Annotated in this window: 46 protein-coding genes, 3 tRNA genes and 1 pseudogene (1 of these 50 running past the window's edge); 44 read left to right on the top strand and 6 right to left on the bottom strand. The window is 69.2% G+C overall.

From position 1 onward, the window contains the following. The 3 genes in view from CEK68_RS13470 to CEK68_RS13460 are tightly spaced (at most 42 nt apart) and all read left to right on the top strand, a layout consistent with a single transcriptional unit that may run on beyond the window. Window positions 1-2,898, top strand: partial view of a DNA repair ATPase gene (locus tag CEK68_RS13470; protein ID WP_152239675.1) — the 3' portion only. It extends 2,451 nt beyond the left edge of the window; only the last 2,898 of its 5,349 coding nucleotides appear in the window; its start codon lies off the left edge, out of view; it ends in the stop codon at window positions 2,896-2,898. Further along, window positions 2,895-3,608 (top strand): hypothetical protein, encoded by a 714-nt coding sequence (locus CEK68_RS13465; RefSeq protein ID WP_226977876.1) that lies wholly within the window; start codon window positions 2,895-2,897, stop codon window positions 3,606-3,608. The genes CEK68_RS13470 and CEK68_RS13465 overlap by 4 nt, the downstream gene beginning before the upstream one ends. A 42-nt stretch (window positions 3,609-3,650) precedes the next feature. Then, on the top strand, window positions 3,651-4,748 hold the full coding sequence (locus tag CEK68_RS13460) for a toxic anion resistance protein (protein ID WP_225851726.1): 1,098 nt from the start codon (window positions 3,651-3,653) through the stop codon (window positions 4,746-4,748). Window positions 4,749-4,911: 163 nt separating this feature from the next. On the opposite strand, the gene CEK68_RS13455 is transcribed toward CEK68_RS13460, so the two are convergent. Then, window positions 4,912-5,814 (bottom strand): LysR family transcriptional regulator, encoded by a 903-nt coding sequence (locus CEK68_RS13455; protein WP_152239674.1) that lies wholly within the window; start codon window positions 5,812-5,814, stop codon window positions 4,912-4,914. Window positions 5,815-5,911: 97 nt separating this feature from the next. Here CEK68_RS13455 and trpB point away from each other — a divergent pair, with 97 nt between their 5' ends. From trpB to CEK68_RS13410, 9 genes are all read left to right on the top strand, one after another. Then, a complete protein-coding gene (trpB, locus tag CEK68_RS13450; protein ID WP_150409858.1) occupies window positions 5,912-7,129 on the top strand; it encodes a tryptophan synthase subunit beta in 1,218 nt (405 codons plus the stop codon). Window positions 7,130-7,275: 146 nt separating this feature from the next. Beyond that, complete coding sequence (gene trpA, locus CEK68_RS13445) at window positions 7,276-8,079, top strand: tryptophan synthase subunit alpha (RefSeq protein WP_152239673.1); 804 nt, start codon at window positions 7,276-7,278, stop codon at window positions 8,077-8,079. A gap of 339 nt (window positions 8,080-8,418) precedes the next feature. Continuing rightward, window positions 8,419-9,306 carry an acetyl-CoA carboxylase, carboxyltransferase subunit beta gene (gene accD / locus CEK68_RS13440; RefSeq protein WP_017909810.1) on the top strand — a complete coding sequence of 296 codons (888 nt, stop codon included), beginning with the start codon at window positions 8,419-8,421 and terminating at the stop codon, window positions 9,304-9,306. Between the two features lie 142 nt (window positions 9,307-9,448). Continuing rightward, window positions 9,449-10,792: a phosphoglucosamine mutase gene (glmM, locus tag CEK68_RS13435; RefSeq protein WP_152239672.1), complete on the top strand. Its 1,344-nt coding sequence runs from the start codon at window positions 9,449-9,451 to the stop codon at window positions 10,790-10,792. A 117-nt stretch (window positions 10,793-10,909) separates the two neighbouring features. Beyond that, window positions 10,910-11,848, top strand: a complete 939-nt coding sequence (locus tag CEK68_RS13430) for a 2-oxoglutarate and iron-dependent oxygenase domain-containing protein (protein ID WP_152239671.1) — start codon at window positions 10,910-10,912, stop codon at window positions 11,846-11,848. 223 nt (window positions 11,849-12,071) lie between these two features. After that, the gene (locus CEK68_RS13425; protein WP_152239670.1) at window positions 12,072-12,707 is read left to right on the top strand and encodes a methylamine utilization protein; all 636 of its coding nucleotides are present in this window, start codon (window positions 12,072-12,074) and stop codon (window positions 12,705-12,707) included. Further along, window positions 12,704-15,076 carry an EAL domain-containing protein gene (locus CEK68_RS13420; RefSeq protein WP_152239669.1) on the top strand — a complete coding sequence of 791 codons (2,373 nt, stop codon included), beginning with the start codon at window positions 12,704-12,706 and terminating at the stop codon, window positions 15,074-15,076. The genes CEK68_RS13425 and CEK68_RS13420 overlap by 4 nt, the downstream gene beginning before the upstream one ends. Then, window positions 15,073-15,942 carry a DUF3034 family protein gene (locus CEK68_RS13415; protein ID WP_152239668.1) on the top strand — a complete coding sequence of 290 codons (870 nt, stop codon included), beginning with the start codon at window positions 15,073-15,075 and terminating at the stop codon, window positions 15,940-15,942. Before CEK68_RS13420 ends, CEK68_RS13415 begins: the two co-directional genes overlap by 4 nt. Window position 15,943: 1 nt before the next feature. Then, a complete protein-coding gene (locus tag CEK68_RS13410) occupies window positions 15,944-16,387 on the top strand; it encodes a group 1 truncated hemoglobin (RefSeq protein ID WP_043092572.1) in 444 nt (147 codons plus the stop codon). 57 nt (window positions 16,388-16,444) lie between these two features. Here the strand turns inward: CEK68_RS13410 and CEK68_RS13405 are convergent, their stop codons facing one another. Next, window positions 16,445-17,245, bottom strand: coding sequence for an SDR family NAD(P)-dependent oxidoreductase (locus CEK68_RS13405; RefSeq protein ID WP_152239667.1), 801 nt, complete (start codon window positions 17,243-17,245; stop codon window positions 16,445-16,447). Window positions 17,246-17,358: 113 nt separating this feature from the next. Between CEK68_RS13405 and tpiA the strand changes: the two genes are divergently transcribed. The 25 genes from tpiA (at window position 17,359) to pnp (ending at window position 43,505) form a co-directional block, all read left to right on the top strand. Next, a complete protein-coding gene (gene tpiA / locus CEK68_RS13400) occupies window positions 17,359-18,120 on the top strand; it encodes a triose-phosphate isomerase (protein ID WP_152239666.1) in 762 nt (253 codons plus the stop codon). Between the two features lie 62 nt (window positions 18,121-18,182). Next, on the top strand, window positions 18,183-18,617 hold the full coding sequence (gene secG / locus CEK68_RS13395; RefSeq protein ID WP_152239665.1) for a preprotein translocase subunit SecG: 435 nt from the start codon (window positions 18,183-18,185) through the stop codon (window positions 18,615-18,617). Between the two features lie 51 nt (window positions 18,618-18,668). Then, window positions 18,669-18,753: transfer RNA gene (locus CEK68_RS13390), tRNA-Leu, on the top strand. A gap of 107 nt (window positions 18,754-18,860) precedes the next feature. Further along, the gene (locus CEK68_RS13385) at window positions 18,861-19,217 is read left to right on the top strand and encodes an NADH-quinone oxidoreductase subunit A (RefSeq protein WP_152239697.1); all 357 of its coding nucleotides are present in this window, start codon (window positions 18,861-18,863) and stop codon (window positions 19,215-19,217) included. Next, window positions 19,208-19,762: an NADH-quinone oxidoreductase subunit B gene (locus CEK68_RS13380; protein WP_010343006.1), complete on the top strand. Its 555-nt coding sequence runs from the start codon at window positions 19,208-19,210 to the stop codon at window positions 19,760-19,762. Before CEK68_RS13385 ends, CEK68_RS13380 begins: the two co-directional genes overlap by 10 nt. A 33-nt stretch (window positions 19,763-19,795) precedes the next feature. After that, a complete protein-coding gene (locus tag CEK68_RS13375) occupies window positions 19,796-20,545 on the top strand; it encodes an NADH-quinone oxidoreductase subunit C (protein ID WP_152239664.1) in 750 nt (249 codons plus the stop codon). Beyond that, complete coding sequence (locus CEK68_RS13370; protein WP_017912135.1) at window positions 20,542-21,849, top strand: NADH-quinone oxidoreductase subunit D; 1,308 nt, start codon at window positions 20,542-20,544, stop codon at window positions 21,847-21,849. Before CEK68_RS13375 ends, CEK68_RS13370 begins: the two co-directional genes overlap by 4 nt. Beyond that, window positions 21,846-22,373, top strand: a complete 528-nt coding sequence (gene nuoE, locus CEK68_RS13365) for an NADH-quinone oxidoreductase subunit NuoE (RefSeq protein ID WP_010343009.1) — start codon at window positions 21,846-21,848, stop codon at window positions 22,371-22,373. The genes CEK68_RS13370 and nuoE overlap by 4 nt, the downstream gene beginning before the upstream one ends. Window positions 22,374-22,378: 5 nt before the next feature. Further along, complete coding sequence (gene nuoF / locus CEK68_RS13360; protein ID WP_043092569.1) at window positions 22,379-23,722, top strand: NADH-quinone oxidoreductase subunit NuoF; 1,344 nt, start codon at window positions 22,379-22,381, stop codon at window positions 23,720-23,722. Further along, a complete protein-coding gene (gene nuoG / locus CEK68_RS13355; protein WP_152239663.1) occupies window positions 23,719-25,968 on the top strand; it encodes an NADH-quinone oxidoreductase subunit NuoG in 2,250 nt (749 codons plus the stop codon). The genes nuoF and nuoG overlap by 4 nt, the downstream gene beginning before the upstream one ends. Beyond that, window positions 25,965-27,056: an NADH-quinone oxidoreductase subunit NuoH gene (gene nuoH, locus CEK68_RS13350; RefSeq protein WP_017908129.1), complete on the top strand. Its 1,092-nt coding sequence runs from the start codon at window positions 25,965-25,967 to the stop codon at window positions 27,054-27,056. Before nuoG ends, nuoH begins: the two co-directional genes overlap by 4 nt. A gap of 3 nt (window positions 27,057-27,059) precedes the next feature. Further along, the gene (gene nuoI / locus CEK68_RS13345) at window positions 27,060-27,548 is read left to right on the top strand and encodes an NADH-quinone oxidoreductase subunit NuoI (protein ID WP_012915532.1); all 489 of its coding nucleotides are present in this window, start codon (window positions 27,060-27,062) and stop codon (window positions 27,546-27,548) included. A gap of 9 nt (window positions 27,549-27,557) precedes the next feature. Continuing rightward, a complete protein-coding gene (locus CEK68_RS13340; protein ID WP_017908130.1) occupies window positions 27,558-28,205 on the top strand; it encodes an NADH-quinone oxidoreductase subunit J in 648 nt (215 codons plus the stop codon). Continuing rightward, window positions 28,202-28,507 carry an NADH-quinone oxidoreductase subunit NuoK gene (gene nuoK / locus CEK68_RS13335; RefSeq protein ID WP_017908131.1) on the top strand — a complete coding sequence of 102 codons (306 nt, stop codon included), beginning with the start codon at window positions 28,202-28,204 and terminating at the stop codon, window positions 28,505-28,507. Before CEK68_RS13340 ends, nuoK begins: the two co-directional genes overlap by 4 nt. A 7-nt stretch (window positions 28,508-28,514) precedes the next feature. Continuing rightward, complete coding sequence (gene nuoL, locus CEK68_RS13330) at window positions 28,515-30,662, top strand: NADH-quinone oxidoreductase subunit L (protein ID WP_152239662.1); 2,148 nt, start codon at window positions 28,515-28,517, stop codon at window positions 30,660-30,662. 20 nt (window positions 30,663-30,682) lie between these two features. After that, the gene (locus CEK68_RS13325; RefSeq protein ID WP_017908133.1) at window positions 30,683-32,185 is read left to right on the top strand and encodes an NADH-quinone oxidoreductase subunit M; all 1,503 of its coding nucleotides are present in this window, start codon (window positions 30,683-30,685) and stop codon (window positions 32,183-32,185) included. Between the two features lie 36 nt (window positions 32,186-32,221). After that, the gene (nuoN, locus tag CEK68_RS13320; RefSeq protein WP_026143462.1) at window positions 32,222-33,697 is read left to right on the top strand and encodes an NADH-quinone oxidoreductase subunit NuoN; all 1,476 of its coding nucleotides are present in this window, start codon (window positions 32,222-32,224) and stop codon (window positions 33,695-33,697) included. Between the two features lie 207 nt (window positions 33,698-33,904). Further along, window positions 33,905-33,981, top strand: a tRNA-Met gene (locus CEK68_RS13315). A gap of 207 nt (window positions 33,982-34,188) precedes the next feature. Beyond that, the gene (rimP, locus tag CEK68_RS13310) at window positions 34,189-34,794 is read left to right on the top strand and encodes a ribosome maturation factor RimP (RefSeq protein ID WP_152239661.1); all 606 of its coding nucleotides are present in this window, start codon (window positions 34,189-34,191) and stop codon (window positions 34,792-34,794) included. Next, window positions 34,791-36,302, top strand: coding sequence for a transcription termination factor NusA (nusA, locus tag CEK68_RS13305; protein WP_017908136.1), 1,512 nt, complete (start codon window positions 34,791-34,793; stop codon window positions 36,300-36,302). The genes rimP and nusA overlap by 4 nt, the downstream gene beginning before the upstream one ends. 95 nt (window positions 36,303-36,397) lie before the next feature. Further along, on the top strand, window positions 36,398-39,109 hold the full coding sequence (gene infB / locus CEK68_RS13300) for a translation initiation factor IF-2 (RefSeq protein WP_152239660.1): 2,712 nt from the start codon (window positions 36,398-36,400) through the stop codon (window positions 39,107-39,109). A gap of 113 nt (window positions 39,110-39,222) precedes the next feature. After that, window positions 39,223-39,636, top strand: a complete 414-nt coding sequence (gene rbfA / locus CEK68_RS13295) for a 30S ribosome-binding factor RbfA (protein ID WP_152239659.1) — start codon at window positions 39,223-39,225, stop codon at window positions 39,634-39,636. Window positions 39,637-39,837: 201 nt separating this feature from the next. Then, window positions 39,838-40,764, top strand: a complete 927-nt coding sequence (truB, locus tag CEK68_RS13290; RefSeq protein WP_043092563.1) for a tRNA pseudouridine(55) synthase TruB — start codon at window positions 39,838-39,840, stop codon at window positions 40,762-40,764. A 207-nt stretch (window positions 40,765-40,971) separates the two neighbouring features. After that, the gene (gene rpsO / locus CEK68_RS13285) at window positions 40,972-41,232 is read left to right on the top strand and encodes a 30S ribosomal protein S15 (protein WP_003467392.1); all 261 of its coding nucleotides are present in this window, start codon (window positions 40,972-40,974) and stop codon (window positions 41,230-41,232) included. A gap of 164 nt (window positions 41,233-41,396) precedes the next feature. Further along, on the top strand, window positions 41,397-43,505 hold the full coding sequence (gene pnp / locus CEK68_RS13280) for a polyribonucleotide nucleotidyltransferase (RefSeq protein WP_043092562.1): 2,109 nt from the start codon (window positions 41,397-41,399) through the stop codon (window positions 43,503-43,505). Window positions 43,506-43,865: 360 nt separating this feature from the next. Here the strand turns inward: pnp and CEK68_RS13275 are convergent, their stop codons facing one another. Next, complete coding sequence (locus CEK68_RS13275) at window positions 43,866-45,209, bottom strand: EAL domain-containing protein (protein WP_152239658.1); 1,344 nt, start codon at window positions 45,207-45,209, stop codon at window positions 43,866-43,868. 108 nt (window positions 45,210-45,317) lie between these two features. After that, window positions 45,318-45,638, bottom strand: a complete 321-nt coding sequence (locus tag CEK68_RS13270; RefSeq protein WP_152239657.1) for a DUF3175 domain-containing protein — start codon at window positions 45,636-45,638, stop codon at window positions 45,318-45,320. 544 nt (window positions 45,639-46,182) lie between these two features. Here CEK68_RS13270 and CEK68_RS13265 point away from each other — a divergent pair. From CEK68_RS13265 to CEK68_RS13245, 5 genes are all read left to right on the top strand, one after another. Beyond that, on the top strand, window positions 46,183-50,526 hold the full coding sequence (locus CEK68_RS13265; RefSeq protein ID WP_152239656.1) for a DEAD/DEAH box helicase: 4,344 nt from the start codon (window positions 46,183-46,185) through the stop codon (window positions 50,524-50,526). A 441-nt stretch (window positions 50,527-50,967) separates the two neighbouring features. Next, complete coding sequence (locus CEK68_RS13260; protein ID WP_150411363.1) at window positions 50,968-52,635, top strand: methyl-accepting chemotaxis protein; 1,668 nt, start codon at window positions 50,968-50,970, stop codon at window positions 52,633-52,635. Window positions 52,636-52,716: 81 nt separating this feature from the next. After that, window positions 52,717-54,399, top strand: coding sequence for a CHASE3 domain-containing protein (locus CEK68_RS13255; RefSeq protein ID WP_148828933.1), 1,683 nt, complete (start codon window positions 52,717-52,719; stop codon window positions 54,397-54,399). An 11-nt stretch (window positions 54,400-54,410) separates the two neighbouring features. Next, the gene (locus CEK68_RS13250; protein ID WP_152239655.1) at window positions 54,411-54,932 is read left to right on the top strand and encodes a chemotaxis protein CheW; all 522 of its coding nucleotides are present in this window, start codon (window positions 54,411-54,413) and stop codon (window positions 54,930-54,932) included. An 84-nt stretch (window positions 54,933-55,016) separates the two neighbouring features. After that, window positions 55,017-55,199: a hypothetical protein gene (locus tag CEK68_RS13245; RefSeq protein ID WP_043092554.1), complete on the top strand. Its 183-nt coding sequence runs from the start codon at window positions 55,017-55,019 to the stop codon at window positions 55,197-55,199. A 193-nt stretch (window positions 55,200-55,392) separates the two neighbouring features. Here CEK68_RS13245 and CEK68_RS13240 read toward each other — a convergent pair. Continuing rightward, window positions 55,393-55,468 (bottom strand) — tRNA-Ala (locus CEK68_RS13240). 230 nt (window positions 55,469-55,698) lie between these two features. On the opposite strand from CEK68_RS13240, the gene CEK68_RS13235 reads away from it, so the two are divergent. Then, window positions 55,699-56,103: an H-NS family nucleoid-associated regulatory protein gene (locus CEK68_RS13235; RefSeq protein WP_017917624.1), complete on the top strand. Its 405-nt coding sequence runs from the start codon at window positions 55,699-55,701 to the stop codon at window positions 56,101-56,103. A 104-nt stretch (window positions 56,104-56,207) separates the two neighbouring features. Here CEK68_RS13235 and rnd read toward each other — a convergent pair whose 3' ends face one another. Then, window positions 56,208-57,293 (bottom strand): ribonuclease D, encoded by a 1,086-nt coding sequence (rnd, locus tag CEK68_RS13230; RefSeq protein WP_017913345.1) that lies wholly within the window; start codon window positions 57,291-57,293, stop codon window positions 56,208-56,210. Window positions 57,294-57,444: 151 nt separating this feature from the next. Between rnd and CEK68_RS13225 the strand changes: the two are divergent. Further along, a pseudogene (locus CEK68_RS13225) lies at window positions 57,445-57,671 on the top strand (formylglycine-generating enzyme family protein); the annotation flags it as partial.

Genomic DNA, 57,671 nt, shown 5'->3' with positions numbered 1-57,671 from the left:
GGCGACCCGCTGATTCTCAAGCTGCGCGAGCTGGCCGAGCGGCTGCGCGGCTACCGCGACAACGTCAAGGCCGACGACGTCGAGGCGCGGCTGAAGGGCGTGCGCGACCAGGCGGTGCGCGCGCTGCGCGACCGCAGCGAGCTGTTCGAGGCCGGCGGCAACGTGGTGCGGCTGGGTCCGCGGCACCGCTTCAGCGTCAACACGCAAGCATTGGACCTGACCCTGCTGCCGCGCGAGGACGGACTGGCGCTGCATCTGACCGGCACCGACTACCTGGAGCCGCTGCAGGACGCCGCGCTGGACGCCACCCGCGCCTACTGGCAGGTGGCGCTGGATTCGGAATCGCCCACGCTGTACCGCGGCGAATACCTGGCCGGGCGCATGCTGGAAGCGGCGCTGGCGGGCGAGGAGGGGCTGAGCCTGGATGCGCTGGCGCAACTGGCGGCCACGCCCGACGCGCTGGCGCGCAGCGTGCGCGACTTCGCCGCGCCGCGCTACCGCGAGGGCTACGAGCGCGGCATCCACGACCACGACGCCACGCGCATCCTGCAGGCGCTGCTGCCCTTGCAGCAGGCCGCGGGCACGCTGATGCACGCCCCGGCCGCGCGCGCGCTGGCGCTGGCGTTCTGGGCCGAACGCCAGCGCGAGGAGGAGGTGGCCGCGTGGGTCGCGCGCCAGGCCGGCGTCGATGCGATCGCGCGCCTGTTCGGCGCGCGCGACGGCCGCGACGCGCTGCAGGCCGAGATGGCGCAGGCCATGCAGCGCTTCGCCGAGGACGCAGGGCTTGCGTTCGATGCCGCCCAGGCGCGGGCGGCCGCCGCCTACCTGGCGGCCGAACTGGCGCAGGGCGAACCGACTTTTCCGTTCAGCCGGCATGCGCGGGAACTGCTCGATGCGCTGCATGCGCGGCTGGCCGAGGCCGGGCTGCGCGAGCAGTTCGAGCAAGGCCTGGAACGCGTGCGCGGCAAGCTCGGCGCTGCCTGGACGCAGGCCAGCCAGTGGGTGCAGGGCCTGTGCCACGATCCGCGCTTCGCGGTCCACGCCGGCTACGCGCCCGAGGCGGTGGCGATCGCGCTGCTGGCGCCGCGGCTGCGCAGCCGCGCCAGCGAGGTGGCGTTGATGGCCACGGTGGAGGGCCTGCTCGGCGAACATCCGCGTATCGAAGGCGGGCGCCTGCGCCTGGCCATCGACGATTTCCTGGCGCGCCTGCGCCACCACGAGCAGGTGTTCGTGCCCGGCTTCCGCCAGTACCAGGCACTGCGCCAGCAGGTCATCGCCCGCGAGCGCGAGCAGTTGCGCCTGTCCGAGTTCAAGCCGCGGCCGCTGTCCTCGTTCGTGCGCAACAAGCTGATCAATGAGGTCTACCTGGGCGTGATCGGCGACAACCTGGCCAAGCAGATGGGCACGGTCGGCGAGAACAAGCGCAGCGACCTGATGGGCATGCTGATGCTGATCTCGCCGCCCGGCTACGGCAAGACCACGCTGATGGAGTACGTCGCCAGCCGGCTCGGCCTGGTCTTCATGAAGATCAATGGTCCCGCGCTGGGCCACGCGGTGCGCTCGCTGGATCCGGCGCAGGCGCCGGACGCCACCGCGCGACAGGAATTGCTCAAGCTCAATCTCGCGCTGGAGATGGGCAACAACACCATGCTGTACGTCGACGACATCCAGCACACGCACCCGGAATTCCTGCAGAAGTTCATCTCGCTGTGCGACGGCACGCGCCGCATCGAGGGCGTGTGGAAGGGGCGCACGCGCACCTACGACATGCGCGGCAAGAAGTTCTGCGTGGTGATGGCCGGCAATCCGTACACCGAGTCGGGCGAGGTGTTCAAGATTCCGGACATGCTCGCCAACCGCGCCGACATCTACAACCTGGGCGACGTGCTCGGCGGCATGGAGGAGGCGTTCCTGCTCAGCTACATCGAGAACGCGCTCACCTCCAATCCGGTGCTCGCGCCGCTGGCCACGCGCGAGCTGGCGGACCTGTACCTGCTGGTGGATCGCGCGCGCGGCAAGGAGATCTCCAGCAACGCGCTCAGCCATGCCTACAGCGGCGCGGAGATCAACGAGATCGTGGCCACGCTGCAGCGCCTGCTGCGCGTGCGCGAGGTGGTGTACAAGGTCAACCAGCAGTACATCGCCAGCGCCGCGCAGGACGATCGCTACCGCACCGAGCCGCCGTTCCGGCTGCAGGGCAGCTACCGCAACATGAACAAGCTGGCGGAGAAGGTCTCGCCGGTGATGAACGAGGCCGAGTTGCAGCAGCTGATCTCCGACCACTACCTGGGCGAGGCGCAACTGCTGACCAGCGGCGCCGAGGAGAACCTGCTCAAGCTGGCCGAGTTGCGCGGCGCGATGGGCGCCGAGGAACAGGCGCGCTGGGACCAGATCAAGCGCGACTTCCTGCGCAACAAGGCGATGGGCGCCGACGAGGCCGATGTCGGCGGGCGCATGGTGGCGCAGTTGGCGGACATCGCAGGCGGCCTGCAGGGGCTGCGTGCCGAGCCGAGTCCGGAACCGGCACGCTGGGAGCAACTTCTTGCGCTGCTGCGGCAGGTGCTGGCCGAACGCGAGCGCGAAGCGCCGCCCGCCACGCCCGTGGCCACGCCGGCCGCGCCTGCGCAGACGGAAGCATCGGTCACGCCCGCGCTGCAGCCCTTGCTGGACGCACTCGCGCGCTCGCACGAGGGCCAGGCGCAGGCCGGGCAGGCGCTGACCGCGCTGGCAGAGGCGCTGCGCGCGTCGTTGCGCGAGCCGTCCGCGCCGGAAGCGGAGCCGCGCGTGCGGCGGCCGCGCACGCTGGCCGAACGCCAGCTCGACGAAGCGCTGGCGCGGCATTTCTATGGCGACGCGGGCGCCGCGCGCAGCGACGATCCCGAACCCGGCCCGGTGTGAGCGCGCGCGCCGCTCCTGCGCTGCCCGAGCCGCCGGTGTCGCCGCCCGCGGCGAACGACGCGCAGGCCGCGTCCGGCTACGCGGCGCCGCTGCTGGAGGCGGTCGCACAGGCGCTGGCCGCGCGCGCCGCCGCGCCGGACGCCGGCGCGGCACTGGTGCAGGAGCTGGAGCGCATCCAGCACGCACTGCAGGCGCGCGATCCGCGGCGGATCCGCCGCGACAGCAGCCTGCTCGGCCGTCTGCTCGGCCGCGACCTGGAGCGCCAGGCCGAGGCCGAGACCCTGCAGGCGCAACTGGGCGTGGTCCTGCTGCGCGCCGATGCGCATGCCCAGGCGCTGCGGCACGCGGGCCAGGCCTATGCCGAAAGCGCCGGCGTCGCCGAGGCCGGCATGGCCGCGCTCGAGCGCTGGATCGCCGCGGCGCCGACGCCCGACCCGGCGTTGGCGCAGGCCTGGAACCAGCGACTCGACCACTTGCGCCGCCTCGCCGCCGCCTGGCGCCTGGAAGCGGCGCAATGGCGGTTGCTGCAACAGCAGGGCGAGGACCTGCTGCAACGCTACAGGAACATCCGCGACGTGCTGCTGCCGGCCTGGCGCCAAGCCGCCGTCACGCCGCAGGCAGCGCAGGGCAGGGACCACGTGGCCCGCGCCGCACAGGCGCAGCAACACATCCTGGCCGAACTGCAGGCCATGCGGGCTAGACTGCGCTGAGCCTGCGCCGCCGCCGCGAATCGCTATCGAAGGAGAACCATGATGACCCAGGAACACCCGCTGACGCCGCAGAGCCTGCCGCTGCAACCAGACGAAGCCGAGCTCAAGGCGCTCGGCCTGGTGCCGGACGATCGTGCGCAGATCGCGGCGCTGGCGCAGGGCCTGCGCGAACTCACGCCCGGCAGCCTGCACCTGTTCGGCACCGAGGTCGCCGCGCAGACCGCCGCGTTCTCCAGCCAGTTGCTGGATCAGGTCCGCAACCGCGACCTGGAGGCCAGCGGCGACAAGCTCGGCGAAGTGGTGCGGATCGCGCGCGCGCTCAAGCTCGACCAGCTCGGCGAGCGCTCGCGGGTGCCGCTGATCGGCGGCCTGATCGATCGCCTGCGCGCGTCCAAGGACGAACTGGTGCAGAAGTTCAGCGACACCAACCGGCAGATCGAACAACTGCTGCGCGACGTCGGCACGCAGCAGGCCAACCTCGGCCAGCGCGTGGGCGAATTCGACCGCATGCACCAGATGGTGCAGGCCGAGCGCCGCGAACTGGGCCTGCACGTCGCTGCCGGCAAGCTGCGCCTGGCCGAACTGCAGCAACAGCACCTGGCGCTGGCGGGCCAGGACGATCCGCAGGCGCGCGGCCAGCGCGCCGAGATCGACACCGCCCTGCGCCTGCTCGACAAGCGCGTCGGCGACCTGCAGGTGATGCAGCACGCGGCCGAGCAGGCGCTGCCGATGATCCGGCTGATCCAGGCCAACGCGCTGCAACTGATCGAGAAGTTCAACACCGTCCGCGACATCACCATCCCGTCGTGGAAGCGCCAGTTCGCGATCCAGCTGTCGCTGCACGAGCAGCAGAACGCGGCGGCGCTGTCCAACGCCATCGACGATGCCACCAACGACATCATGCGCCGCAACGCCGACCTGCTGCGGCAGGCCTCGGTGGACACGGCGCGCGCCAACCAACGCGCGGTGATCGACATGGACACGCTGCGCCACGTGCACGAGCAACTGATCGCCACGGTGGAGGAGGTGCGCGAGATCCACCGCGACGGCATGCAGCAGCGGCGCGCCGCCGAGGTCGAGCTGAGCCGGCTGCGCGACGACCTGCAGCGGCGCCTGGCCGCGCCGGCGCAGCCGGGCTGACGCGCGCGCCCGCCGATGGGCGCTCGACGCCCCACCCACCCATGTAGAGCGGCTTCAGCCGCGACAGACACCTCCACTCCCGCGCACGCCAGGCGTCGCGGCCAAGCGTCCTGTACAGCGCGGTTGCGCCGCGAATTGCCAGCGAACAGGCCAGGCAATACGCCTAGCCGCGATCCTCCCGCAACTCGCCGGCCAACCACCCGGCCAACGCCTCCACCCGTGGATCCTGCTGCTCCCGCCGCGCGCACAGCGCCCACTGCCCGCCGGTGTCGACGAAGCCCCACGGCGCCAGCAGGCGGCCATTGGCCAGGTCGTCGGCGACCAGCGGCTGCGGCGCGATCGCCACGCCGATTCCGGCCAGCGCCGCCTCCAGCAGGTAGTACAGGTGCTCGAAGCCGGTGCCGTAGCGCAACTGTGCCGGCGCCAGGCCTTGCGCCTCGGCCCAGGCCGGCCAGGCCTGCGGGCGCGACACCGTATGCAGCAGTGGCAGTCCCTGCAGTGCCGCCGGCGCGGCCGCGGTCAGGGCCGGTGCCTGCGGCAGGGCCGGGCTGAGTACCGGGCCGATCCGCTCCGGCGCCAGCACGCGCACCTGCCAGTCCGCCGGCCATGGCGCCTGGCCCAGCAGCAGCGCCGCATCCAGGCCGTCCAGGTCGGCGGCGAAGTCGCCCTCGTGCGCGGACAGGTGCAGGGTCAGCGCCGGCAGGTCGCGCTGCAGCGCCTGCAGCCGCGGAATCATCCAGCGGGCGAGGATGCTGCCGGGGCAGCCCAGCACCAGCGCGGCCGGGCGCGATGGGCGGCGCAACTCCGCCACCGCGTCCTGCAACTGCGCGAAGGCGCTGCCGGCGGCCTCGCACAGGTGCGTGCCGGCGGCGGTCGGGCGGATGCCGCGGCCGTCGCGCTGCAGCAGCGGCAGCCCCAGTTCCTGCTCCAGCAGCCGCACCTGACGGCTCACCGCGCCATGGGTGACATGCAGTTCCGCCGCCGCGGCGCCGACGCTGCGCAGCCGCGCGGCGGCCTCGAACGCACGCAGGGCGTTGAGCGAGGGCAGGCGGCGCAGGCTGGTCATGTGAGTTTTCCTGACAGGTCGTGTCAGACTTTATCGGTTTTTGTGCGTCGACGTGTGCTCTAAAGTGCAGGCCTGTCCTGTTGCCCCCGGTTGCGCCATGTCCTCTGTTCCCGTCAGCGACTTCCACGCCTATCCCGACGCCGCCGGCCATTTCGGCCGCTACGGCGGCCGTTTCGTCGCCGAGACCCTGATCGGCCCGCTGCAGGAACTGGCCGCCGCCTACGATGCCGCGCGCCAGGATCCGGCCTTCATCGCCGCCTACGACAAGGACCTGACCCATTACGTCGGCCGGCCCAGCCCGATCTACCACGCCGAGCGGCTCAGCCGCGAAGTGGGCGGCGCGCAGATCCTGCTCAAGCGCGAGGACCTGAACCACACTGGCGCGCACAAGATCAACAACACCATCGGCCAGGCGCTGCTGGCCAGCCGCATGGGCAAGACCCGCATCATCGCCGAGACCGGCGCCGGCCAGCACGGCGTGGCCAGCGCCACGGTGGCCGCGCGGCTGGGCCTGGAGTGCGTGGTGTACATGGGCGCCACCGACATCGAGCGGCAGAAGATCAACGTCTACCGGATGAAGCTGCTCGGCGCCACGGTGGTGCCGGTGCATTCCGGCTCGGCCACGCTCAAGGACGCGCTCAACGAGGCGATGCGCGATTGGGTGACCAACGTGCAGGACACCTTCTACATCATCGGCACCGTCGCCGGTCCCGATCCTTACCCGCGCATGGTGCGCGACTTCAACGCCATCGTCGGCCGCGAGGCGCGTGAGCAGATGCTGCGCGACTACGGCCGCCTGCCGGATGCGATCAGCGCCTGCGTCGGCGGCGGCAGCAACGCCATCGGCCTGTTCCATGCCTTCCTCAACGACGCTTCGGTGAAGATCTACGGCGCCGAGGCCGCCGGCGATGGCATCGGCAGCGGCCGCCACGCCGCCTCGATCGCCGCCGGCCGTCCCGGCGTGCTGCACGGCAACCGCACCTACGTGATCTGCGACGACGACGGGCAGATCGTCGAGACCCACTCCGTGTCCGCCGGCCTGGACTACCCGGGCGTGGGCCCGGAGCACGCGTTCCTGGCCGACAGCGGCCGCGCCATCTACCAGGGCATCACCGACGACGAAGCGCTGGCCGCGTTCCACCTGCTGGCGCATACCGAAGGCATCCTCGCCGCGCTGGAGTCCAGCCACGCCGTGGCGCAATCGATCAAGCTGGCGCGCGAATTGCCCAAGGACGCGCTGGTGCTGTGCAACCTGTCCGGCCGCGGCGACAAGGATGTGCACACCATCGCCGCGCGCGAGGGGCTGACGCTGTAACGCTTTACCCTTCTCCTTCGGGAGAAGATGGCGCGGAGCGCCGGATGCGGGTGCGGGCGCAGCCCCGGACTCACATTCCGCACCGCTTCGCCTCTTCCCCTCACCCCAATCCCTCTCCCGGTGGGAGAGGGGCGCATAGGTCCCCCATGAACCGCCTCGCCGATACCTTCGCCCGACTCGATACCCACGGCCGCAAGGCCCTGATTCCCTTCCTCACCGCCGGCGATCCGTCGCTGGAGGCGACCGTGCCGGCGATGCATGCGCTGGTCGAGGCCGGTGCCGACGTGATCGAGCTGGGCGTGCCGTTCTCCGACCCCATGGCCGATGGCCCGACTATCCAGCGCAGTTCCGAGCGCGCGCTGGCGCGCGGCGCAGGCCTGCGCTACGTGCTGGAGACGGTCAGCGCGTTCCGCCGCGACGACGCCACCACGCCGGTGGTGCTGATGGGCTACCTCAACCCGGTGGAGATCCACGGCACCGCGCGCTTCGCCGAGGAAGCGGTGGCGGCCGGCGTGGACGGCGTCCTGCTGGTCGACCTGCCGCCGGAGGAGTCGGCCGAGACCCTGACGGTCTTCGCCGACGCCGGCCTGGACCTGATCGTGCTGGCCTCGCCGACCACCAGCGACGCGCGCATCGACCTGTTGTGCGAGGCGGCGCGCGGCTACCTGTACTACGTCAGCTTCGCCGGCGTCACCGGCGCCGACCGGCTGGATACCCGTGCCGCCGGCGATCGCCTGCGCCAGTTGCGCGCGCGCTGCCCTGTGCCGGTGGTGGCCGGCTTCGGCATCAAGGACGCCGCCAGCGCCAAGGCCATGGCGGTCGATGCCGACGGCGTGGTGGTGGGCAGCGCGCTGGTCGCGGCGCTGGCCGAGGCCGGCAGCCCGCAGGCCGCGCGCGAGGCGGCCCTGGCGTTCCTGGTGCCGCTGCGGCAGGCGCTGGACGCGGGCTGAGCCACGCCCGGTGTGTGTGCGAACGCCCGCCTTGCGCGGGCGTTCGCGTTTTGCCGCAATGCCGCAAATGTGGTGCGTGCGGATCATACGGTACATGCATCGTTGGTCGGACGGCACGCGCCGTCGCTGGCCCCCGCTTGCGTGTCGACGGTGCGGGATGGCGGCGGCGATGCCGCACGTCCCGCGTTGCGCGGCCGCAGCAGGCGTCCTGGCGGCAGCCGCGCCGGTACCGGCCGGCCTGGCCGCTCCATGCGCCACCGTCTGCAGGCCACCGGGGGACCGAGTTAGACTGTCGCCCCTCTGCGGCTCTCGCGGCCGCCCAATGGATCGTCACATCGCATGAGTTGGCTCAGCAAATTGATGCCTTCGGGCATCCGCACCGACAGCACGCCCAGCAAGAAGCGCAGCGTTCCCGAAGGCTTGTGGGAGAAATGTCCCAACTGCAGCGCCGTGCTGTACCGGCCGGAGCTGGAGGAGAACCTGGAGGTGTGCCCGAAGTGCGGCCACCACATGGCGATCCGCGCGCGCGCGCGCCTGGCCGCGCTGTTCGACGCCGACACCGCGCCGACCGAGATCGGTGCGCGCCTGGGTCCGACCGACGCGCTCAAGTTCAAGGACCAGAAGAAGTACGGCGAGCGCATCAAGGCCTCACAGAAGAGCACCGGCGAATACGACGCGCTGGTGGCGATGCAGGGCCTGCTCAAGGGCCAGCCGCTGGTCGCGGCCTCGTTCGATTTCGCCTTCATGGGCGGCTCGATGGGCTCGGTGGTCGGCGAGCGCTTCGCCCTGGCCGCGGAGACCGCGCTGAAGATCGGCGCGCCGTTCGTGTGCTTCTCCGCCAGCGGCGGCGCACGCATGCAGGAAGGTCTGTTTTCGCTGATGCAGATGGCCAAGACCTCGGCCGCGCTCGGCCGCCTGCGGGAGGCCGGCCTGCCGTACGTGTCGGTGCTGACCCATCCCACCACCGGCGGCGTCTCGGCCAGCTTCGCCATGCTCGGCGACATCAACATCGCCGAGCCGTACGCACTGATCGGCTTCGCCGGCCCGCGCGTGATCGAGCAGACCGTGCGCGAGACCCTGCCGGAAGGCTTCCAGCGTTCGGAGTTCCTGCTCGAGCACGGCGCCATCGACCAGATCTGCGACCGCCGCGAACTGCGCGACCGCCTGTCCGAGCTGCTGGCGCTGATGATGCGGCAGCCGGCCCCGGCGAAAAGCGAGGCGGCATGACGGCCGGGAATCGGGAGTCGGGAATGGGGAATCGTGGTGTCGCGCGTGCGTCGCATCGCGCGGCAAGCCCATGCTTGTCGCGATCCCTGGACGTCTCCGGCTGTTCCCGATTCCCGATTCTCCATTCCCGATTCCCCAGCGCATGAGCCAACGCAAATACTTCGGCACCGACGGCATCCGCGGCCGGGTCGGGCAGGGGGCGATTTCCGCCGATTTCGTGATGCGCCTGGGCAATGCGCTGGGCCGCGTGCTGGTCGCCGGCGGCACCGCACGGCCGACCGTGGTGATCGGCAAGGACACGCGCATCTCCGGCTACATGTTCGAGTCGGCGCTGGAGGCCGGGCTGGTCGCGGCAGGCGCCAACGTGCAGTTGCTCGGGCCGATGCCGACTCCGGCGGTGGCGTTCCTCACGCGCACCCTCGGCGCCGATGCCGGCATCGTGATCAGCGCTTCGCACAATCCGCACTACGACAACGGCATCAAGTTCTTCTCCGCACACGGCGAGAAGCTCGACGACGCCACCGAGCAGGCGATCGAGGCCGCGCTGGACGCACCGTTCGCCACGGTCGAGTCCGAGCGGCTGGGCAAGGCGATGCGCGCGCGCGAGGCGATCGGCCGCTACATCGAGTTCTGCAAGGCCAGCGTGCCGCGCGGCTTCGACCTGCGCGGGCTGAAGCTGGTGCTGGACTGCGCGCACGGCGCGACCTACCACATCGCGCCGCTGCTGTTCCGCGAGCTGGGCGCGGAGGTGATCGCGATCGGCGCCGCGCCGGACGGGCTCAACATCAACGCCGGCGTCGGCTCGATGCACATCGACAACCTCGCCGCCAACGTGCGCGAGCATGGCGCGCACCTGGGCATCGCCTTCGACGGCGACGGCGACCGCGTGCTGATGGCCGACGACCAGGGCAACCCGGTCGACGGCGACGGTCTGCTGTACGTGCTGGCCTGCGGCTGGCAGGCCAGCGGCCGCCTGCACGGCCCGGTGGTCGGCACGTTGATGACCAACTATGGCCTGGAACGGGCGCTGGCCGCGTTGCAGGTGCCGTTCCTGCGCGCCAAGGTCGGCGACCGCTACGTGCACCAGGCACTGGTGGAACAGGGCGGGGTGCTCGGCGGCGAGGCCTCCGGGCACATGCTGTGCCTGGACCGCGCCACCACCGGCGACGCCATCGTCAGCGCGCTGCAGGTGCTGGAAGTGCTCAAGCGCTCGCGGCAGACCCTGCGCCAGGCGCTGGCCGGGCTGCAGAAGGTGCCGCAGCAGACGGTCAACGTGCGCCTGCAGCCGGGCGTGCGCCCGCTCGAGGCCGATTCCGTGAAGGCCGCGCTGGCCGCGGCGCAGGCGGCGGTGCAGGGGCGCGGGCGCGCCTTCCTGCGCGCCTCCGGCACCGAACCGGTGGTGCGGGTCACGGTCGAGGCCGACGATGCCGCGTTGATGCGGCAGACCCTCGACGCCCTGGCCGAGGCGGTCCGTGACGCGGCGTGAGTCGATCGCCATTGCCATCTTCGTGATCGTCGCCAAGGCGGTCACGTTCTACCTGCTGTATCGCCTGCTGCGCTGAGCGCGGCGTTTGCTTCCTCTCACGAGATGACGGTTCCTGCCATGACTGCGCGCATTCCCACCCTCGACATCACCCGTTTCGACACCGACCGCGAGGCCTTCGTCGCCGAGCTGGGCGCGGCCTACCGCGAGTGGGGCTTCGCCGGCATCCGCAACCACGGCATCGCCCAGGCGCAGATCGACGCGGCCTACGACGTGTTCAAGGCGTTCTTCGCCCTGCCCGAGGAGACCAAGCGCAAGTACCACCTGCCCGGCAGCGGCGGCGCGCGCGGCTATACCGCCTTCGGCGTGGAGACCGCCAAGGACTCCAAGCATTTCGACCTGAAGGAGTTCTGGCACATCGGCCGCGAGATTTCCGACGACTCCCCGTACCGCGCGGTGATGCCGCCGAACCTGTGGCCGAGCGAAGTGCCCGGCTTCCGCGCCCACGGCTACGGCCTGTACCAGGCGCTGGACCAGCTCGGCGCGCGCGTGCTGTCGGCACTGGCCCTGCATATCGGCCTGCCCGAGCATTACTTCGTCGACAAGACCGATTCGGGCAATTCGATCCTGCGCCCGATCCACTACCCGCCGATCACCGCCGACGACATCCCCAACGTGCGCGCCGGCGCCCACGAGGACATCAACCTGATCACCCTGCTGGTCGGCGCCAGCGCCGCCGGCCTGGAAGTGAAGTCCAAGCAGGGCGAGTGGGTGCCGTTCACCTCCGACGCCGACACCATCGTGGTCAACATCGGCGACATGCTGCAGCGCCTCACCAACCACGTGTACCCCTCGACCACCCACCGCGTGGTCAATCCCCCGGGCGAGCAGGCACGCCAGCCGCGCTACTCGGTGCCGTTCTTCCTGCACCCGAACCCGGACTTCGTGATCGACGTGCTGCCGTCGTGCGTGAGCGCCGACAACCCCAGCCGCTATCCCGAGCCGATCACCGCGCAGGGGTATCTGGAAGAGCGGTTGCGCGAGATCAAGCTGAAGTAAGTCGCGCCCGCAACGCTGCGTGCCGCCGCCGGGACGCCCGGCGGCCGGGACCGGCCTCAAGCCGGGTCCATTCACGGCCGATATCGCTTGCAGGTCGCCCTCGACGCGCCGTCCGGGAGGTCCGGGCGCTGCCAGCCGGGCCCGTAGCGAGGGTGCGATGACAAGGCGAACAGGATCGTTCTGGCGGCAGGGCCGCTGCCGTTGGCTTGCCGTGGTGCTCGCGATGGCGGCACTGCCTGCCGCGGCCACGCCGGTTACGGTGCTTGTGGCCGACGCCGCTGGTCCGCTGGCCGATGCCGTGGTCAGCCTGCAACCGGCCGCGCCGGCGCGCCCGGCCGCGCCGGCCTCGGCGACGGCGACGATGGATCAGGTCAACTCGCAGTTCGTGCCCGCAGTGCTGGCGGTGCAGGCCGGCAGTTGGGTGCGCTTTCCCAACAGCGACCAGATCCGCCACCAGGTCTATTCCTTCTCGCCCGCCAAGCGCTTCGAACTGCCGCTGTACCAAGGCAGCACCGCCAAGCCGGTGCGCTTCGAGCAGGCGGGTCTGGTCACGGTGGGCTGCAACATCCACGACTGGATGGTCGGCTACGTGGTGGTGCTGGACACCCCGTACTTCGCGGTGACCGGCGCCGACGCGCAGGTGCGGCTGGAAGTGCCGCCCGGCGCCTACGAACTGCGGGTGTGGCATCCGCGCCTGAGCGGCGCCGGCTACGCGCAACCGCTGCAGGTAGCGCGCGCGCCGCTGCGCCAGGCGGTGCAGTTGGCCACGCGCGGACCGGCGCCGGTCGTCCCGGAAGATCCGCGCATCCGCGCGCTGCAGGACAAGTTCCGCCGCAGCCAGACGGCGCCGACGCGATGAAGCCGTGGCGGTTGCACACCCGCATCGCCGCGCTGCTGGTGCTGGTGGTGCTGGCGGCCCAGGCGCTGACGTTCCTGGCCGTGCAGGTGGCGACCCGGCGCAGCGTCGCCGCGCAACTGGACGACGAACTGCGCACGGGCGAGCGCGTGTGGCAGCGCATCGATCAGCGCCGCGACGAGCAACTGCTGCAGGCCGCCTCGGTGCTGGCCGACGATTTCGGCTTCCGCGCCGCGGTGACCAGCGGCGACGTGCCGACCATGCAGTCGGCACTGCGCAACCACGCCGCGCGGGTGCGCGCGCCCAGCGCGCTGCTGCTGTCGGCCGACGGCCAATTCCTGGCCGGGCTGTCGGCGCTGCCGCAGGCGCAGCAACTGCGTGCGGTGCAGCCGCTGCTGCGGCAGGCGCAGCGCAACGGCAGTGCGGTCGGCATCGTGCTGCTGGACCGGCGCCTCATGCGTCTGGCGCTGGTGCAGGTGCTGGCGCCGCAACGGGTCGGCTGGGTCGCGATCGGCGGCGAATCCGGCGACGAGCTCGGCCAGGATTTCGTCGGCACCACCGGGCTGGACGCGACCTTCTTCACCACCCAGGGCGCACCGCAGGTGCTGGCCTCGACCCTGGATCCGCTGCGTGCCGCGCAGTTCCAGCAGCAACTGCGGCGCACGCCGCTGGCGCCGGCGGCCGCGCAGCCGCTGCAGTTGGGGCAGGCGCGCTACCTGCTGCGGGTGCGGCCGGCGTCCGATGACGGCCGGGTCATGGTCGCGCTGCAGGCCTCGCTGGACCGCGCCGACGCGCCGTACCGTCTGCTGAAGCTGCGCATCCTGATCCTGGCCGGCGTGGCCACGCTGGCCGCGCTGGTGGCGGCGATCTTCCTGGCGCGCGGGGTCAGCCGTCCGGTCGCGCAACTGGTCGCGGCGACGCGGCGTATCCAGCACGGCGACTACCAGGCGCTGCTGCCGTTGCACGCCGGTGCCGAACTGGCCGAACTGGCCAGCAGCTTCGGCGCCATGCAGCGCCGCATCGCCAGTCGCGAGCAGGACATCCTGCACCAGGCGCGGCACGATGCGCTGACCGGGATGCCCAACCGCACGGCGCTGCTGCAGCACCTGCAGTCCGTGGTCGAGGCCTGCCAGGCCGATGCCAGTTCCGCCGCGGTGCTGGTGCTGGACCTGGAGCGCTTCAAGGAACTCAACGACAGCTTCGGCCACGATTTCGCCGACCAGGTGCTGGTCCATACCGGGCGCCGGCTGGAGCAGGCGGTGCGCGCGCCGGACCGGGTCGGCCGGCTCGGCAGCGACGAATTCATGGTGGTGCTGGCGCACGCCGATGCCGCCGCGGTGGAGGCCTATGCCGACGAGCTGCTGGCGCAACTGCGGCACCCGCTGAGCCTGCCGCAGGCGCGGATCCTGGCCGACGCCAGCATCGGCATCGCGCTGATTCCCGCGCATGGCGCCGATGCCGATACCCTGTTGCGCCGCGCCGACATCGCCCGCCAGCAGGCGCGGCAACACGGCGGCGGCGCATCCGTGTACCGCGACGGGCAGGACGAGCAGCATCTGCGCCGCCTGCGCCTGACCGGCGACCTGCGCCAGGCGATCGCGCGCGGCGAGATGTCGCTGCGCTTCCAGCCGAAGATCTGCCTGGCGCGCGGCGCGGTCGAACAAGTGGAGGTGCTGCTGCGTTGGCGGCATCCGCTGCTCGGCCCGATCGGGCCGGACGAGTTCATTGCGTTGGCCGAGCACTCCGGCGCGATCCAGCAACTCACCCAGTTCGTGCTCGACGAGGCGATGCGCCTGCAGGCGCAGTGGCGCGGCCAGGGCCTGGATCTGGGCCTGGCGGTGAACCTGTCGGCGCTGGATCTCAACGATCCGGGGCTGCCGGCGTTCGTCAGCGGCTGCCTGGCGCGGCACGGCCTGGCCGCGCCGCGGCTGACTTTGGAACTGACCGAAAGCGCGCTGATGCGCGACGTCGAGCACGCCCTGCACATGCTGCAGCAGCTGCGCCGCTGCGGCGTACGCCTGTCCATCGACGACTTCGGCACCGGCTATTCGTCGCTGGCGCAGCTCAAGCGCATGCCGGTGCACGAACTGAAGATCGACAAGAGCTTCGTGTTGCAATTGGCCGCGGGCAGCGACGACGCGGTGATCGTGCGCAGTACCATCGACCTGGGCCACCACATGGGCTTGCAGGTGGTCGCCGAGGGCGTCGAGCACGCCGCCGCGGAGGCCTTGCTGCGCAGCTACGGCTGCGACGTGGCGCAGGGCTATCTGTACGCGCCGCCGCTGGATGCGCCGGCGCTGCTGGCCTGGTGCGCGCGCCGCGCGGCGGCCGGCGCGGCCACGCCGGCCCTGACCGAGGAGGCGCCCCGATGACCCGACCCCGCTCTCCACGACGCGCGCTGCTGGCGGCCGCGGCCTTGCTGCCGGGGCTGGCATGCGCCGGGCAGGGGCGGCTGTTGGCCACCGGCGGCGCCTCCAGCGTGGAAGGCAGCGGCGGTGGCGGCATCGTGCCGTGGGCGGCCCTGTCCGGCTACGGCACGCGCGATCAGGACGGCGCGGTGCTGTTCGCCACGCACGTGGACAGCGGCGATTACCGGCTGGACGTGCAGGGGGCGGCGCTGACCCTGGGCAACCGCCTGGAGCTGTCGCTGGCGCGGCAGCGCCTGGACCTGGGCACGTTGCAGCGGCGGCTGGCGCTGCCGTGGCATGCGCTCGGTCAGGACGTGGTCGGCGCCAAGCTGCGGCTGGGCGGCGACCTGATCTACGGCGCCGCGCCGCAGGTGGCGCTGGGGGTGCAATACAAGCGGCTGCGCGACGTCGCCTTGCCGTTGGCGATCGGCGCGCGCGCCGACCATGGCACCGACATCTATCTCAGCGCCGCCAAGCTGTGGCTGGACGCGGCCGGTGGCTACCAGTTGCTGGTCAACGGCACCCTGCGCGCCACCCGCGCCAACCAGACCGGGCTGCTCGGGTTCGGCGGCGATCGCGGCAATACCTACCGGCTGGTGGCCGAGGCCAGCGTCGCGGTGGTGCTCGACCCGTCCTGGGTGCTGGGCCTGGAATACCGGCAGAAACCGGACAACCTCGGATTCGCCCGCGAGGACGCCTGGGCGGATGCGTTCGTGGCATGGTTCCCGAACAAGCGCGTGTCCGTGGTCGGCGCCTGGGCCGACCTCGGGGACGTCGCCACCCTGCGCGACCAGCGCGGGCCCTATCTCTCCCTGCAGGTGGCGTTCTGACATGGCCAGGCCGATGCGCGTCCTGATCCCGATTCTGCTGGCGACGGCCGCGCTGCTGGCCGGCTGCGCCAGCGCCCCGCGGCCGCCGCGCACGCTGTACGCCGACCTGGGCGGCCAGCCCGGCATCGAGGCGCTGGTGGAGACGCTGCTGTCGCGCATCGCCGACGACCCGCGCATCGTCCAGCACTTCGCCCGGGTCAACATCGTGATGCTGGACCAGCGCCTGGTGCAGAAGTTCTGCCACCTCAGCGACGGGCCATGCGCCGACACCGCCAAGCCGATGAAGCAGGCGCACCAGCATCTGCCGATCCACGAGGCGGACTTCAACGCGTTGGTCGAGGACCTAGTGTGGGCAATGGACCAGCGCGGCATCCAGCGCCGCGTGCAGAACCGGTTGCTGGCCAGGCTGGCGCCGCTACACGGCGATATCGTCAACCAGCCCTAGCGGCCTGCCGCGCGGCGCGATACCCGGACCCCGCTCGCAGGACCGGCAGGTCGCGGGCTATTCCACCGACCTGATCCGATGCGAGCCGCGCCCCATCATCCGCAGCAGCAGGGCATTGGGCAGTAGTGCCGTCAGGCCGAGCAGGGCGCGGTAGACCGCGCCGGGGACCACCCGGACCTTGCCGCGTTCGGCGCCGTCGATGCCGGCGCGGGCCACCGCGGCGGTCTGCAGCCAGAGCCAGCGCGGCAGGGCGTTCATCTGTTCGCGGGTGCCGGTGACGTCGTGGAACTCGGACCAGGTGAAGCCGGGGCATAGCGCGCAGACGCCGACGCCGCGGTCGGCGTTCTCCAGCGCCAGCGATTCGCTGAAGCGCAGCATGAAGCTCTTCGCCGCCGCGTACAGGGTATGGCCGTCCGCGCCGGGCACCAGGGCGGCGAACGAGGCGACGTTGAGGATGCGGCCGTGGCCGCTGGCGCGCAGCGCCGGCAGCAGCCGCCAGGTCAGTTCGCACACGGCGCCGACCATCACCTGCAGGAACGCCGCGTGCACCGCCCAGTCCTGGGCGATGTAGCGGCCGGGCACGCCGTAACCGGCGTTGTTGACCAGGATCCGCACCGCCAGACCGCGCCGTTCGATCTCGGCCACCAGCGCGGCTGGTGCGGCCGGATCGGCCAGGTCGGCGACCAGCACCTCCACCGGCACCCGCGGCCGCAGTTCGGCGGCCAGCGCCTGCAACTGCGTCTCGCGGCGCGCGGTCAGGATCAGCGGCACGCCGCGGCGGGCGTATTCGCGGGCGATCTCGCGGCCGATGCCGCTGGAGGCGCCGGTGATCAGGGCGTAGCCGGGAAGCTGGGTCATGACGGTCTCTGGGCGTGGAGCGGGCGGCGTGGCGCAGGGCGGGGCAGGGGCGATGCCTGCCCTTGGCGGCGCATCGGCTATCCTCTCGGCACTTTTTCGCCGGAGATGCGCCGATGCGACGCAAGATCGTAGCCGGAAACTGGAAATTGCATGGCACCCGCCACTTCGCCGCCGACCTGGTACGGGAGATCGTCGCCGGGCTGCACGAGGCCGAGCACGACGTGGAGGTGGTGATCCTGCCGCCGCTGCCGTACCTGGGCGACCTGATCGAGCATTTCGAGGACCGGCTGCTGCGCTTCGGCGCGCAGGACGTCAGCAGCAACGAGAAGGGCGCCTACACCGGCGAGGTGTCGGCGGCGATGCTGGTGGACGTGGGCGCCGACTATGGCCTGGTCGGGCATTCGGAGCGGCGCCAGTACCATCAGGAGAGCAGCGAGCTGGTCGCGCGCAAGTTCGCCGCCGCCCTGCACGCCGGGCTGGTCCCGATCCTGTGCGTGGGCGAGACCCTGGAGCAGCGCGAGGCCGGGCGCACCGAGGCGGTCATCGCCGCGCAGCTGGCGCCGGTGCTGGACCTGGTCGGCGCCGAGGGCTTCGCCCGCGCGGTGGTGGCCTACGAGCCGGTCTGGGCGATCGGTACCGGCCGCACCGCCAGCCCGGCGCAGGCGCAGGCGGTGCACGCGTTCATCCGTGGCGAAGTGGCGGCGCGCGATGCTAGAATCGCGGATTCGTTGCCGATCCTGTATGGCGGCAGCGTCAAGCCCGACAACGCCGCCGAGCTGTTCGCGCAGCCGGATGTCGATGGCGGGCTGGTGGGCGGCGCCTCGCTGGTCGCCGCGGAATTCCTGGCCATCGTGCGAGCGGCGGCCACCTGTTGAGCGAACGGCCGCCGCTGGCGGCCGTTCGTCCCCCAAGTCGTACTGTCCGGACGGATTTCGAAATGCTGATGGTCATCCTCAATGTGGTCTACGTGCTGGTGGCGATCGCGATGATCGCGCTGATCCTGATGCAACGCGGCGCCGGTGCGGCGGCGGGTTCCGGGTTCGGCGCCGGCGCGTCCGGCACCGTGTTCGGATCGCGCGGCGCGTCCAACTTCCTGTCCAAGTCGACCAAGTGGCTGGCAGTGGTGTTCTTCGCCATCAGCCTGTTCATGGCCTGGTACGCCGGCCACAGCGCGCGTCCGGCCGACGCCAATCTGGGCGTGATGTCGCAGTCGGCCACCCCGGCGCCGGCTGCGCCGGCCGGCGAACTGCAGGTCCCGCAGGCGCCGTCGGCCGCCGCCACGGCTCCGGCTGCCCCCGCCGCCGCCCCGACCGCCCAGCAGGCGCCGGAAAAAGCGCAAGAAAAGTCGCCTGCCCCGTCGCAGAAAGACTGAAGGCGGTTACAATATGCTGCGCGGCGGGATTGCCGCGCAGGTTTTACGCAAGCCCAGGTGGCGGAATTGGTAGACGCACTACCTTGAGGTGGTAGCGACTTAGGTCGTAGGGGTTCGAGTCCCCTCTTGGGCACCATTGTTTGGCTACGGTTTCTGCGCGAAGGCATCACGCCCTCGCACGGAGAATCGTCTATCCCATGCCTGCGCGGCACGCGTGCGGGCACAGGCAAGAGAGAATCGCGAGTGCTGGCCGAATATTTGCCGACCCTGCTGTTTCTGATCGTGGCCACCGGTATCGGCGTCGCGCTGATGCTGGTGGGACGGTTCCTCGGTCCCCGGCGTCCCGACCTGAAGAAGCTCTCGCCGTACGAGTGCGGCTTCGAGGCCTTCGAGGACGCGCGCATGAAGTTCGATGTGCGCTACTACCTGATCGCCATCCAGTTCATCGTCTTCGATCTGGAAATCATCTTCATCGTGCCGTGGACGCAGGTGTTCATGGGCCTGGGCGCTCGCTCCCTGGTCACCATGGGACTGTTCGTCGGCATGCTGTTCCTCGGTTTTGTTTACGTGTGGAAGAAGGGAGCGCTGGAATGGGAGTGATTCAGACCCTGGATCGCCTGATGACCAACCCGATCCCGGAAGGGCGGGTGGACGACATCCTGCGTCCCGAAGGCGAAAACCCGCTGCTGGAAAAGGGCTACGTCACCACCAGCGTCGATGCGCTGCTGAACTGGGCGCGCACCGGCTCGATGTGGCCGATGACCTTCGGCCTGGCCTGCTGCGCGGTCGAGATGATGCACGCCGGCGCCGCGCGCCTGGACCTGGACCGCTACGGCGTGGTGTTCCGCCCGTCGCCGCGCCAGTCCGACGTGATGATCGTCGCCGGCACCCTGGTCAACAAGATGGCCCCGGCGCTGCGCAAGGTCTACGACCAGATGCCGGACCCGAAGTGGGTCATCTCGATGGGCAGCTGCGCCAACGGCGGCGGCTACTACCATTACTCGTATTCGGTGGTGCGCGGCTGCGACCGCATCGTGCCGGTGGACGTCTACGTCCCCGGTTGCCCGCCGACCGCCGAGGCCCTGGTCTACGGCATCCTGCAGTTGCAGAAGAAGATCTGGCGAACCCAGACCATCGCGCGCTGATTTCCTCTTTCCTCGAGAGCACGCCAAGCCCCCATGGCAGAGCAAGCATCTTCCTTTAGCGACCGACTCGGCGCCCGTTTCCCCGGCAGCCAGGTCTTCGTGGCCCTTCCGCGCGGCGAAGTCACCCTGGAAGTGCCGGCCGACGCCTGGCACGCCACCTGCCTGGCGCTGCGCGACGAGTTCGGTTTCGAACAGCTGTCCGACCTGTGCGGCGTGGACTACCTGGGCTACGGCAGCGACGAGTGGGATACCTCCGACGTGTCCTCGCACGGCTTCAGCCGCGGCGTCGAAGGCAAGGCCGTGGGCCGTTTCGCCTGGGGTGAGTTCCCCAGCGGTGAGGCTGCCGGCGGCGCCCAGCCGTTGCCGGTCCCGCAGCAGCGCTACGCCGTGCTGGCGCAGCTGATTTCCTACCGCCACAACCAGCGCCTGCGCGTGCGTTGCTACGCGCCGAACGAAGACCTGCCGGTGGTGGCCTCGGCCACCGACATCTGGCCGGGCGCGAACTGGTTCGAGCGCGAGGCGTTCGACCTGTTCGGCGTGGTGTTCTCCGGCCACCCGGACCTGCGCCGCATCCTCACCGACTACGGCTTCGTCGGCCATCCGTTCCGCAAGGATTTCCCGCTGATCGGCAACGTCGAAGTGCGCTACGACGAAGAGAAGCAGCGCGTGATCTACGAGCCGGTGACCTCGGTGGAGCCGCGCGTGGGCGTGCCGCGCGTGATCCGCGACGATGCGCGCTACCAGACCGCGGCGGGCGAAGCACAGAAGGAGTCCGCCAAGTGAGCGAGTACCACCAGGCGCACGACGGGTTCGCCAGCAATCCTGCCGAAGCCAAGCAGGAAATCCGCAACTACACGATGAACTTCGGCCCGCAGCATCCGGCCGCGCACGGCGTGCTGCGCCTGATCCTGGAGATGGACGGCGAGACCGTGGTCCGCGCCGATCCGCACATCGGCCTGCTGCACCGTGGCACCGAGAAGCTAGCCGAGTCCAAGCCGTTCAATCAGTCGATCGGCTACATGGATCGCCTGGACTACGTGTCGATGATGTGCAACGAGCACGCCTACGTGCGCGCGATCGAGACCCTGATGGGCATCGAGGCGCCGGAGCGTGCGCAGTACATCCGTACCATGTTCGACGAGATCACCCGCATCCTGAACCACCTGATGTGGGTCGGCTCCAACGGCCTGGATCTGGGCGCGATGGCGGTGATGCTGTACGCGTTCCGCGAGCGCGAAGAGCTGATGGACGTGTACGAGGCGGTGTCGGGCGCGCGCATGCACGCGACCTACTACCGCCCGGGCGGCGTCTACCGCGACCTGCCGGACCGCATGCCCAAGTACCAGGAATCGCGCTGGCACAAGGGCAATGCGCTGAAGCGGCTCAACGCCGCGCGCGAAGGCTCGATGCTGGACTTCCTGGAGGAGTTCACCAACACCTTCCCGGCGCGCGTGGACGAGTACGAGACCCTGCTCACCGACAACCGCATCTGGAAGCAGCGTACCGTCGGCATCGGCGTGGTCACCCCGGAGCAGGCCTACGCCTGGGGCATGACCGGCGCCATGCTGCGCGGCTCGGGCATCGCCTGGGACCTGCGCAAGAAGCAGCCGTACGCCAAGTACGACAGCGTCGATTTCGACATTCCGCTCGGCACCAACGGCGACTGCTACGACCGCTACCTGGTGCGCGTGGCCGAGATGCGCGAGTCCAACCGCATCATCAAGCAGTGCGTGCAGTGGCTGAAGGCCAACCCGGGCCCGGTCATGGTCGAGAACTTCAAGGTGGCGCCGCCCAAGCGCGCCGAGATGAAGGACGACATGGAAGCGCTGATCCATCACTTCAAGCTGTTCAGCGAAGGCTACTGCGTGCCGGCCGGCGAGACCTACTGCGCGGTCGAGGCGCCGAAGGGCGAGTTCGGCTGCTACCTGATGTCCGACGGCGCCAACAAGCCGTTCCGCGTGCACCTGCGCGCGCCGGGCTTCGCCCATCTGTCGTCGATGGACGCGATCGTGCGCGGCCACATGCTGGCCGACGTGGTGGCGATGATTGGTACCTATGATCTGGTGTTTGGTGAGGTCGACCGATGAAGGCGACAGGTAATTTCGAAGCGGCGCGCGACGTCGATCCGATGGTGGTGCTGAGCGACAAGACGCGCGCGCACATCGATCACTGGCTGAGCAAGTTCCCGCCGGACCGCAAGCGTTCGGCGGTGCTGCAGGGCCTGCACGCCGCGCAGGAGCAGAACCAGGGCTGGCTGACCGACGAGCTGATCGCCGGCGTGGCCAAGTACCTGGAACTGCCGCCGGTGTGGGCCTACGAGGTCGCCAGCTTCTACTCGATGTTCGAGACCGAGAAGGTCGGCCGCAACAACGTCGCGTTCTGCACCAACATCAGCTGCTGGCTCAACGGCGCCGAAGACTTGGTCGCGCACGCCGAGAAGAAGCTCGGCTGCAAGCTGGGCCAATCCACCGCCGACGGCCGCGTCTACCTCAAGCGCGAGGAAGAGTGCCTGGCCGGTTGCGCCGGCGCACCGATGATGGTCATCAACGGCCACTACCATGAGCATCTGACCAAGGACAAGGTCGACGAATTGCTGGACGGGTTGGAGTAACGGCAATGGCACAGCATCCCCACGCCCCCACCGGTCCGGTCGGCCCCGCGCCGCAGCCGCACCAGGTGGTGTACACCACGCTGCACTACGACACCCCGTGGTCCTACGAGAGCTACCTGAAGACCGGTGGCTATGCCGCGCTGCGCAAGATCCTCGAAGAGAAGATCCCGCCGGAGCAGGTGATCGAGATGGTCAAGCAGTCGAACCTGCGCGGCCGTGGCGGCGCCGGCTTCCCGACCGGCCTGAAGTGGTCGTTCATGCCCAAGGGCGCGCCGCAGAAGTACATCCTGTGCAACTCGGACGAGTCCGAGCCGGGCACCTGCAAGGACCGCGACATCCTGCGCTACAACCCGCATTCGGTGGTGGAGGGCATGGCCATCGCCTGCTACGCCACCGGCTCCACCGTGGGCTACAACTACCTGCGCGGTGAGTTCCACCACGAGCCGTTCGAGCATTTCGAGCAGGCCCTGGCCGACGCCTACGCCAATGGCTGGCTGGGCAAGGACATCCTCGGCAGCGGCATCGACATCGACATCTACGGCGCGCTGGGCGCCGGCGCTTACATCTGCGGCGAAGAGACCGCGCTGATGGAGTCGCTGGAAGGCAAGAAGGGCCAGCCGCGCTACAAGCCGCCGTTCCCGGCCAACTTCGGCCTGTACGGCAAGCCGTCGACGATCAACAACACCGAGACCTACGCGTCGGTGCCGGCGATCATCCGCAACGGCCCGGAGTGGTTCCTGGGGCTGAGCAAGACCAAGAACGGCGGCCCGAAGATCTTCTCGGTGTCCGGCTGCGTGCAAAAGGGCGGCAACTTCGAAGTGCCGCTGGGCACCACCTTCGACGAACTGCTGGAAATGGCCGGCGGGCTGAAGCCGGGCCGCACCCTCAAGGGCGCGATCCCGGGCGGCGTGTCGATGCCGGTGCTGAAGGCCGAGCAGCTCAAAGACCTGCAGATGGACTACGACACCCTGCGCGCGCTGGGCACCGGCCTGGGTTCGGGCGCGATCGTGGTGCTGGACGACAGCGTGTGCTGCGTGAAGTTCGCCTGCCGCATCTCGCAGTTCTTCCACAAGGAGTCCTGCGGCCAGTGCACCCCGTGCCGCGAAGGCACCGGCTGGATGCACCGCGTGCTGGAGCGCATCGTCGCCGGCAAGGCCACGATGGAAGACCTGCACCAGCTGCGCACCGTCGCCGGGCAGATCGAAGGCCACACCATCTGCGCCTTCGGCGAAGCGGCGGCCTGGCCGATCCAGGGCTTCCTGCGCCAGTTCTGGGACGAATTCGAGTACTACATCGTCAACGGTCATTCGATGGTTGACGGCAAGAAGGTGGAGGCAGCCGCCGCATGAGCGCGCAACCCAACAATCCCGGCGCGACCCCCGCGGTCGTGCCGGAAGGCCATGTGACCGTCGAGATCGACGGCCAGTCGCTGGTCGTGCCGAAGGGCTCGATGATCATCCAGGCCGCCGACAAGGCCGGCATCCCGATCCCGCGCTTCTGCTACCACGAGAAGCTGCCGATCGCGGCCAACTGCCGCATGTGCCTGGTCGATGTCGAAAAGTCGCCCAAGCCGTCGCCGGCCTGCGCCACGCCGGTCATGGACGGCATGAAGGTGCAGACGCGCAGCGACAAGGCGCTGAAGTACCAGCGCAGCGTCATGGAATTCCTGCTGATCAACCATCCGCTGGACTGCCCGATCTGCGATCAGGGCGGCGAGTGCGAACTGCAGGACGTGTCCCTGGGCTATGGCCGTTCGGTCAGCCGCTTCAACGAGCGCAAGCGCGTGGTGCCGGACGAGGACATCGGGCCGCTGGTCGCCACCGAGATGACCCGCTGCATCCAGTGCACGCGCTGCGTGCGCTTCACCGCGGACATCGCCGGCACCTACGAGCTGGGCGGCATGTACCGCGGCGAGAACCTGCAGATCGGCACCTACGACGGCAAGCCGCTGACCACCGAGCTGTCCGGCAACGTGGTCGACGTGTGCCCGGTCGGCGCGCTGACCAACAAGGTGTTCCAGTTCCGCGCGCGTCCGTGGGAACTGGTGGCGCGCGAGTCGCTGGGCTACCACGACGCGATGGGCTCCAATCTGTTCCTGCACGTGCGCCGCGGCGAAGTGCTGCGCACCGTGCCGCGCGACAACGAAGCGGTCAACGAGTGCTGGCTGTCCGACCGCGACCGCTACTCGCACCAAGGCCTGTACGCCGAGGACCGCGCACTGCGGCCGATGCGCAAGGTCGACGGGCAGTGGCGCGAGGTGTCGTGGGCCGAAGGGCTGTCCGCCGCGAGCGAGATCCTCAAGGCCAACCGCGGCGACGCGCTGGGCGTGCTCGCGCATCCGTCCACCTCCAACGAGGAGGGCGCGCTGCTGGCGCGCCTGGCCGAGGGCCTGGACAGCGGCAACCTCGATCACCGCGTGTACAACCGCGACTTCTCCGACGCCGCGCTGGCCGAGCCGTTCGCGCTGCCGCTGGCAGAGATCGAGCAGGCCGACGTGGTGGTGATCCTGGGCAGCAACCTGCGCCATGAACTGCCGCTGCTGCATGCACGCCTGCGCAAGGCGCGGATGCAGCGCCAGACCAAGGTGCATTCGATCAACCCGGTCGATTTCGACGTGGCCTTCGACCAGGCCGGTCGCCAGATCGTGGCGCCGTCGAAGTTCGCCGAGGCGCTGGCCGACGCCGCGCTGCTCGAGGCGGTGCAGGGCGCCGGTCGTGCGGTGCTGATCGTCGGCGCGCTGGCCGAGAACCATCCGCAGGCCGCGGCGCTGCGTGCCGCCGCGCGCGACTTCGCCGCCGCCACCGGCGCGGCGCTGTGCCGCATCCCGCAGGGCGCCAACGCGCTGGGCCTGTCGCGCTACGGCGTGCTGCCGCGCGGTCGCAATGTCGCCGCGATGCTGGCCGAGCCGCGCAGCGCCTACGTGCTGTACGGCCTGGAGCCGGGCCTGGACTTCGCCGACGCCGCCGCCGCGCGCAGCGCGCTGGCCGGTGCCAAGGTGGTGGCGTTCAGCCACTTCGCCTGCGCCTCCACCCGCGACGTGGCCGACGTGATCCTGCCGATCGGCGCGCTGCCGGAAATCGAGGCGACGCTGACCAACCTCAACGGCAGCGACCAGCGCACCCGCGCCGGCGGCAAGCTGCCGGGCGAGGCCCGCGAGGGCTGGCGCGTGCTGCGCGCGCTCGGCGCCGAGCTGGGCCTGCCCGGCTTCGAGTTCATCGACCTGGCCGGGCTGCGCGACGGCCTGCAGCCGCGCGAGGTCGCCGCGGCGAGCTCGGCGCAGCCGGCACGCCAGGACGAGGGCCTGGAATTGGCCGCCAGTCCGGCGATCTACCGCACCGATGCGGTGGTGCGCCGCGCGCAGGCGCTGCAGCAGCATCCGCTCAACCGTGCGCCGGGCATTGCGCTGCATCCGGACGAGGCGGCGCGCCTGGGCCTGAGCGACGGGCAGATGGTCAAGGTCGGCACCGCGGCGGGTAGCGCCACGTTGCCGCTGGCGACGGACAAGCGGGTCGCGCCGGGCGCGGCCTGGATCGAAACGGGCCACGGCGCGACCGCGCCGCTGGGCGCCGGTCGGGTGACGGTGGTGGCTGCATGAACGAGATGCTGTTGAACGTGGTCGACCCGCTGCACCAGTGGTTCCTCGGCCTGGGCGCCCTCGGCGTGGTCCTGTGGATCGTGCTGAAGATCCTGCTGATCGCCATGCCGGTGATCATCGCGGTGGCGTTCTACGTGGTCTGGGAGCGCAAGCTGATCGGCTGGATGCACGTGCGCCACGGGCCGATGTACGTGGGCATGGGCATCTTCCAGGCCTTCGCCGACGTCTTCAAACTGCTGTTCAAGGAAATCATCCAGCCCAGCAGCTCGCACAAGGCGATGTTCGTGATCGCGCCGCTGATCACCCTGGCGCCGGCCTTCGCCGCCTGGGCGGTGGTGCCGTTCGACGCCAAGCTGGTGCTGTCCAACGCCAACGCCGGCCTGCTGTACCTGCTGGCGATGACCTCGCTGGGCGTGTACGGCATCATCCTGGCCGGCTGGGCGTCCAACTCCAAGTACGCCTTCCTGGGCGCGATGCGCTCGGCGGCGCAGGTGGTCAGCTACGAGATCGCGATGGGCTTCGCCCTGGTCGGCGTGATGATCGCGGCCGGCAGCCTGAACCTGAGCACGATCGTGCAGGCGCAGGCCGGCAGCTCCGGGTTCTTCGACTGGTTCCTGATCCCGCTGTTCCCGCTGTTCATCGTGTACTGGGTGTCCGGCGTGGCCGAGACCAACCGCGCGCCGTTCGACGTGGTCGAAGGCGAGTCGGAAATCGTCGCCGGCCACATGGTCGAGTATTCGGGCGGTGCGTTCGCGCTGTTCTTCCTGGCCGAATACGCCAACATGATCCTGGTCAGCTTCCTGGTCTCGATCTTCTTCCTGGGCGGCTGGCTGAGCCCGATCCAGGGCTGGGTCACCGCGGACATCTCGCCGTGGGTCAACTGGATCTGGACCGGCGGCTGGCCGTGGCTGCTGATGAAGGTGCTGTTCTTCGCCAGCGCGTACATCTGGTTCCGCGCCAGCTTCCCGCGCTACCGCTACGACCAGATCATGCGCCTGGGCTGGAAGGTGTTCATCCCGCTGACGATCGTGTGGATCGCGGTGACGGCATTGATGGTGTTCTACGGCGTGATCCAGAAGGGCGTGTAAGCGATGAATAAAATCACCCATTACTTCAAGAGCCTGCTGCTGCTCGAGCTGCTCGGCGGCCTGTGGCTGACCTTGAAGTACACGTTCCGTCCCAAGTACACCGTGCTGTACCCGATGGAGAAGTTCCCGCAATCGCCGCGCTTCCGCGGTCTGCACGCGCTGCGCCGCTATCCCAACGGCGAAGAGCGCTGCATCGCCTGCAAGCTGTGCGAGGCGGTGTGCCCGGCGCTGGCGATCACCATCGACTCGACCAAGCGCGAGGACGGCACCCGCCGCACCACCCGCTACGACATCGACCTGTTCAAGTGCATCTACTGCGGCTTCTGCGAGGAAAGCTGCCCGGTGGATTCGATCGTGGAGACCCAGGTGCTGGAGTACCACTTCGAAAAGCGCGGCGAGAACATCGTCACCAAGCCGCAGTTGCTGGCGATCGGAGACCGGCTCGAGGCCGAGATCGCCGAGCGCCGCGCTGCCGACGCTCCCTTCCGCTGAGGTTCCGAAATGGATTGGGTCAATATCGCTTTCTGGATCTTCGCCACCATCGCCGCGGTCGCCGCCGGCGCGGTGATCAGCGTGCGCAACCCCGTGTACGCGGTGCTGTGCCTGATCCTGACGTTCTTCTCCATCGCCTGCGTGTGGCTGCTGGTGGGCGCCGAGTTCCTCGGCGTGACCCTGGTGCTGGTCTACGTCGGCGCGGTGATGGTGCTGTTCCTGTTCGTGGTGATGATGCTGGACATCGACACCGCCCGCATGCGCGAAGGCTGGGTGCGCTACCTGCCGGTGGGCCTGGTGGTGGCAGTGGCGATGCTGGTGCAGATGGTCACCCTGATCGGCGTGAAGGCGCGCAGCGCGGCGCCGTTCCCGGCCGACAACGCCGCGGCGCAGGCCGCCGACACCTCCAACATCACCTGGCTGGCCAAGACCCTGTTCACCCAGTTCCTGCTGCCGTTCGAGTTCGCCGCGATCATCCTGACCGTGGCGGTCGTGGCCGCCGTGATGCTGACCCTGCGCAAGCGCACCGGCATCAAGACCCAGAACCCGGGCGACCAGTCGCGGGTCAAGGCCGGCGACCGTCTGCGCATGGTCAAGATGGCCGCCGAAAAGCCCACGCTCCACACTCCGCCGGCATCGCAGGAGGGCCAGCCATGATCTCCCTAGGCCATCTGCTGGCGCTCGGCGCGGTGCTGTTCTGCATCGCCCTGGCCGGCATCTTCCTCAACCGCAAGAACGTCATCGTGCTGCTGATGTCGATCGAGCTGATGCTGCTGTCGGTCAACATCAACTTCGTCGCCTTCTCGCGCGAGCTCGGCGACGCCGCCGGCCAGTTGTTCGTGTTCTTCATCCTGACCGTGGCCGCGGCCGAAGCCGCCATCGGCCTCGCGATCCTGGTGACGCTGTTCCGTACCCGCCACACGATCAACGTGGCCGAAGTCGATTCGCTGAAGGGCTGACCTGCAGATGGAAATTACGCTCTCCAAGAGTCTGCTGATCGCGGTGGTGCTGGCCCCGCTGGTCGGCAGCATCATCGCCGGCCTGTTCGGCCGTCAGGTCGGCCGCAAGGGCGCGCAGTTCGCCACCATCCTCGGCGTGGCGGTCAGCTGCGCGCTGTCGTGCTGGACCCTGTACCAGCTGGTCGGGCAGGGCGCCTCGCCGTTCAACCAGAACCTCTACACCTTCTTCGAGGTCGGCCACTATTCGGCCCACGTCGGCTTCATGGTCGACCGCCTGACCGCGATGATGATGGTGGTGGTGACCTTCGTGTCGCTGCTGGTGCACATCTACACCATCGGCTACATGGCCGACGATCCGGGCTACCAGCGCTTCTTCAGCTACATCTCGCTGTTCACCTTCTCGATGCTGAGCCTGGTGATGAGCAACAACTTCCTGCAGCTGTTCTTCGGCTGGGAAGCGGTGGGCCTGGTGTCGTACCTGCTGATCGGCTTCTGGTTCAAGCGCCCGACCGCGGTGTTCGCCAACATGAAGGCGTTCCTGGTCAATCGCGTCGGCGACTTCGGCTTCATCCTCGGCATCGCCGGCGTGCTGCTGTGGTTCGGCACGCTGGACTACGCCAGCGTGTTCGCCAACGCCACCGCGGTGCTGGGCAGCGATGCCGCCGGCGGTCTGGCCCAGGTGCAACTGTTGCCGGGCCATGCCTGGAATGTATCCACCATCATCTGCGTGTGCCTGTTCATCGGCGCCATGGGCAAGTCGGCGCAGGTGCCGCTGCACGTGTGGCTGCCGGACTCGATGGAAGGCCCGACCCCGATCTCGGCGCTGATCCACGCCGCGACCATGGTCACCGCCGGCATCTTCATGGTGGCGCGCATGTCGCCGCTGTTCGAACTGTCGCAGACCGCGCTGAACTTCGTGCTGGTCGTCGGCGCCACCACCGCGTTCTTCACCGGCCTGATCGGCATCGTGCAGAACGACATCAAGCGCGTCGTCGCCTACTCGACGCTGTCGCAGCTGGGCTACATGACCGTGGCGCTGGGCGTGTCGGCGTACTCGGCCGCGGTGTTCCACCTGATGACCCACGCCTTCTTCAAGGCGCTGCTGTTCCTGGCGGCCGGCTCGGTGATCATCGGCATGCACCACGAGCAGGACATGCGCAAGATGGGCGGCCTGCGCAAGTACATGCCGATCACCTACTGGACCAGCGTCATCGGTACCCTGGCGCTGGTCGGCACCCCGTTCTTCGCCGGCTTCTACTCCAAGGACACCATCATCGAGGCGGCGCAGCACCACGCGCACACCTCGCATGGCTGGATCGCGACCTACGGCTACTGGGCCGTGCTCGGCGGCGTGCTGATCACCAGCTTCTACAGCTTCCGCCTGCTGTTCCTGACCTTCCACGGCCAGGAGCGCTTCCGCGATGCGCATGCGCACCACGATGCGCATCATGACGACGCCCACGGTGCGCATGCCCACGACGATCACGCGCACGACGATCACGGCCACGGCCACCACGGTGCGCACGAACCGCACGAGTCGCCGTGGGTGGTGACGGTGCCGCTGATCCTGCTGGCGATCCCGTCGATCGCGATCGGCTTCTTCACCATCGGCCCGATGCTGTTCGGCACCGACTGGGCGGGGCACCATGCCGCGGCGGCGATCAAGGGCCAGGCGGTCAGCTTCTTCACCGGCATCGTCGACTTCTACGATCCGACGCGCGACACCGTCGGCGCGCTGGCCGAGGAGTTCCACGGCCCGGTCGCGTTCGCCCTGCACGGCCTGACCCAGCCGCCGTTCTTCCTGACCCTGGCCGGTTTCGCCCTGGCCTGGATCCTGTACCTGTGGAAGCCGGAACTGGCGGCGAAGGCGCGCAAGACCTTCTCGGTGCCGGTGTGGATCCTCGAGAACAAGTACGGTTTCGACAAGCTCTGGATCGGCGGTTTCGCCGGCGGCGGCGTGCGCCTGGGCAAGGTGTCGCGCGCGGTGGATACGCATGTCGTGGACGGCGTCATGGTCAACGGCACCGCACGCGTGATCGACCTGGCGGCCAATCTGCTGCGTCGCACGCAATCCGGTTTCCTCTATCACTACGCCTTCGCGATGATCGTCGGTCTCATTGCCCTGCTGGGCGTGCTGATGCATTTCTGGCGTTGACCTGTACGGAATAAGAACACGTGTCGAACTGGCCTCTACTCTCCATCCTGATCTGGCTGCCGATCATCGGCGGCGCCCTGGTGCTCGCCCTGCGTGATGCGCGTGCGGCGCGCTGGGCGTCGCTGCTGGTGGCGTTGCTGACCTTCGCGCTCAGCCTGCCGCTGCTCACCGGTTTCGACTACGCCAGCGACGCGCTGCAGTTCGTCGAGACCCATGCCTGGATCCCGGCATACGACATCGGCTACAACCTCGGCGCCGACGGCATCGCGGTGGCGCTGATCGTGCTGACCACGCTGGTCACGGTGCTGGCGCTGATCGGCGCGTGGACCTCGATCGACAAGCGCGTCAACCAGTACGTGGCCGCGTTCCTGATTCTGGAAGGCGTCACCGTCGGCATCTTCTCCGCCACCGACGCGATGCTGTTCTACGTGTTCTTCGAGGCGATGCTGATCCCGATGTTCCTGATCATCGGCATCTGGGGCGGCCCGCGCCGCATCTACGCCGCGGTCAAGTTCTTCCTGTACACCTTCCTCGGCTCGGTGCTGATGCTGGTCGGGTTGATCTACCTGTACCTGAAGGGCGGCAGCTTCCAGCTCGCCGACCTCTACCAGCTGTCGCTGACCTCGAAGGAGCAGACCTGGCTGTTCTTCGCCTTCCTGATCGCCTTCGCGGTCAAGGTGCCGATGTTCCCGGTGCACACCTGGCTGCCGGACGCGCACGTGGAAGCGCCGACCGCCGGTTCGGTGATCCTGGCGGCGATCGCGCTGAAGATCGGCGGTTACGGCTTCCTGCGCTTCAACCTGCCGATCCTGCCCGACGCCAGCAACGAGTGGGCGTGGCTGGTGATCGCGCTGTCGCTGATCGCGGTGATCTACGTCGGTCTGGTCGCCCTGGTCCAGGACGACATGAAGAAGCTGATCGCCTATTCGTCGATCGCGCACATGGGCTTCGTCACCCTCGGCACCTTCGTCGCCTTCGCCCTGGTCGGCTTCGGCAGCACCGATGCGGCCCGGTTGGGCCTGCAGGGCGCGATGGTGCAGATGATCTCGCACGGCTTCGTGTCCGGCGCGATGTTCTCCTGCGTCGGCGTGCTGTACGACCGCATGCACACCCGCCGCATCGCCGACTACGGCGGCGTGGTCAACGTGATGCCGTGGTTCGCGACCTTCGCGATGCTGTTCTTCATGGCCAATGCGGGCCTGCCGGGCACCAGCGGCTTCGTCGGCGAGTTCATGGTCATCATGGCCAGCTTCCAGGCGCATCCGCTGCTGGCCTTCGGCGCGGCGACCACCCTGGTGATCACCGCCGCCTACACCCTGTGGCTTTACAAGCGCGTGTTCTTCGGCGAGGTCGCCAATGCGCACGTGGCCGAGCTGAAGGACATCAACGGCCGCGAGGCGCTGGTGCTGGGCGTGTTCGCGCTCGGCGTGCTGGCCCTGGGCCTGTATCCGAAGCCGTTGACCGACCTGATGGAGCCCTCGATCGCGAAGCTGGCGGCGCAGATCGCCACCAGCAAGCTGTAAGCGGCCGTCGAGCGTATTGATTCCAGAGATTTGATGATGACCACCCCTGCGCTGCTGCCTCTGACCACCGTCGACCTGCCGCCCCTGCTGCCCGAGCTGGTGCTGACCGCCGGTGCCTTCTTCCTGCTGATGCTCGATCTGTTCATCAGCGAGCGCAACAAGGCCTGGACCCACATCGTCTCGGTGGCGATCCTGGTCGCGGTGTTCGCGATGCTGCTGGCCGGCGTGGGCGGGCAGGGCGAGGTGTTCAACGGCATGTTCGTGCGCGATGCCGCCGCCGACGTGATGAAGACGGTGATCGTCGGCCTCAGCGCGCTGACCCTGATCTACGGCTGGAGCTACCTGCGCGAGCGGAAGCTGTACCAGGGCGAGATCCCGGTGCTGGTGCTGTTCGCCACGGTCGGCATGATGATCCTGGTCTCGGCCGGCAGCCTGCTGATGGTCTACCTGGGCCTGGAACTGCTGGCGCTGTGCTCCTACGCGCTGGTCGCCTCCAACCGCGACAACGGCATGGCCACCGAAGCGGCGATGAAGTACATCGTGCTCGGTTCGCTGGCCTCCGGCCTGCTGCTGTACGGCATGTCGCTGATCTACGGCGCCACCGGCACGCTGAGCCTGAGCGGCATCCACGAGGCGATCGGCAACGGCCGCGAGCACATGCTGCTGCTGACCGGCACGGTGTTCATGATCGCCGGTGTCGCCTTCAAGCTCGGCGCGGCGCCGTTCCACATGTGGTTGCCGGACGTCTACCAGGGCGCCCCGGCGCCGATCGCGCTGTTCATCAGCTCGGCGTCCAAGCTGGCCGCGTTCGGCATGGCCTACCGCCTGCTGGAAGTGGGCGTGGGCCCGCTGGCGGCGCAATGGCATTGGGTGATCGGCGGCCTGGCGGCGCTGTCGCTGGTGGTCGGCAACCTGATGGCGGTGGCGCAGAGCAACCTCAAGCGCATGCTGGCGTATTCCACGGTCTCGCACATCGGCTTCCTGCTGCTGGGCGTGGCCGGCGGCGGCGAGCGCGGCTATGCGGCGGCGCTGTTCTACGCGATCTGCTACGCGGTGATGTCCACCGCTTCGTTCGGCGCGATCATCGCGCTGTCGCGCAAGGGCTTCGAGGCCGAGAACATCGACGACTTCAAGGGCCTGAACGCGCGCAACCCGTGGATGGCGCTGCTGGTGCTGTGCATCATGGCCTCGCTGGCCGGCGTGCCGCCGTTCCTGGGCTTCTGGGCCAAGCTGGCGGTGCTGGGCGCGGTGGTCGCGGTGCCCGACCAGAACCTGTGGTGGACCGGCCTCGCGGTGCTGTCGGTGCTGTGTGCGGTGATCGGCGCGTTCTATTACCTGCGCGTGATCAAGGTGATGTATTTCGACGAGCCGGTCGGCACGCCGTTGCCGGCCAACGACGACCGCGTGCTGGGCGTGGCGCTGGGCGTCAACGCGCTGGGCCTGCTGGCCTTCGGCCTGGCCTGGAGCCCGCTGATGGCGTGGTGCCAGCGCGCCTTCGCGCACCTGGCCTGATCGCGAAAGGGCGGTTTTCCCGCTGTTTTCCGCCAACGCCGCCGCAAGGCGGCGTTGGCGTTTTTGCATTCGACGATGCGATTGTTGTTTCGTTTTCCATCGTGTGCGGTTATCATGGCGTCCTTCGAACGGCAGCGTCGCTACCGCATCGAGATGAAAATCAGGGCTTGCAATCGACGCACTGATTCTTCATAATTCCGCTTCTGCTGCGGGGTGGAGCAGTCTGGCAGCTCGTCGGGCTCATAACCCGAAGGTCGCAGGTTCAAATCCTGCCCCCGCTACCATCTTTGTCTGCAGCGGCAACCAGTGCATCGGTTGTCTGCGGCAGGGAAGTTTGGGCTTCGCGATGACGCATGTTCCCGTCGTCGCAACCGGAATCCAGCGTGACCGGAGTTTTACCGGACAAGGGGCCCAGAGGGCCCTTTGTCGTTTCCGGGGTCCGGGAAATGCACGCAATCGACTTTTCAACCTTTTCAGATGCAAGGCAGGCTGTGAGCGACAAGGCAAACGAAATCGCGACTCTGCTGGGCCCGACCGTGGACGCGTTGGGCCTGGAACTGCTGGGCGCGGAATACCTGCCGGCCCCCGGCGGCGCCACGCTGCGCCTTTACATCGACGTGCCGCTGGCCGAGCAGCCCGAACGCGTGGTCAATATCGACGACTGCGAGCGGGTCAGCCGCGAGGTCTCGGCGCAACTGGACGTGGAAGACCCGATCAGCGGCAACTACACGCTGGAAGTGTCCTCGCCGGGCGTGGACCGGCCGCTGTTCAGCGCCGAACAGTTTTCCCGTCACCTCGGCGAATCGGCCAAGGTGGTGTTGAAGCTGCCGCAGCAGGGCCGTCGTCGCCTGCAGGGGCGCATCGTGCAGGCCGACGCCGCTGCCGGCCGCATCATCTTCGAGGTCGACGGCACCGAACTGGCGGTGGACTTCGACAACATCGACAAGGCGCGGATCATGCCCGACTGGGCGGCGCTGGGTCTGGCGCCGACCAAGCCGGGCAAGGGGCCGAAGCCGGCCGGCAAGAACGCAAAATCCAATAAGAAACCATCCAACGAACCGGCGGCCGACGAGGCTGCGCGCGGAGCGAAAGAATGAGCAAGGAACTGTTGCTGGTAGTCGACGCGGTGGCCAACGAAAAGGGCGTGCCGCGCGAAGTGATCTTCGACGCGATCGAGGCCGCATTGGCGTCGGCGGCGAAGAAGCGCTACCCCGACCAGGACGTGCTGACGCGCGTCACCATCGACCACAAGGACGGCACCTATGAGACCTTCAGGCGTTGGGAAGTGGTGGCCGACGACGTGGTGATGGAATCGCCCGACCGGCAGATCCGCCTGATGGACGCGGTCGACGAGGCCGAGGGCGTGGACGTCGGCGACTACATCGAAGAGCAGATCGAGAACCCGGACTTCGGCCGCATCGCCGCGCAGGCCGCCAAGCAGGTGATCGTGCAGCGCGTGCGCGAGGCCGAGCGCCAGCAGGTGGTGGATGCGTGGAAGGATCGCGTCGGCGAGCTGGTCACCGGCGTGGTCAAGCGCGCCGAGCGCGGCAACATCTACGTGGATCTGGGCGGCAACGCCGAGGCCTTCATCCCCAAGGACAAGGGCATCCCGCGCGACGTGCTGCGCGCCGGCGACCGCGTCCGCGGCTACCTGGCCGAAGTGCGTTCGGAGCCGCGTGGCCCGCAGCTGTTCATCAGCCGTGCCGCGCCGGAATTCATGATCGAGCTGTTCAAGCTGGAAGTGCCGGAAGTGGGCCAGGGCCTGGTCGAGATCAAGGCCTGCGCGCGCGATCCGGGCGACCGCGCCAAGATCGCGGTGCTGGCGCACGACACCCGCACCGATCCGATCGGCGCCTGCATCGGCATGCGTGGTTCGCGCGTGCAGGCGGTGTCCAACGAGCTCAACGGCGAGCGCGTGGACATCGTGCTGTGGAACGACAACCCGGCCAACTTCGTCATCAACGCGATGGCGCCGGCCGAGGTGCAGTCGATCATCGTCGATGAAGAAAAGCACTCGATGGACCTGGCGGTGGCGGAAGACCGCCTGGCCCAGGCGATCGGCAAGGGCGGCCAGAACGTGCGCCTGGCCAGCCGCCTGACCGGCTGGCAGCTCAACGTGATGACCGCCGAGCAGGTCGCGGCGAAGTCCGAGGCCGAGCAGGCCGTGGCCCGCCAGCTGTTCATGGACAAGCTGGAAGTGGACGAGGAGATCGCCGCGATCCTGGTCGCCGAGGGCTTCAACTCGGTCGAGGAAATCGCCTACGTGCCGGTCGGCGAGCTGCTGGCGGTGGAAGGCTTCGACGAGGACATCGTCGAGGAATTGCGCGCGCGTGCCCGCGACGCGCTGCTCAACGAGGCGCTGGCCGCCGAGGAGAGCGACGACGACGGTGTGCCGGCGGCGGACCTGCTGTCGCTGCCGGGCATGGACGAAGCCACCGCCTACGCGCTGGCCGGCCATGGCGTGCGTACCAGCGAGGACCTGTCGGATCTGGCTGCCGACGAAATCCTCGAGTTCGGCATCGAGGACCTGGACAAGGACCGCGCCGCGGCCCTGATCCTGGCCGCCCGCGCCGAGGAGATCGCCCGCCTGGAGCGCGGCGAATGAGTCAGCGATGAATGCCGCCCTGACCCGATCAGGGCTTAGAATCCGCGCTACCTTCGCACGCGGCGAGGGGGCGCCAACCAGATCATAGGATCCGAATGTCGCAGCAAACCACCATCCGCAAGCTGGCCGAACTGGTGAACACGCCGGTCGAGAAACTGCTGGTTCAACTGGCCGACGCCGGGATGAAGTTCAGCGGTCCCGACCAGGTCGTCACCAGCACCGAAAAGATGAAGCTGCTGGGCTTCCTGCGCCGTACCCACGGCAAGACCGACAAGCCGGTCGAGGAAGAGGTCCAGGCCGCGCCGAAGAAGATCACCCTGAACCGGCGCAAGCTGCAGGAAGTGACGGTCAGCGCCGGGCGCAGCAAGACCACGGTCAACGTCGAGGTCCGGCAGAAGCGCACCTACGTGAAGTCGGCCGAGGACCTGGCCGCCGAGCGTGCGGCGCCGTCCGCGGGCGGACGGGTGGACGACGAGCGCGCCGAGATCCTGCGCAAGCTGGAGGAATCCAAGCAGCGCAATCTGGCCGAACAGCAGAAGCTCGCCGAGCAGGATCGCGCGCGCGCCGAGGAAATCGAGCGCAAGCGCAAGGCCGAGCAGGAAGCGCGCGAGCGTGCCGAGGCCGAGCAGCGCGCGGCCCAGGCCGCGCTGGACGCCGAGTCGGCGCCGCCGGCTGCGGCGCCGTCCGCGCCTGCCGCCGACCGCAACGCCGCCGCCGCCGCGCCGCGCGCGCCGCGTCCGCCGATGGCGCCGCGTCCGGCCGGTGCCGCGCATCCGGCCAAGCCGGCCGCGCCGCGCAGCGACGACCGCAACAACGCCGCCAACAAGCACAAGACCCGCGGCTCGCACGTGATGGTCGCCGGGGTCGAGGACGACGACAGCACCAGCCGCTTCGCCGGCCAGTTGCATCTGTCCGCAGCCGACCGCGCGCGCCGTTCCAACGTGCGCGGCAAGCCGCGCGGCGGCAGCCACAGCGGCGGTCGTCGCCAGGCCGAACCGTCGCGCAGCGGCGGCGGCGCGCACGGCTTCGAGCGTCCGACCGCACCGGTGGTGCGCGAAGTGGCGATCGGCGACACCATCACCGTGGCCGACCTGGCGCAGAAGCTCGCGCTGAAGGGCGGTGACGTGGTGAAGGCGCTGTTCAAGATGGGCGTGATGGCCACCATCACCCAGACCATCGACCACGACACCGCCGCGCTGGTCACCGAGGAACTCGGCCACAAGCCGACCCGCGCCGGCAGTGCCGACGCCGAGGACGCGCTGCTGGCGCACACCGAGGACGCGCAGGGCGAGAAGCTGCCGCGGCCGCCGGTGGTCACCATCATGGGCCACGTCGACCACGGCAAGACCTCGCTGCTGGATTACATCCGCCGCACCAAGGTCGCCTCCGGCGAAGCCGGCGGCATCACCCAGCACATCGGCGCGTACCACGTCGAGACCGACCGCGGCGTCATCAGCTTCCTGGATACCCCGGGCCATGCCGCGTTCACCTCGATGCGCGCGCGCGGCGCCAAGCTCACCGACATCGTGGTGCTGGTGGTCGCGGCCGACGACGGCGTGATGCCGCAGACGGTCGAGGCGGTCAAGCATGCGAAGGCGGCCGGCGTGCCGCTGATCGTGGCGGTCAACAAGATCGACAAGTCCGGCGCCGATCCGCTGCGGGTCAAGAACGAGCTGCTGGCGCAGGACGTGGTCGCCGAAGAATTCGGTGGCGACACCCAGTTCGTCGAACTCTCGGCCAAGACCGGCCAGGGCATCGACGTGCTGCTGGACGCGATCTCGCTGCAGGCCGAAGTGCTGGAGCTGCGGGCAGTGGCCGAAGGCCGCGCCAGCGGCGTGGTGATCGAGTCCTCGCTGGACAAGGGCCGCGGCCCGGTGGCGACGGTGCTGGTGCAGCAGGGCGCGCTGAAGAAGGGCGACTACCTGGTGTGCGGCATCCAGTACGGCCGCGTGCGTGCGCTGTTCGACGAGACCGGCAAGCAGCCGGATTCGGCGGGTCCGTCGATCCCGGTGCAGGTGCTCGGCCTGTCCGGCGTGCCGGATGCCGGCGACGACTTCGTGGTCGTCGACGACGAGCGCCTGGCCAAGGACGTGGCGCAGCAGCGCGAGACCAAGCGCCGCGAGTCGCGCCTGGTGTCCTCGGCGGGCAGCCGCATGGAAGACATCATGTCGCAGCTCGGCAAGGGCGAAGGCCAGCTGTCGCTGAACCTGGTGATCAAGGCCGACGTGCAGGGTTCGGTGGAAGCGCTGAAGCAATCGCTGACCGCGCTGTCCAACGAGCAGATCCGCATCAACGTGATCCACTCCGGCGTGGGCGGCATCACCGAGTCCGACGCGAATTCGGCGCTGGCCTCCAAGGCCACGGTGATCGGCTTCAACGTGCGTGCCGACGCCTCGGCGCGGCGCATCATCGAGACCAACGGCATCGACCTGCGGTACTTCTCGATCATCTACGACGTGATCGACCAGGTGAAGCAGGTGGCGTCCGGCCTGCTGGGCGTGGAGATCCGCGAAGAGATCATCGGTATTGCCCAGGTGCGCGACGTGTTCCGCAGCTCCAAGTTCGGCGCCGTCGCCGGCTGCATGGTCGTGGAGGGCGTGGTCAAGCGCAACAAGCCGATCCGCGTGCTGCGCGACAACACCGTGGTGTTCGAGGGCGAGCTGGAATCGCTGCGTCGCTTCAAGGAGAACGTCGACGAAGTGCGAAACGGCACCGAGTGCGGTATCGGCGTGAAGGCCTACAACGACGTCAAGGCCGGCGACCAGATCGAGTGCTTCGAGCGCATCGAAGTGCAGCGTACGCTGTAAGAGCCGGGAATCGGGAATCGGGAGTGGGGAATGGGAAGAGCGGGGCGCTGCAGGTGCGTCGCTCGTTCCAGACCCTTCCCGATTTCTTTATTCCGAACAGAGAGATTTTCGCTATGCCCACCAAATCCTTTCACCGTACCGATCGCGTGTCTGCGCAGATCCGGCGCGACCTCGGCACGATCGTGCATGCGGCCGTGCGCGATCACGGCCTGCCGTCGGTCAGTGTGTCCGACGTCGAAGTCACCCGCGATCTTGCCCATGCCAAGGTGTTCGTCACCGCACTGATGCAGGAGCGCTCGGCCGAGGCGGTCAAGGGCCTGAAGGAACTGGCGCCGCAACTGCGCAGCGAGCTGGCGCGGGCGATGAAGCTGCGCCACGTGCCCGAACTGCATTTCCACTACGACGATTCGGTCGATCGCGGCGAGCGCATCGACAATCTGCTGCGCGACATGCCGGAACTGCAGCAGGCGCAGGACGACGACGGCCATGCCGCCGACGACGCCGACACGGCGCCGCGCAAGGGCTGAGTCCGCTGCCGACGCCGCGGCGTCGGCGTCCAGTGTTCGAGTGCGGGCGCCCAACGCGAGCGTCCGTTTCGCAGTCGCGATCGCGGCGCTCTTTCATCCGTCTGGCGTCACGCTGTTCCATGCGTGCCGTTCGCCCGCGCCATGCCGGGGTCGGATCCGCCAATCCCGAATCCCCAATCCCGAATCCCCGCCCAACCCCCCATGCCCGTCTTCGGCCCGCGCCTGCCTCGTATCGTCTTCCGTCGCCTCGACGGCATCGTGCTGCTCGACAAGCCGATCGGCATGAGTTCCAACGCGGCGCTGCAGGCGGCGCGGCGGCTGTTCCGTGCGGAGAAGGGCGGTCACACCGGCAGCCTGGATCCGCTCGCCACCGGCCTGCTGCCGCTGTGCTTCGGCGAGGCGACCAAGCTGGCCGGGCTGCTGCTCGGGTCGGCCAAGGCCTACGAAGCGGAGGTCGTGCTCGGCGTCACCACCGACAGCGACGATGCCGAGGGCGCGGTGCTGCGGACCCGACCGGTGCCGCCGCTGGACGCAGCGACCCTGGAGGCGGCGCTGGCGCCGTTGCGCGGGCGCATCCGCCAGCGTGCGCCGATCTACTCGGCGCTCAAGCAGGGCGGCGAACCGCTGTACGTCAAGGCGCGCCGCGGCGAGGCGATCGAAGCGCCGGAGCGCGAGGTCGAGGTGCATGCGATCGACGTGCTCGCCCACGCCGGCGACCGCCTGCGTCTGCACGTGGCCTGCGGATCCGGTACCTATATCCGCAGCCTGGCCCGCGACCTGGGCGAGGCGCTGGGCTGCGGCGCACATATCGCCGCGCTGCGGCGGCTGTGGGTGGAACCGTTCCGCAACCCGCAGATGGTTACCCTGGAGCACCTGCAGCACCTGGCCGCGCAGGATCCGGCGGCGCTGGAGGCGCTGGTGCTGCCGCTGGCCGCCGGCCTGGCCGATTTTCCGCCGCTGCGCCTGGAGCATGCTGCGGCGCAGCGCTTCCGCATGGGCCAGCGCCTGCGCGATCCAGCCTGGGCGCCCGGCCTAGCGGCGGTGTTCGACGCCGACGGCGTCCCGCTGGGCCTGGGCCAGGTGGATGCGAGCGGGCTGCTGGCGCCGCAGCGCATGTTCAATCCGTGACCGCACGGCGGTCGCGCGAGCGAGGTGTTACCTGACTGTCGTTCAGTCATGACGCGGTCTTAACGCCTTGTTCCTCCGGGCCGAGGCCGGTACAATTTCGCGGCCTTTCCGGCACGCTGCGCTCCGGCGCAATCCTTCGCAATCGGCGAGCCAGGCGGTGCGTCCTCTGCACGTTCCTGCCGGCCCCGCATCTCAGAGAAAAATCCCATGTCCATCGACACCCAGAAAGTCATCGAAGAAAACAAGCGCGGCGCTGCCGACACCGGTTCGCCGGAAGTCCAGGTCGCCCTGTTGACCGCCCGCATCGAACTGCTGACCGGCCACTTCAAGACCCACAAGAAGGATCACCACAGCCGCCGCGGCCTGCTGCAGATGGTCAACCGCCGCCGCAGCCTGCTCGACTATCTGAAGAAGAAGGATGGCGAGCGCTACAAGGCGCTGATCGAGAAGCTCGGCCTGCGTCGCTGAGTCAACGAACCCCACCGCGGCGCAGCGATGCGCCGCGGTTTTGTTTTGGGTAGTACCGTGGCCCGGGGATCGCTCCGCGCCACCGGCCGGATCCTCCCGGCCACCCGCCAGCGGCATGGGCCGTCAGCGGTCCATTTGCAGACAGCATCATCCAAGGAAACCCCGTGGCAAAAATCACCAAAACCTTCCAGTACGGCAAGCACACCGTCACCCTCGAAACCGGCGAGATCGCCCGCCAGGCCGGCGGTGCCGTCATCGTCAAGATGGACGACACCGTACTGCTGGTCACCGCCGTCGCCGCCAAGAGCGCGCGCGAAGGTCAGGACTTCTTCCCGCTGACGGTCGACTATCAGGAGAAGTTCTACGCCGGCGGCCGCATCCCCGGCGGCTTCTTCAAGCGCGAGGGCCGTGCGACCGAGAAGGAGACGCTGATTTCGCGTCTGATCGACCGTCCGATCCGTCCGCTGTTCCCGGAGGATTACAAGAACGAAGTGCAGATCATCGCCACGGTGATGTCGATGAACCCGGACATCGACGGCGACATCGCCGCGCTGATCGGCGCCTCGGCCGCCCTGTCGCTGGCCGGCACCCCGTTCAAGGGCCCGATCGGCGCCGCCAAGGTCGGCTACAAGAACGGCGAATACATCCTCAACCCGACCGTGTCGGACCTGAAGGAGTCGCAGCTGGAGCTGGTCGTCGCCGGTACCGCCAACGCGGTGCTGATGGTCGAGTCCGAAGCCGCGCTGCTGTCGGAAGAAGTGATGCTGGGCGCGGTCACCTTCGGCCACCGCGAGATGCAGAAGGTCATCAATGCGATCAACGAGCTGACCGTCGAAGCCGGCACCAAGCCGTCCGACTGGGTCGCCCCGGCCAAGAACGAGGCCATGATCGCCGCGCTGAAGGAAGCCGTCGGCGAGCAACTGGCCGCCGCGTTCCAGGTGCGCGACAAGCTGCAGCGCCGCGACGCCATCGCCGCGATCAAGAAGGACGTGCTGGCGCAGCTGGCGCCGCGCGCCACCGCCGAGAACTGGGTCGCTGCCGACCTGGCCAAGGAATTCGGCGAGCTGGAATACCAGACCATGCGCGGTTCGGTGCTGAGCACCAAGGTGCGCATCGACGGCCGTGCGCTGGACACCGTGCGCCCGATCAGCGTGCAGGCCGGCGTGCTGCCGCGTACCCACGGCTCGGCGCTGTTCACCCGCGGCGAGACCCAGGCGATCGTGGTCACCACGCTGGGCACCGCCCGCGATGGCCAGGTGATCGACGCGGTCTCCGGCGAGTACAAGGAAAACTTCCTGTTCCACTACAACTTCCCCCCCTACTCGGTGGGCGAGTGCGGCCGCTTCGGCGCGCCCAAGCGTCGCGAAATCGGCCACGGCCGCCTCGCCAAGCGTGGCGTGCTGGCGGTGATGCCGACCATGGAAGAGTTCCCGTACACCATCCGCGTGGTCTCGGAAATCACCGAATCCAACGGTTCCTCGTCGATGGCTTCGGTCTGCGGTTCGTCGCTGGCGCTGATGGACGCCGGCGTGCCGGTGAAGGCGCCGGTGGCCGGTATCGCCATGGGCCTGGTGAAGGAAGGCAACGACTTCGTGGTGCTGTCGGACATCCTGGGCGATGAAGATCACCTGGGCGACATGGACTTCAAGGTCGCCGGTACCGCCGACGGCGTGTCCGCGCTGCAGATGGACATCAAGATCGAAGGCATCACCGAAGAGATCATGAAGCAGGCCCTGGCGCAGGCCAAGGCCGGCCGCCTGCACATCCTCGGCGAGATGGCCAGCGCGCTGACCACCCCGCGTGCGGAGCTGAGCGACTACGCGCCGCGCCTGCTGACGATCAAGATCCACCCGGACAAGATCCGCGAAGTGATCGGCAAGGGTGGTTCGACCATCCAGGCGATCACCAAGGAAACCGGCACCCAGATCGACATCCAGGACGACGGCACCATCGTCATCGCCTCGGTCAACGCGATCGCCGCGCAGGCCGCCAAGTCGCGCATCGAGCAGATCACCTCGGACGTCGAGCCGGGCCGCATCTACGAAGGCAAGGTCGCCAAGATCATGGACTTCGGCGCGTTCGTGACCATCCTGCCGGGCAAGGACGGCCTGGTGCACGTCTCGCAGATCTCCAGCGAGCGCGTGGAGAAGGTCGGCGACAAGCTGAAGGAAGGCGACGTGGTCAAGGTCAAGGTGCTGGAAGTCGACAAGCAGGGCCGCATCCGCCTGTCGATGAAGGCCGTGGAAGAAGGCGAGGGCGCGTCGGCCGAATAAGCCGCACGCTGCCAGCGTCGTTCCAGGAAAAAGCGGGCTTCGGCCCGCTTTTTTCTTGCCTGACGTTTGCGTAGCCGCGACGCGGCGTCAACGGTGACGTCCTGTCGCGGCTCACGCCGCTCCTGCACAGGAAGACGGAGCATTTGGCCCGCGACTTGGCCGAGGCTGCCAGCGATCGCTGGAGAGCATCTGCAGATTGCGCTGACAGCGGCCCAGGGGCGGCGAGGGGGGGCGCGCGTCCGTAGCGCACGCTTTCGCAGGAGCGGCTTCAGCCGCGACCAGGCCGGCATGGCGATCTTGGGAATGCCTGGGGGGATGATCCCGAACCGGGGACCAGCGCCGCGCCTGCGGTGGGCGTTCTCAGCCGCTGCTGCCGTCTTCGATCGCCGGATAGCGTGCCAGATGCGCCGACAGCGGTCCGGGATGGGCGAGCTGGTAGCCCTGGCCGTAGCGCGCGCCCAGCGCCTGCAGCGTCGCCAGTTCGCTCTCGGTCTCGATGCCTTCGACGACCACGTCGGCATTGGTTTCCGCGGCGAAGGAGAGGATGGCCATCGCCAGCCGCTGCCGGCGCGGTTCGGCGTCGATGCCGCGGGTCAGGGTCAGGTCCAGCTTGATGATGTCCGGCGCCAGGTGCAGCAGATGGCGCAGGCTGGCGAAACCGGTACCGGCGTCGTCCAGGGCGATGCGCAGGCCCTGCCGCTGCAGCAGGCCGATGTGCTCGGACAGGCGTGGATAGTCCGGCGCCTGCAATTGTTCGGTGATTTCCAGCACGATCCGCGACAGGTCGTGGCCGTGCAGCAACGCCTGCAGTTGCGGATGTAGCAGCGTCGGTGCGGACACGTTGATCGCCAGATACAGCGGCGCCGGCAACTGCGCCAGCAGCTCCAGCGCCTTGCGCGCGGCGGCCAGCTCCAGATCCAGGCCCAGCCCGACCCGGCTGGCATCGTCGAACCAGCGCAGCGGCGGCAGCGCCGGATTGGCCGGAAAGCGCGACAGTGCTTCCACCCCGACGATGCGTTGCGATGCCAGCGCCAGCACTGGCTGGGTCACGATCTGCAGGCGCGTCTCGGCGATGGTTTCGCGGATGCGGGTGGCGATCGCCGCCTTCTCGCGAAATGCGTGTTTCTCCATATCCTGGCGGCGCGCGATGTCGGTCTGCAGTGCGGCGCGGTCCATCGCCAGCGCCAGCGTCGCGCCGACCAGGGTCGCCAGCAATTCCAGCGTGCGCACGTCCTGTGCGCTGTAGGCGTTGGGTTGCGGCGCGAGGACCTTGAGCACGCCGATGCTGCGGTCGCCGTAGCGCAGCGGCACCACCAGCATCGAGCGCAAACCGATGCGCCGGCAGGCCGCGCGGTCCACGCGCGGATCGACTTCCGAATCGTCGCAGCGCAAGACCTCGCCGGTCCGCATGCACAGCCCCGACAGGCTGCCGTTGCTGGGCAGGCGCAGGCCGAGGTGGCGCTCGGCGACGCCGCTGGCCGACCAGTACAGCATGTCCTTGCCGTCGCACATCTCCACCACGGCGCCATTGGAGCGGGTCAGCTCCTGCGCGCGGCGGGTGACCACGTCGACCACCTGCAGCGGATCGCCGCCGGCCGCGGCGATTTCGCCCTGCGCCAGGATGATGCGCGACAGCAACGCCGCGTCGTCCTGGGTCGCGGCGGCGTGCTGGATGAGGTCCGAAATGTCGGATGCCTTGGCCATGTCCGCATCATGTGGCAGTGCGTCGGAGGACGGCAATCGCGCGGCGCGCGCTTCGCCCAGACAGCGTGCGGAACTGATCGCTCCATCACGCTGCGCGCGTGCGCGTGCTCAATCGCCAGCGCCACCCTTGCGCGGCTTGCCGTACAGGCTGCGCAACTCGTCCTTGGCCTGCTCCAGGATCTGGCGGCGCTGCGCCGGCAACTGGTCGCCGGCGCGATTGATGTAGAAGGTCAGCATCGACATGGCCGAGCGATACGGACCGGTGCGGCGGCGGGCGTGCAGGTCGGCCGACTGCTTGAGCGCGCGCGCGATCGCGGCCGGATCGTTGCCTTCGAACACGTTCGGCGCGATGCCGAGCGACTGTTGCGCGTCGCTGCCGCGGCGCTGGTTGAGGTCGGTGCTGGAGAGTGACGGGCTGCTCTGTGCCATTGGTGATGCTCCTTGGCGATGGCGGTGGAGAGGTACAACGCATGCGCAGTCCCACAGTGCAGGACCCGATGGCGGATGCCGCCGCCATCGCTGCCGCACGCCGCGAGGCGACGGCAGTTCGACGTCGAAGGGAGAGGAAGGCGGACGCGGCGCGAACGCGCGCCGCCGCGATCGCGTGTGCGGGTCGTGGAGCGTCCCGCGCGCGTGATGGGCGATGCCGTTGTTCGCTGGTGTTGCCGTGCCGCATTCCGTTCCCAGAAGCGAAGCTTGTGCGTGATGCGCAAACGCTAGGCCGGGATACGTGACGCCGTCGACAACATAACCGCGCTACGCGGAGCGAGTGGTAGACATTATGTCGTTCGATGAACGCTTAATGGAAAAACCCCTAAAAACAGGGCTCGCGCGAGGTTGCGCTTGATTGCCTGGATAACGTCACCATTTTCATTGCCGAGAAAATGGCGCAAGACATCCAGCTGGACAATCCGCACAGGCGGCATCGTCGGCGCGCCCCAGGTTGGTTGCGACGCTGACACAAGGAGATCGCATGTCGTTGGCGCAGGCGCGCTTCCATCCCGCCGTTGCACGCTGGTTCGAGCAACGTTTCGCGGCGCCCACGCCGGCGCAGGCGGCGGCGTGGCCGGCGATCCAGGCCGGACGGCATACGCTGGTCGCCGCGCCGACCGGCTCGGGCAAGACCCTGACGGCATTTTTGGCCGCGCTGGATGCGCTGGTCCGCGAAGGCCTGCGTGAAGGCGGCCTGCAGGACCGTACCCAGGTGTTGTACGTGTCGCCACTGAAAGCGCTTTCAAACGACATCCAGCTCAATCTCGAGGCGCCGCTGCAGGGCATTCGCGCCGAACTGGCGGCGCTGGGTTTGCCGGATGTGTCCATTCGCACCGCGGTACGCACCGGCGACACCCCACAGCGCGAGCGCGCGCAGGCGCGGCGGCGCCCGCCGCATGTGCTGGTGACCACGCCGGAGTCGCTGTACGTGCTGCTCGGCTCGGTGTCCGGGCGCGAGACGCTGCGCCACGTGCGCACGGTGATCGTCGACGAGATCCACGCGCTGGCGGCGAACAAGCGCGGCAGCCATCTGGCGCTGTCGCTGCAGCGCCTGCAGCAGCTGTGCGAGGTGCCGCCGCTGCGCATCGGCCTGTCGGCGACGCAGAAGCCGATCGAGGCGGTCGCGCGTTTCCTGGTCGGCAGCGCCGCGGTGCACGACGGCGTTGCCGACTGCGCCATCGTCGACATCGGCTATGCGCGTGCCCGCGACCTGGCGCTGGAGGTGCCGCCGACGCCGCTCAGCGTGACCATGTCCGCCGACCAGTGGCAGCAGGCGTATACGCGCCTGGCCGAGTTGGTGCGCGCGCACCGCACCACCCTGGTGTTCGTCAACACCCGGCGCATGGCCGAGCGCACCGCGCGGCACCTGGGCGAACTGCTCGGCACGCAGGCGGTGGCGGCGCATCACGGCAGCCTGGCGCGCGAGACCCGGCTGCTCGCCGAGCGCCGGCTCAAGGCCGGCGAGCTGCAGGTGCTGGTGGCCACCGCCTCGCTGGAACTGGGCCTGGACATCGGCGACGTCGACCTGGTCTGCCAGCTCGGCTCGCCGCGTTCGATCGCCGCGTTCCTGCAGCGCGCCGGCCGCTCCGGCCACGCGGTGGGCGGCACGCCGAAGGCGCGCTTGTTTCCGCAGTCGCGCGACGACCTGGTCGAGTGCGCGGCCTTGCTGGATTGCGTGCGCCGCGGCGAACTGGATGCGCTGCGCATGCTCGATGCGCCGCTGGACGTGCTCGCCCAGCAGCTCGTCGCCGAGGTGGCCTGCCAGGAGTGGGAGGAAGACGCGCTGTACGCGCTGGTGCGTGGCGCCTGGCCGTATGCGGCGTTGCCGCGCGCGCAGTTCGACGCGGTGCTGCGCATGCTCAGCGAAGGCTTCAGCACGCGGCTGGGGCCGCGCGCCGGTTACCTGCATCGCGATGCGGTGCATCGCCGCGTGCGCCAGCGCCGCGGCGCGCGGATGGCGGCGCTCACCTCCGGCGGCACCATCCCCGAGACCGGCGACTACAGCGTGGTGCTGGAGCCGCAGGCGCAGACCATCGGCACGGTCAACGAGGATTTCGCGGTGGAGAGCCTGGGTGGCGACGTGTTCCAGCTCGGCAACGCCAGCTACCGCATCCTGCGCGTGGAAGCGGGGCGGGTGCGGGTGGAGGACGCGCGCGGCGCACCGCCCAACATCCCGTTCTGGATCGGCGAGGCGCCCGGGCGCAGCGACGCGCTGTCGCTCGGCGTGTCGCGGCTGCGGGCCGAAGTCGCGCAGGCGCTGGAGCAGGGCGGCGCGGCGCAGGCGCTGCAGTGGCTGTGCGGCCCGCTGGCGCTGGACGCCGCCGCCGCGCAGCAGATCGTCGATTACCTGGGCCGCGCGCATGCGGCGCTGGGCGCCTTGCCGACCCAGCAGTGCATCGTGCTGGAACGCTTCTTCGATGCCACCGGCGGCACCCAGCTGGTGATCCACAGCGTCTACGGCAGCCGCATCAACCGCGCCTGGGGCCTGGCCCTGCGCAAGCGCTTCTGCCGCACCTTCAATTTCGAGCTGCAGGCGGCCGCGACCGAGGACGCGATCGTGCTGTCGCTGTCGACCCGGCACAGCTTCGCCCTGGACGAGGTGGCACGCTATCTGCGCGCCGCGTCGGCGCTGGACGTGCTGGTACAGGCGCTGCTGGACGCGCCGCTGTTCGGCGTGCGCTGGCGCTGGAACGCCACCAACGCGCTGGCGCTGCCGCGCTTCACCGGCGGGCGCAAGGTCGCGCCGCAACTGCAGCGGATGAAGTCCGAGGATCTGCTGGCCACGGTGTTTCCCGACCAGGTGGCCTGCGCGGAGAACCTGGTCGGCGAGCGCGAGATTCCCGAGCACCCGCTGGTGGCGCAGACCCTGCGCGACTGCCTGGACGAGGCGATGGACAGCGACGGCTGGCTGCAGCTGCTGCGCGGCATCGAGGCCGGCGAGGTGCGCGTGCTGGCGCGCGAGCTGACCGCGCCCTCGCCGCTGGCGGCCGAGGCGCTCGACGCGCGGCCCTATGCCTTTCTCGACGACGCGCCGCTGGAAGAGCGGCGCACCCAGGCGGTGCACAGTCGCCGCTACCAGGATCCGCACAGCGCCGACGAGCTCGGCCAGTTGGACCCGCAGGCGATCGACGCGGTGCGCGAGGAGGCCTGGCCGCAGCCGCGCAGCCGCGACGAGATGCACGAGGCGCTGCTCACGCTCGGGGTGGTGAGCGTGGACGAGGCCGCCGCGCAGCCGCAGTGGCGGCAGTGGTTGGATGAACTGGCTGCCGACGCGCGCGCCACCTGCCTGCACGGCGTCGACGGCGCCGCGGCGGCGTTGTGGGTGACGGCCGAAGCGCTGGCGGCGGTGGCGCCGCTGTACCCGCAGGCCAGCGCGCGGCCGGCCATCGCCAGTCCCGAGGGCTACGCGGTGGCCGACTGGGACCGCGACAGCGCGCTGCGCGAGTTGCTGCGCTGCCGGCTGGCAGGCCTGGGGCCGGTCACTGCGGCCACGCTGGCCGCGCCGCTGCACCTGCCGCTGCGCGAGGTGCAGGCCGGGCTGCTTGCGCTGCAGCAGGACGGCTATGTGCTCGGTGGTCGGTTCAGTGCCGACGCCGATGCCGAGGAGTGGTGCGAGCGGCACCTGCTGGCACGCATCCACCGCTACACCCTCGGCCGCCTGCGCCGCGAGATCGAGCCGGTGGCGCCGCGCGACTACGCGCGCTTCCTGTTCCGTTGGCAGCATCTGGACGCACAGGGCCAGGTGGAGGGCGCCGAAGCGCTGGCCGCGGTGCTGGCGCAACTGGAGGGCGTGGAGGCCGCGGCTGCGCTGTGGGAGGCGGAACTGTTGCCTGCGCGGGTGCGCGACTACCGCCAGGCCTGGCTGGACGAGGCCTGCAGTGCCGGCCGCACGCTGTGGACGCGGTTGCGCCCCGGCGCTGGCGGCGCCGCGCCGACGCTGCGCAGCACGCCGATCCTGCTGCTGCCGCGGCGCAGCGCCGGGCAGTGGTCGCGGCTGTCGCCAGCGCCGGACGCCGATGCGCTCGGCTCGCGCGCGCGCAAGGTCGCCGACCATCTCGCGGCGCATGGCGCCTCGTTCTTCGACGAGATCGCCGCGGCCACCCGCCTGCTCTCCACCGAACTGGAGACGGCGCTGGCCGAGCTGGTCGCCGCCGGTCGGGTCCACTGCGACAGCTACGCCGGCCTGCGCGCCTTGCTGGTGCCGGCATCGAAGCGCCCGTCGGCGCTGTCGCGGCGGCGGCCGCGCATGGCGCTGTACGGCGGCATCCAGGATGCCGGGCGCTGGGCGCTGTTGCGGGCCGGCGCCGAGGCCGAGGACCCGGCCGCGCGCAGCGAGGCGGTCGAGCACGTCGCGCTGACGCTGCTGCGCCGCTACGGCGTGGTCTGCTGGCGCCTGCTCGAGCGCGAGGCGGCATGGCTGCCGCCGTGGCGCGAGCTGTTGCGGGTCTACCAGCGCCTGGAGGCGCGTGGCGAGATCCGCGGCGGGCGCTTCATCGATGGCCTGTCCGGCGAACAGTTCGCCCTGCCGGAGGCGATCGGTCTGCTGCGGCAACTGCGCCGCCAGCCTGGCGACGGCACCTGGGTGTGCGTGGCCGCCGCCGATCCGGCCAATCTGCTCGGCAGCGTGCTCCCGGGCACGCGGCTGCCACGCGTGGCGGGCGCGCGCGTGCTGTACCGCGACGGCGTGCCGATGGCGAGCTGGGTCGGCGAGCGTTTCGAGGCGCTGCAGCAGCTCGATGCCGAGGAACGCGTGCGCGCGCAGCGCTTGTTGCGCGGAGCCACCGCGGCGGAACGACGTACGGTCGCGGCGCTGCCGATGGTGTGAAGACGCGGCGCCATGCATGCGCTCGCGCACTGCGAGGGCGGGCATATCGGCGCCGCTTTCACATTCTGTCTACAAATTAAAGGGGTTGGTATCCCACTTCGCCTTCGGTGCAAAACCGGGGTCATCTGCCATTGCAGAACAACTGCGGCATCCGCGCCGCAGACGTCCAGGCGCTTTCTTCACACGCGTCGAGTGCTGCGCCGCAATGCCCGTTGCGCATTCATGCAACGTCGCCGCAGCGCTTGCGCTATGCGGAATTCCGCAGTTTTCACGCGATTTAAAGGCGCTGTCGATGGCGCCGATAGCCCTCACGCACAGACGTTGCGGCGCAGCGTCCTCGCTCTCCTCAGAGCGAGTGTGTCCACTCCGCGAGGCGCTGCGGAAGACGGCTGGAGGCGCTCACTTGCGCAACCGGACGCACACAAAGAATCGGGGTACACCATGTTGGGCAATATGAAAATCGGAGTCAGGCTGACGGCGGCGTTCCTGATCGTGGCGGCGATCGGCGCGTGCATCGGCTGGGTCGGCATCCGCAACTCGGGCCGGATCAACGACTACGCCACGGTGCTGTACGAGCGCGAGCTGCTCGGCCTGTCGCACCTGAAAGAGGCCAACATCAATCTGATCAACGCCGGCCGGTCGCGCGCCAACCTGCAGTTGGCCAGTACGGCGGAGGATCGCGCCAAGCACATCGCCAGTCTCGACAAGTACACCGCCAAGGTGGTCGAGCACATGGACAAGGCCAGGACCTCGTTCGACGACCCGGCCACGCTGGCCAAGCTGGCCCGCTTCGACCAGGTGTGGAAGACCTACCTGGAGCGGCGCGGCCAGTTCGTCGACTCGGTGATGCGCGAGCCGCTGCCGCAGGGCAATGCGCAGCTGGCGGACCTGTCGAAGGGCGTGCGCAGCAGCTCCGACGAACTGGATGCGCTGATGTCCGAACTCAGCGAAACCAAGGAAGCCAACGCGGCGCGTGCCAACGACGCCACCGACGCGATCTATGCCAGCAGCACCCGCACCATGCTGGCCATCGTGATCGGCGGCGTGTTGCTCGGCGTGGGCCTGGGCGTGTTCATCAGCCGCAGCGTGACCCGGCCGATCGGCAAGGCGGTCAGCGTGGCCAATGCGCTGTCCGAGGGCGACCTGAGCATGTCGATCGAGGTGCGCGGCCGCGACGAGACCGCACAGCTGCTGCTGGCGATGCAGCGCATGGTCGAGAAGCTGCAGCAGGTGGTCGGCGAGGTCAACGCCAGTGCGCAGAGCCTGGCCGGCGCGTCGGAAGAAGTCAGCGCCACCGCGCAGTCGCTGAGCCAGGCCTCGACCGAACAGGCCGCCGGCGTGGAAGAGACCAGCGCCTCGCTGGAACAGATGACCGCCTCGATCGCGCAGAACACCGACAACGCCAGGATCACCGACGGCATGGCCGCGCAGGCGGCGCGGGAAACCCTGGAGGGCGGCGAGGCGGTGGTTGCCACGGTCGCGGCGATGAAGCAGATCGCGCAGAAGATCGGCATCATCGACGACATCGCCTACCAGACCAACCTGCTGGCATTGAACGCGGCGATCGAGGCTGCGCGCGCCGGCGAGCACGGCAAGGGCTTCGCGGTGGTCGCCGCGGAAGTGCGCAAGCTGGCCGAGCGCAGCCAGGTGGCCGCGCAGGAGATCGGCGAGGTCGCCGGTTCCAGCGTGGAACTGGCGGAGAAGGCCGGTCAGCTGCTGGAGACCATCGTGCCCAGCATCAAGAAGACCTCGGACCTGGTGCAGGAGATCGCTGCCGCCTCGCAGGAACAATCGTCCGGCGTCACCCAGATCAATGCGGCGGTGGTGCAGCTGAGCCAGATCACCCAGCAGAACGCGACCGCCTCCGAAGAGCTGGCGGCCACCGCCGAATCGATGAGCACGCAGGCCGTGCAGTTGCAGGACAGCATGGCGTTCTTCCAGTTGTCCGCCGGCACGCGCCGCGCCACGCACGCGCTGGACGACGGCGAGGCGGTGGCGCCGCTGCGTGCGGCTGGCTCGCGCTGGGCGCCGCGTGCGCCATCCGTCGCCGCGCGCCGTTCCGTTGCAGGCAATCGCGACCGCAGCGAAGCGCTGCTGGGCCGCGCCTGATCCATTCCCTGGCGGCGCCTGCCGCGCCGCCAGTTCTGTGTCGCTGTCGTTGTCACAACTGCCCATTGTCGGGAGAGTGCCGTGCTGAAGAATCTCAAAATCGCAACCAAGCTCTACGGCGGCTTCGCCGTGGTCCTGTGCATCCTGCTGGCCCTGGCCGGCGTGGCCTACTTCAACGTGTCCGCGTTGTCGCAGGCCAATTACTGGAACACCCACACCTACAAGGTGATCGCCGAAGTCGATGCCGCGCTTAGCAGCCTGATCAACATCGAGACCGGTACGCGCGGCTTCTCGCTGACCGGCGAGGACGCGTTCCTGCAGCCCTACCGCGACGGCGTCGCCAGCTTCGAAAGCCACCTGCGCACGGCGCAGGAGCTGACCGCCGACAACCCCAAGCAGCAGGAGCGCCTGAACGCGCTGAAGCAGACCCAGGCGCAATGGCTCAGCCAGGCGGTGCATCCGCAGATCGCGCTGCGCAAGAACGTCAACGATGGCCAGGCGACGATGGAGGCGCTGACCGCTGCGGTGCGTGCTTCCAAGGGCAAGGCCTACATGGACGCCATGCGCGATCGCATGGCCGAAGTGCGCCGCGCCGAGAGCGAGTTGCTCGCTGCGCGCGCCACCGAGGCCGAGCAGTTGCAGCAGCGCACCAACCTGACCCTGATCGTCGGCAGCCTGGTCGCGGCGCTGTGTGCCTCGTTGATCGGTTTCCTGATCGCGCGGTCGCTGATGAGCGAACTTGGCGGCGAGCCGAGCACGGTGATGGAAGTGGCCTCGCGGATCGCGCGCGGCGATCTCACCGTGCAGGTGCCGACCCGCGCCAACGACAGCACCAGCGCCATGGTGGCGCTGCAGGCGATGGTCGAGCGACTGGCGGAGGTGGTGGGCGAGGTCAATGCCAGCGCGCAGTCGCTGGCCGGTTCGTCCGAGGAAGTCAGCGCCACCGCGCAGTCGCTGAGCCAGGCTGCCACCGAGCAGGCCGCCGGCGTGGAGGAGACCAGCGCCTCGCTGGAGCAGATGACCGCGTCCATCGCGCAGAACACCGACAACGCCAAGGTCACCGAGGGCATGTCGGCGCAGGCGGCCAAGGAAGCGGTGGAGGGCGGCGACGCGGTGCTGGCGTCCACCCAGGCGATGAAGCAGATCGCGCAGAAGATCGGCATCATCGACGACATCGCCTACCAGACCAACCTGCTGGCGCTGAACGCGGCGATCGAGGCCGCGCGCGCCGGCGAGCACGGCAAGGGCTTTGCGGTGGTCGCCGCCGAAGTGCGCAAGCTGGCCGAGCGCAGCCAGGTGGCGGCGCAAGAGATCGGCGAGGTCGCCGCCAGCAGCGTGGGCCTGGCCGATCGCGCCGGCAGCCTGCTCGGCACCATCGTGCCCAGCATCAAGAAGACCTCGGATCTGGTGCAGGAGATCGCCTCGGCCTCGCAGGAGCAGTCCTCCGGCGTCACCCAGATCAACCTGGCGGTGTCCCAGCTCAGCCAGACCACACAGCAGAATGCGGCGGCCTCCGAGCAACTGGCGGCCACCGCCGAACAGATGAGCACCCAGGCCGAATCGCTGCAGCAGGCGATGGGGTTCTTCCGCCTCAGTCGCGAACAGGACCTGGCCGCGCCGCGCCGCGCCGCGCCGGTGGCGCCGAGGCCGGCCGCCACCCGGCCGCTGCGCAACGCCGGCAAGGCCCTGCGCCCGCGTGCGCGCCCGGTGCCGGCCTACGCGCTGGCGGATGCGCCGGACGAAGGCCAGTTCGTCAACTTCTGAGGGGGAAGAACATGCACAACGATCGCTACGAGAGCGCGGCCGAGCACGCGCCGCAGGGTGGCTGGCAGTTCCTGACCTTTCAGCTGGACCGCGAACTGTTCGGGCTCAACATCGCCGGCATCCACGAGATCATCGAGTACCGTCCGCCCACCCCGGTGCCGACCATGCCGGCCTGCGTGCGCGGGGTGATCAACCTGCGCGGCGCGGTGGTGCCGGTGGTGGACCTGCAGTCGCGGCTCGGCCGCGGGCCCAGCCAGGTCACCCGGCGCAGCTGCATCGTCATCGCCAGCGCCGCCACCGACGAGGGCGGCGGCGCGCAGTCCTTCGGCCTGCTGGTGGATGCGGTCAACGAGGTGCTGGAATTGCCGCCGCAGCAGATCGAGGCGCCGCCGGCCTTCGGCAGCGATATCCGCCGCGACCTGCTGCAGGGCATGGGCAAGCTGGAGGATCGGCTGGTGATCCTGCTGGACCGCGCGCGGCTGCTGCGCAGCGACGACATCGCCGAGGCCGGCGCAGCGGCGCTGGCGGCGTGACGTCAGGTAGGCCGTGATCCATGCATCACGGCGGCCCCGCTAGGGTGGCGGCGAACGGGCATCCGCCCCAGCGAGGTGCAGACCATGGCAAAAGACGAGACCACCCAGTCCGGCAAGCAGCAGGGCATCCACGAGGGCCGGCAGGACCGTGCCCAGGACGACACCGCCAAGCAGCGGCCGGGCCTGGAAGACCAGAAGCTGCGCGAGGCGCACGAGCGCGGCCCGCGCTCCGGCCAGGGCGAGGCGGCGCAGGACGGGCACGACTGAGCGATGCGGCGGCGAGGAGCGGAGTGCATCCCGCTTCCCGTTCCGTCAGGACGACGGCCAAGGACTGCCTGGCGCGCCAGCGGACGGCGCACCCCGCGCGATCGAGCGCGGCCAGGCCCAAGCTCGGCCAACAAAAAAGGCCAGAGAGCCTGGTGGCTGTCTGACCTCGTTTGCACCGTCGAAGACGGCAAGATGGTGGAGCGGAAGGGGATCGAACCCTCGACCTTCGCATTGCGAACGCGACGCTCTCCCAGCTGAGCTACCGCCCCACATCAGACGCGTAGTGTAACTGGGCACGGGGCCGCGTGCCAAGGGGGCAGTGCAACATCGGCGGCGCCGGGGCAGGGGACCGGTCGGGCCGGAAAACGTGTTCGCCTTTTGTCTACAGCGCGCGCATGGAGTCGATATACTCGACAGCCGAAATCCCCCGCGGTGATTTCGTTCCGGACGAAATATACCGTCCGCTTCACACCTTTTACTAAAGACAGGTCTTTTACACATGACGGAAGTTCGCAACTTGCAACAGATCGCCGAAGCCAAGGCCAAGCTGCAGGAAGAAATGCGCAAGCTGGAAGAGCAGGAGCGGCAGGCGCGCGAGGGCGAAACCAATGCGGCGCACGCCAATGTGCTGTCGCTGCTGGAGCAGTTCGCCGAGTTCTTCAGCGCCAAGCAGCGCAACGAGATCGCCGCCTACGTGACCAGCGCGGCGTCCAAGCCGGCCAGCAGCAAGTCCGCCGGCGGCCGCAGCGAGGTCAAGCCGAAGTACCAGTTGCCGCACACCGGCGAAACCTGGTCCGGCCGCGGTCGCACGCCGAAGGCGTTCGCCGCCTGGGAAGGCACCGCCGCCTACAACGAATGGAAGGCGCGCCACCCGGATCTGAAGTTCCCGCTCTTCAAGTATTGAGCGAACGAAGAAAGGCCAGGAATTCCTGGCCTTTTTTTATGCCCGATCGTTGACCCGATCGCGCTGCGCGGACGGGGCGGCGCGATCGGCCCGGCCGCGCCCGCTCAGCGTGTGGCCGCCAGCAGCGGCTGCAGCCGTGGTTCCAGTTCGCGCCGGCGCCAGCCCGCCAGCGGCGCCGGCCATTGCGCGCTCTCCAGCAGGGCTTCCAGGTGCTTGCGCGAGGCCAGCAGGCCGTCGGGCAGGCCGAGTTCGGCGCTGCGTGCGGCCACCGCGTCCTGCAGCCGCTTCAGCGCGGCCTTGTTGTCGTCGTTGGCGGCCAGCGCCTGCGGGGCGTCGGTTTCGTCGGCCAGTGGGGTGGTCAGCGCCTGCCACACCGCATCGCTGAGCTTGCGCGGCGCCTTGGGGTGTTTGTCGAACAGCGCCAGCATGGCCGGTTGGTCCTGCGGCGGGAAGCGCGCCAGGGTGGCGGCCAGTTCGTTGTCCAGGATCCAGCTGCGCGGCTTGTCGCTGTGCCGGGCCTGCGCGTCGCGCCAGCGCAACAGGCGCAGCAGGCGCAGTTGCGCGGGGCGGTCCATGAACTGCGCCGAGCGCATGCCCAGGTGCGGCCAGCGTTCGCCGTCGTCGTGCTCGACGGTGCCGAGCAGGCGTTCGCCGTCCTCGTGCAGCCAGTCGCCGCGCTCCAGGGTCTGCAACCGCGCCTGCAGGTTGTCGTGCAGCGCGAACAGATGGCGCACGTCGTCGGCGGCGTACTCCAGTTGCGCCGGCGACAGCGGGCGGCGCAGCCAGTCCGAGCGGGTCTCGCCCTTGGCCAGGTGCACGCCGGTGATCTCCAGCACCAGCTTCTGGTAGCCCATGCCGGCGCCGAGCCCGGCCAGGCCGGCGGCGATCTGGGTGTCGAACAGCGGCCGCGGCAGGGTGCCGCAGGCGCACTTGAAGGCGACCAGGTCTTCGCTGGCGCTGTGCATGATCTTGAGGATGTCCGGGTCGCTCAGCCACGGCGCCAGCGCCTGCGGCATGCCCGGGATCAGCGGGTCGATCAGCAGGATTTCGTCGCCCACCGCCATCTGCACCAGCGCCAGTTGCGGCCAATAGGTGCGTTCGCGGACGAATTCGGTATCCAGGCCGATGCGGGCCGGTCGCTGCGCCAGCCGTTCGCTCAGCTCGGCAGGTTGCTTGATCCAGTAAGGCACGTGATTTCCGTTGACTGCAGGGTTTGCTCAGGCAGGCGAGAATAGCCTAACGTCGCTCCGCCGGCCGCACGGCGCGCCGGACGGGATGGCGTCGCAAGGTCCATGGTTCGGAGGAAAAGTGCGCAGCAGCGGCGTTGTGATGGTCTGGAGCATGCTTGCGGCAGCGCTGGTCGGCTGTGCGCGGCAGCCGTCGGCGCCGGCCGCCGAGACCGCGCCTGCGACCGCCGCTGCCACCGCCACCGCTACGACGCAGTCGGCGCCGGCCAAGCCGGTGCAGGCGCCCAGCGTGACCATCGGCGGCGAGGATGCGGCCGAGACCGTGGCGCGCTGGCAGCCGCCGTTGCCGACCCTGACGCGCAGCGGCCTGCCGCAGGCGCG

This window comes from Xanthomonas sp. LMG 12461, assembly GCF_009192935.1.
Lineage (GTDB): Bacteria > Pseudomonadota > Gammaproteobacteria > Xanthomonadales > Xanthomonadaceae > Xanthomonas_A > Xanthomonas_A sontii.
Note: the sequence above shows the minus strand (reverse complement) of the source record. Positions and strands in the feature narration are given on the sequence as shown.

Bases quoted from the DNA above. Each gene is read 5' to 3' on its own strand.
- CEK68_RS13460 (WP_225851726.1), top strand. From the start codon at position 3,651: ATGACCCAGGAACACCCGCTGACGCCGCAGAGCCTGCCGCTGCAACCA.
- CEK68_RS13455 (WP_152239674.1), bottom strand. From the start codon at position 5,814: ATGACCAGCCTGCGCCGCCTGCCCTCGCTCAACGCCCTGCGTGCGTTC.
- trpB (WP_150409858.1), top strand. From the start codon at position 5,912: ATGTCCTCTGTTCCCGTCAGCGACTTCCACGCCTATCCCGACGCCGCC.
- trpA (WP_152239673.1), top strand. From the start codon at position 7,276: ATGAACCGCCTCGCCGATACCTTCGCCCGACTCGATACCCACGGCCGC.
- accD (WP_017909810.1), top strand. From the start codon at position 8,419: ATGAGTTGGCTCAGCAAATTGATGCCTTCGGGCATCCGCACCGACAGC.
- glmM (WP_152239672.1), top strand. From the start codon at position 9,449: ATGAGCCAACGCAAATACTTCGGCACCGACGGCATCCGCGGCCGGGTC.
- CEK68_RS13430 (WP_152239671.1), top strand. From the start codon at position 10,910: ATGACTGCGCGCATTCCCACCCTCGACATCACCCGTTTCGACACCGAC.
- CEK68_RS13425 (WP_152239670.1), top strand. From the start codon at position 12,072: ATGGCGGCACTGCCTGCCGCGGCCACGCCGGTTACGGTGCTTGTGGCC.
- CEK68_RS13420 (WP_152239669.1), top strand. From the start codon at position 12,704: ATGAAGCCGTGGCGGTTGCACACCCGCATCGCCGCGCTGCTGGTGCTG.
- CEK68_RS13415 (WP_152239668.1), top strand. From the start codon at position 15,073: ATGACCCGACCCCGCTCTCCACGACGCGCGCTGCTGGCGGCCGCGGCC.
- CEK68_RS13410 (WP_043092572.1), top strand. From the start codon at position 15,944: ATGGCCAGGCCGATGCGCGTCCTGATCCCGATTCTGCTGGCGACGGCC.
- CEK68_RS13405 (WP_152239667.1), bottom strand. From the start codon at position 17,245: ATGACCCAGCTTCCCGGCTACGCCCTGATCACCGGCGCCTCCAGCGGC.
- tpiA (WP_152239666.1), top strand. From the start codon at position 17,359: ATGCGACGCAAGATCGTAGCCGGAAACTGGAAATTGCATGGCACCCGC.
- secG (WP_152239665.1), top strand. From the start codon at position 18,183: ATGCTGATGGTCATCCTCAATGTGGTCTACGTGCTGGTGGCGATCGCG.
- CEK68_RS13380 (WP_010343006.1), top strand. From the start codon at position 19,208: ATGGGAGTGATTCAGACCCTGGATCGCCTGATGACCAACCCGATCCCG.
- CEK68_RS13375 (WP_152239664.1), top strand. From the start codon at position 19,796: ATGGCAGAGCAAGCATCTTCCTTTAGCGACCGACTCGGCGCCCGTTTC.
- nuoE (WP_010343009.1), top strand. From the start codon at position 21,846: ATGAAGGCGACAGGTAATTTCGAAGCGGCGCGCGACGTCGATCCGATG.
- nuoF (WP_043092569.1), top strand. From the start codon at position 22,379: ATGGCACAGCATCCCCACGCCCCCACCGGTCCGGTCGGCCCCGCGCCG.
- nuoG (WP_152239663.1), top strand. From the start codon at position 23,719: ATGAGCGCGCAACCCAACAATCCCGGCGCGACCCCCGCGGTCGTGCCG.
- nuoH (WP_017908129.1), top strand. From the start codon at position 25,965: ATGAACGAGATGCTGTTGAACGTGGTCGACCCGCTGCACCAGTGGTTC.
- nuoI (WP_012915532.1), top strand. From the start codon at position 27,060: ATGAATAAAATCACCCATTACTTCAAGAGCCTGCTGCTGCTCGAGCTG.
- CEK68_RS13340 (WP_017908130.1), top strand. From the start codon at position 27,558: ATGGATTGGGTCAATATCGCTTTCTGGATCTTCGCCACCATCGCCGCG.
- nuoK (WP_017908131.1), top strand. From the start codon at position 28,202: ATGATCTCCCTAGGCCATCTGCTGGCGCTCGGCGCGGTGCTGTTCTGC.
- nuoL (WP_152239662.1), top strand. From the start codon at position 28,515: ATGGAAATTACGCTCTCCAAGAGTCTGCTGATCGCGGTGGTGCTGGCC.
- nuoN (WP_026143462.1), top strand. From the start codon at position 32,222: ATGACCACCCCTGCGCTGCTGCCTCTGACCACCGTCGACCTGCCGCCC.
- nusA (WP_017908136.1), top strand. From the start codon at position 34,791: ATGAGCAAGGAACTGTTGCTGGTAGTCGACGCGGTGGCCAACGAAAAG.
- infB (WP_152239660.1), top strand. From the start codon at position 36,398: ATGTCGCAGCAAACCACCATCCGCAAGCTGGCCGAACTGGTGAACACG.
- rbfA (WP_152239659.1), top strand. From the start codon at position 39,223: ATGCCCACCAAATCCTTTCACCGTACCGATCGCGTGTCTGCGCAGATC.
- truB (WP_043092563.1), top strand. From the start codon at position 39,838: ATGCCCGTCTTCGGCCCGCGCCTGCCTCGTATCGTCTTCCGTCGCCTC.
- rpsO (WP_003467392.1), top strand. From the start codon at position 40,972: ATGTCCATCGACACCCAGAAAGTCATCGAAGAAAACAAGCGCGGCGCT.
- CEK68_RS13275 (WP_152239658.1), bottom strand. From the start codon at position 45,209: ATGGCCAAGGCATCCGACATTTCGGACCTCATCCAGCACGCCGCCGCG.
- CEK68_RS13270 (WP_152239657.1), bottom strand. From the start codon at position 45,638: ATGGCACAGAGCAGCCCGTCACTCTCCAGCACCGACCTCAACCAGCGC.
- CEK68_RS13265 (WP_152239656.1), top strand. From the start codon at position 46,183: ATGTCGTTGGCGCAGGCGCGCTTCCATCCCGCCGTTGCACGCTGGTTC.
- CEK68_RS13260 (WP_150411363.1), top strand. From the start codon at position 50,968: ATGTTGGGCAATATGAAAATCGGAGTCAGGCTGACGGCGGCGTTCCTG.
- CEK68_RS13250 (WP_152239655.1), top strand. From the start codon at position 54,411: ATGCACAACGATCGCTACGAGAGCGCGGCCGAGCACGCGCCGCAGGGT.
- CEK68_RS13245 (WP_043092554.1), top strand. From the start codon at position 55,017: ATGGCAAAAGACGAGACCACCCAGTCCGGCAAGCAGCAGGGCATCCAC.
- CEK68_RS13235 (WP_017917624.1), top strand. From the start codon at position 55,699: ATGACGGAAGTTCGCAACTTGCAACAGATCGCCGAAGCCAAGGCCAAG.